General features: G+C 72.2%; 51 protein-coding genes, 1 pseudogene and 1 riboswitch (2 of these 53 cut by a window edge). Of the genes and pseudogenes, 7 read left to right on the top strand and 45 right to left on the bottom strand.

Annotated features, from left to right (window positions below):
* The 4 genes and pseudogenes from mraY to ACIBX3_RS18430 all read right to left on the bottom strand — a co-directional run.
* Positions 1-1,024, bottom strand: the 5' portion of a protein-coding gene (gene mraY / locus ACIBX3_RS18445; protein WP_397118334.1) for a phospho-N-acetylmuramoyl-pentapeptide-transferase. It extends 29 nt beyond the left edge of the window; 1,024 of the gene's 1,053 nt are visible here — the first part of the coding sequence; the start codon lies at positions 1,022-1,024; its stop codon lies off the left edge, out of view.
* 506 nt (positions 1,025-1,530) lie between these two features.
* Positions 1,531-2,763: pseudogene (gene murF, locus ACIBX3_RS18440) on the bottom strand (UDP-N-acetylmuramoyl-tripeptide--D-alanyl-D-alanine ligase); the annotation flags it as partial.
* Positions 2,763-4,301: a UDP-N-acetylmuramoyl-L-alanyl-D-glutamate--2,6-diaminopimelate ligase gene (locus ACIBX3_RS18435; protein WP_397118332.1), complete on the bottom strand. Its 1,539-nt coding sequence runs from the start codon at positions 4,299-4,301 to the stop codon at positions 2,763-2,765. The gene ACIBX3_RS18435 and the pseudogene murF, both read right to left, overlap by 1 nt.
* 40 nt (positions 4,302-4,341) lie before the next feature.
* Positions 4,342-6,456, bottom strand: a complete 2,115-nt coding sequence (locus ACIBX3_RS18430) for a penicillin-binding transpeptidase domain-containing protein (RefSeq protein WP_397118330.1) — start codon at positions 6,454-6,456, stop codon at positions 4,342-4,344.
* Here ACIBX3_RS18430 and ACIBX3_RS18425 point away from each other — a divergent pair.
* Positions 6,436-7,461: a hypothetical protein gene (locus tag ACIBX3_RS18425; protein WP_397118328.1), complete on the top strand. Its 1,026-nt coding sequence runs from the start codon at positions 6,436-6,438 to the stop codon at positions 7,459-7,461. The two genes, ACIBX3_RS18430 and ACIBX3_RS18425, sit on opposite strands and share 21 nt — an antisense overlap.
* A 131-nt stretch (positions 7,462-7,592) precedes the next feature.
* Here the strand turns inward: ACIBX3_RS18425 and ACIBX3_RS18420 are convergent, their stop codons facing one another.
* From ACIBX3_RS18420 to mraZ, 3 genes are all read right to left on the bottom strand, one after another.
* Complete coding sequence (locus tag ACIBX3_RS18420; RefSeq protein WP_397118326.1) at positions 7,593-8,156, bottom strand: hypothetical protein; 564 nt, start codon at positions 8,154-8,156, stop codon at positions 7,593-7,595.
* Complete coding sequence (rsmH, locus tag ACIBX3_RS18415) at positions 8,146-9,111, bottom strand: 16S rRNA (cytosine(1402)-N(4))-methyltransferase RsmH (RefSeq protein ID WP_397118324.1); 966 nt, start codon at positions 9,109-9,111, stop codon at positions 8,146-8,148. The genes ACIBX3_RS18420 and rsmH overlap by 11 nt, the downstream gene beginning before the upstream one ends.
* Positions 9,112-9,330: 219 nt before the next feature.
* Positions 9,331-9,762 carry a division/cell wall cluster transcriptional repressor MraZ gene (mraZ, locus tag ACIBX3_RS18410; protein ID WP_397118322.1) on the bottom strand — a complete coding sequence of 144 codons (432 nt, stop codon included), beginning with the start codon at positions 9,760-9,762 and terminating at the stop codon, positions 9,331-9,333.
* A 408-nt stretch (positions 9,763-10,170) separates the two neighbouring features.
* Between mraZ and ACIBX3_RS18405 the strand changes: the two genes are divergently transcribed.
* From ACIBX3_RS18405 to ACIBX3_RS18395, 3 genes are read left to right on the top strand one after another with little or no spacing between them, the layout of a single operon-like run.
* Positions 10,171-11,208: an AAA family ATPase gene (locus ACIBX3_RS18405; protein WP_397118320.1), complete on the top strand. Its 1,038-nt coding sequence runs from the start codon at positions 10,171-10,173 to the stop codon at positions 11,206-11,208.
* A gap of 55 nt (positions 11,209-11,263) precedes the next feature.
* On the top strand, positions 11,264-12,526 hold the full coding sequence (locus tag ACIBX3_RS18400) for a DUF58 domain-containing protein (protein ID WP_397118319.1): 1,263 nt from the start codon (positions 11,264-11,266) through the stop codon (positions 12,524-12,526).
* Entirely contained in the window at positions 12,523-14,964 is a 2,442-nt protein-coding gene (locus tag ACIBX3_RS18395) for a transglutaminaseTgpA domain-containing protein (protein WP_397118318.1), read from the top strand. The genes ACIBX3_RS18400 and ACIBX3_RS18395 overlap by 4 nt, the downstream gene beginning before the upstream one ends.
* Positions 14,965-15,251: 287 nt before the next feature.
* Here ACIBX3_RS18395 and ACIBX3_RS18390 read toward each other — a convergent pair whose 3' ends face one another.
* The 8 genes from ACIBX3_RS18390 to ACIBX3_RS18355 form a co-directional block, all read right to left on the bottom strand.
* Positions 15,252-15,650, bottom strand: coding sequence for a DUF3040 domain-containing protein (locus ACIBX3_RS18390; protein WP_397118317.1), 399 nt, complete (start codon positions 15,648-15,650; stop codon positions 15,252-15,254).
* A gap of 228 nt (positions 15,651-15,878) precedes the next feature.
* Positions 15,879-17,120, bottom strand: coding sequence for a DNA polymerase IV (dinB, locus tag ACIBX3_RS18385; RefSeq protein WP_397118315.1), 1,242 nt, complete (start codon positions 17,118-17,120; stop codon positions 15,879-15,881).
* A gap of 55 nt (positions 17,121-17,175) precedes the next feature.
* A complete protein-coding gene (locus ACIBX3_RS18380; protein WP_397118313.1) occupies positions 17,176-17,928 on the bottom strand; it encodes a methyltransferase domain-containing protein in 753 nt (250 codons plus the stop codon).
* 276 nt (positions 17,929-18,204) lie between these two features.
* Positions 18,205-18,543 carry an MmcQ/YjbR family DNA-binding protein gene (locus tag ACIBX3_RS18375; protein ID WP_397118311.1) on the bottom strand — a complete coding sequence of 113 codons (339 nt, stop codon included), beginning with the start codon at positions 18,541-18,543 and terminating at the stop codon, positions 18,205-18,207.
* A 240-nt stretch (positions 18,544-18,783) separates the two neighbouring features.
* Positions 18,784-19,194, bottom strand: a complete 411-nt coding sequence (gene nusB, locus ACIBX3_RS18370) for a transcription antitermination factor NusB (RefSeq protein WP_397118309.1) — start codon at positions 19,192-19,194, stop codon at positions 18,784-18,786.
* A gap of 1 nt (position 19,195) precedes the next feature.
* Complete coding sequence (efp, locus tag ACIBX3_RS18365) at positions 19,196-19,756, bottom strand: elongation factor P (protein WP_397118307.1); 561 nt, start codon at positions 19,754-19,756, stop codon at positions 19,196-19,198.
* Positions 19,757-19,782: 26 nt separating this feature from the next.
* On the bottom strand, positions 19,783-20,820 hold the full coding sequence (locus ACIBX3_RS18360; RefSeq protein WP_397118305.1) for a M24 family metallopeptidase: 1,038 nt from the start codon (positions 20,818-20,820) through the stop codon (positions 19,783-19,785).
* A 33-nt stretch (positions 20,821-20,853) separates the two neighbouring features.
* A complete protein-coding gene (locus ACIBX3_RS18355; RefSeq protein ID WP_397118303.1) occupies positions 20,854-22,488 on the bottom strand; it encodes a protein kinase in 1,635 nt (544 codons plus the stop codon).
* A gap of 126 nt (positions 22,489-22,614) precedes the next feature.
* On the opposite strand from ACIBX3_RS18355, the gene ACIBX3_RS18350 reads away from it, so the two are divergent.
* The gene (locus tag ACIBX3_RS18350) at positions 22,615-23,220 is read left to right on the top strand and encodes a DUF2975 domain-containing protein (protein WP_397118301.1); all 606 of its coding nucleotides are present in this window, start codon (positions 22,615-22,617) and stop codon (positions 23,218-23,220) included.
* Positions 23,220-23,429 (top strand): helix-turn-helix domain-containing protein, encoded by a 210-nt coding sequence (locus ACIBX3_RS18345; RefSeq protein ID WP_397118299.1) that lies wholly within the window; start codon positions 23,220-23,222, stop codon positions 23,427-23,429. Before ACIBX3_RS18350 ends, ACIBX3_RS18345 begins: the two co-directional genes overlap by 1 nt.
* 27 nt (positions 23,430-23,456) lie before the next feature.
* On the opposite strand, the gene ACIBX3_RS18340 is transcribed toward ACIBX3_RS18345, so the two are convergent.
* Complete coding sequence (locus ACIBX3_RS18340) at positions 23,457-24,497, bottom strand: LLM class F420-dependent oxidoreductase (RefSeq protein ID WP_397118297.1); 1,041 nt, start codon at positions 24,495-24,497, stop codon at positions 23,457-23,459.
* A 241-nt stretch (positions 24,498-24,738) separates the two neighbouring features.
* Here ACIBX3_RS18340 and ACIBX3_RS18335 point away from each other — a divergent pair, with 241 nt between their 5' ends.
* Positions 24,739-25,626, top strand: a complete 888-nt coding sequence (locus ACIBX3_RS18335) for an endonuclease/exonuclease/phosphatase family protein (RefSeq protein WP_397118295.1) — start codon at positions 24,739-24,741, stop codon at positions 25,624-25,626.
* 137 nt (positions 25,627-25,763) lie between these two features.
* On the opposite strand, the gene ACIBX3_RS18330 is transcribed toward ACIBX3_RS18335, so the two are convergent.
* The 29 genes from ACIBX3_RS18330 to carB form a co-directional block, all read right to left on the bottom strand.
* Positions 25,764-26,336: an NTP transferase domain-containing protein gene (locus tag ACIBX3_RS18330; protein ID WP_397118293.1), complete on the bottom strand. Its 573-nt coding sequence runs from the start codon at positions 26,334-26,336 to the stop codon at positions 25,764-25,766.
* The gene (locus tag ACIBX3_RS18325) at positions 26,333-27,424 is read right to left on the bottom strand and encodes an XdhC family protein (RefSeq protein ID WP_397118291.1); all 1,092 of its coding nucleotides are present in this window, start codon (positions 27,422-27,424) and stop codon (positions 26,333-26,335) included. Before ACIBX3_RS18325 ends, ACIBX3_RS18330 begins: the two co-directional genes overlap by 4 nt.
* Complete coding sequence (locus ACIBX3_RS18320; RefSeq protein WP_397118289.1) at positions 27,417-28,490, bottom strand: VWA domain-containing protein; 1,074 nt, start codon at positions 28,488-28,490, stop codon at positions 27,417-27,419. The genes ACIBX3_RS18325 and ACIBX3_RS18320 overlap by 8 nt, the downstream gene beginning before the upstream one ends.
* The gene (locus ACIBX3_RS18315; RefSeq protein WP_397118288.1) at positions 28,483-29,349 is read right to left on the bottom strand and encodes an AAA family ATPase; all 867 of its coding nucleotides are present in this window, start codon (positions 29,347-29,349) and stop codon (positions 28,483-28,485) included. Before ACIBX3_RS18315 ends, ACIBX3_RS18320 begins: the two co-directional genes overlap by 8 nt.
* A 165-nt stretch (positions 29,350-29,514) precedes the next feature.
* On the bottom strand, positions 29,515-29,967 hold the full coding sequence (locus tag ACIBX3_RS18310) for a PH domain-containing protein (protein ID WP_397118286.1): 453 nt from the start codon (positions 29,965-29,967) through the stop codon (positions 29,515-29,517).
* Positions 29,968-29,986: 19 nt separating this feature from the next.
* Complete coding sequence (ribH, locus tag ACIBX3_RS18305) at positions 29,987-30,454, bottom strand: 6,7-dimethyl-8-ribityllumazine synthase (protein WP_397118284.1); 468 nt, start codon at positions 30,452-30,454, stop codon at positions 29,987-29,989.
* Entirely contained in the window at positions 30,451-31,668 is a 1,218-nt protein-coding gene (locus ACIBX3_RS18300; protein WP_397118282.1) for a bifunctional 3,4-dihydroxy-2-butanone-4-phosphate synthase/GTP cyclohydrolase II, read from the bottom strand. Before ACIBX3_RS18300 ends, ribH begins: the two co-directional genes overlap by 4 nt.
* Positions 31,665-32,324: a nicotinamide riboside transporter PnuC gene (locus ACIBX3_RS18295; protein ID WP_397118280.1), complete on the bottom strand. Its 660-nt coding sequence runs from the start codon at positions 32,322-32,324 to the stop codon at positions 31,665-31,667. Before ACIBX3_RS18295 ends, ACIBX3_RS18300 begins: the two co-directional genes overlap by 4 nt.
* Positions 32,321-32,911 (bottom strand): riboflavin synthase, encoded by a 591-nt coding sequence (locus tag ACIBX3_RS18290; protein ID WP_397118278.1) that lies wholly within the window; start codon positions 32,909-32,911, stop codon positions 32,321-32,323. Before ACIBX3_RS18290 ends, ACIBX3_RS18295 begins: the two co-directional genes overlap by 4 nt.
* Positions 32,912-34,288, bottom strand: a complete 1,377-nt coding sequence (gene ribD / locus ACIBX3_RS18285; RefSeq protein WP_397118276.1) for a bifunctional diaminohydroxyphosphoribosylaminopyrimidine deaminase/5-amino-6-(5-phosphoribosylamino)uracil reductase RibD — start codon at positions 34,286-34,288, stop codon at positions 32,912-32,914. It abuts the gene before it with no gap.
* Positions 34,289-34,393: 105 nt separating this feature from the next.
* Positions 34,394-34,524, bottom strand: a riboswitch (FMN riboswitch).
* Between the two features lie 77 nt (positions 34,525-34,601).
* The gene (locus tag ACIBX3_RS18280) at positions 34,602-35,411 is read right to left on the bottom strand and encodes an oxygenase MpaB family protein (RefSeq protein WP_397118274.1); all 810 of its coding nucleotides are present in this window, start codon (positions 35,409-35,411) and stop codon (positions 34,602-34,604) included.
* A gap of 30 nt (positions 35,412-35,441) precedes the next feature.
* Complete coding sequence (gene rpe / locus ACIBX3_RS18275) at positions 35,442-36,104, bottom strand: ribulose-phosphate 3-epimerase (RefSeq protein ID WP_397118272.1); 663 nt, start codon at positions 36,102-36,104, stop codon at positions 35,442-35,444.
* A gap of 13 nt (positions 36,105-36,117) precedes the next feature.
* The gene (locus ACIBX3_RS18270) at positions 36,118-37,095 is read right to left on the bottom strand and encodes a phosphatase PAP2 family protein (RefSeq protein ID WP_397118270.1); all 978 of its coding nucleotides are present in this window, start codon (positions 37,093-37,095) and stop codon (positions 36,118-36,120) included.
* Positions 37,096-37,172: 77 nt separating this feature from the next.
* On the bottom strand, positions 37,173-38,693 hold the full coding sequence (locus tag ACIBX3_RS18265) for an RsmB/NOP family class I SAM-dependent RNA methyltransferase (RefSeq protein ID WP_397118268.1): 1,521 nt from the start codon (positions 38,691-38,693) through the stop codon (positions 37,173-37,175).
* 23 nt (positions 38,694-38,716) lie between these two features.
* A complete protein-coding gene (fmt, locus tag ACIBX3_RS18260; RefSeq protein ID WP_397118266.1) occupies positions 38,717-39,643 on the bottom strand; it encodes a methionyl-tRNA formyltransferase in 927 nt (308 codons plus the stop codon).
* A gap of 4 nt (positions 39,644-39,647) precedes the next feature.
* On the bottom strand, positions 39,648-40,196 hold the full coding sequence (gene def / locus ACIBX3_RS18255; protein WP_397118264.1) for a peptide deformylase: 549 nt from the start codon (positions 40,194-40,196) through the stop codon (positions 39,648-39,650).
* A gap of 28 nt (positions 40,197-40,224) precedes the next feature.
* Entirely contained in the window at positions 40,225-41,562 is a 1,338-nt protein-coding gene (locus ACIBX3_RS18250) for a hypothetical protein (RefSeq protein ID WP_397118262.1), read from the bottom strand.
* A gap of 37 nt (positions 41,563-41,599) precedes the next feature.
* Entirely contained in the window at positions 41,600-43,069 is a 1,470-nt protein-coding gene (locus ACIBX3_RS18245) for a hypothetical protein (protein WP_397118260.1), read from the bottom strand.
* Between the two features lie 49 nt (positions 43,070-43,118).
* Positions 43,119-46,037: a primosomal protein N' gene (locus ACIBX3_RS18240; RefSeq protein ID WP_397118258.1), complete on the bottom strand. Its 2,919-nt coding sequence runs from the start codon at positions 46,035-46,037 to the stop codon at positions 43,119-43,121.
* A 765-nt stretch (positions 46,038-46,802) separates the two neighbouring features.
* Complete coding sequence (metK, locus tag ACIBX3_RS18235) at positions 46,803-47,990, bottom strand: methionine adenosyltransferase (protein ID WP_397118257.1); 1,188 nt, start codon at positions 47,988-47,990, stop codon at positions 46,803-46,805.
* 121 nt (positions 47,991-48,111) lie between these two features.
* Positions 48,112-48,435 (bottom strand): hypothetical protein, encoded by a 324-nt coding sequence (locus ACIBX3_RS18230; RefSeq protein ID WP_397118255.1) that lies wholly within the window; start codon positions 48,433-48,435, stop codon positions 48,112-48,114.
* A gap of 190 nt (positions 48,436-48,625) precedes the next feature.
* Positions 48,626-50,005: a bifunctional phosphopantothenoylcysteine decarboxylase/phosphopantothenate--cysteine ligase CoaBC gene (coaBC, locus tag ACIBX3_RS18225; protein WP_397118253.1), complete on the bottom strand. Its 1,380-nt coding sequence runs from the start codon at positions 50,003-50,005 to the stop codon at positions 48,626-48,628.
* 8 nt (positions 50,006-50,013) lie between these two features.
* Positions 50,014-50,283 carry a DNA-directed RNA polymerase subunit omega gene (gene rpoZ, locus ACIBX3_RS18220; RefSeq protein WP_127931975.1) on the bottom strand — a complete coding sequence of 90 codons (270 nt, stop codon included), beginning with the start codon at positions 50,281-50,283 and terminating at the stop codon, positions 50,014-50,016.
* 5 nt (positions 50,284-50,288) lie between these two features.
* Positions 50,289-50,897 carry a guanylate kinase gene (gene gmk / locus ACIBX3_RS18215; protein WP_397118250.1) on the bottom strand — a complete coding sequence of 203 codons (609 nt, stop codon included), beginning with the start codon at positions 50,895-50,897 and terminating at the stop codon, positions 50,289-50,291.
* A 101-nt stretch (positions 50,898-50,998) separates the two neighbouring features.
* On the bottom strand, positions 50,999-51,322 hold the full coding sequence (mihF, locus tag ACIBX3_RS18210) for an integration host factor, actinobacterial type (RefSeq protein ID WP_020541698.1): 324 nt from the start codon (positions 51,320-51,322) through the stop codon (positions 50,999-51,001).
* A 579-nt stretch (positions 51,323-51,901) separates the two neighbouring features.
* Positions 51,902-52,594, bottom strand: coding sequence for an orotidine-5'-phosphate decarboxylase (gene pyrF / locus ACIBX3_RS18205; protein WP_397118248.1), 693 nt, complete (start codon positions 52,592-52,594; stop codon positions 51,902-51,904).
* 145 nt (positions 52,595-52,739) lie between these two features.
* Positions 52,740-53,717 (bottom strand): dihydroorotate dehydrogenase, encoded by a 978-nt coding sequence (locus ACIBX3_RS18200; protein ID WP_397118246.1) that lies wholly within the window; start codon positions 53,715-53,717, stop codon positions 52,740-52,742.
* The gene (locus ACIBX3_RS18195) at positions 53,707-54,558 is read right to left on the bottom strand and encodes a dihydroorotate dehydrogenase electron transfer subunit (RefSeq protein WP_397118244.1); all 852 of its coding nucleotides are present in this window, start codon (positions 54,556-54,558) and stop codon (positions 53,707-53,709) included. The genes ACIBX3_RS18200 and ACIBX3_RS18195 overlap by 11 nt, the downstream gene beginning before the upstream one ends.
* 50 nt (positions 54,559-54,608) lie before the next feature.
* Positions 54,609-57,671: the 3' portion of a carbamoyl-phosphate synthase large subunit gene (carB, locus tag ACIBX3_RS18190; RefSeq protein ID WP_397118242.1), read on the bottom strand. Its footprint extends 225 nt past the window's final position; only the last 3,063 of its 3,288 coding nucleotides appear in the window; its start codon lies beyond the right edge, outside the window — the gene reads right to left on this strand; it ends in the stop codon at positions 54,609-54,611.

Below are 57,671 nucleotides of genomic sequence, written 5' to 3'. Positions count from 1 at the left end.
CGAGCCCGAGCGCGGCGCAGAGCATCGCGATCAGCCAGAACCTGACCACGATCGTGGTCTCCGCCCAGCCCTTGAGCTCGAAATGGTGCTGCAGAGGCGCCATCCTGAACACCCGTTTGCCGGTCATCTTGAAGAACCCGACCTGGATGATCACCGAAGCGGTGATCATCACGCACAGCCCCGCGAGGATGATCAGCAGCAGCTGGGTACGGGTGGCGATGGCCAGCCCGGCCAGCACGCCGCCGAGGGCGAGTGAGCCGGTGTCGCCCATGAAGATCCGGGCGGGCGGGGCGTTCCACCACAGGAACCCGATGAGCGACCCGAGCACGGCGGCGGCCACCACGGCGAGGTCGAGCGGATCGCGTACCCAGTAGCAGTTGGGGCCGAGCTGGTCGATGCAGTTGTTGCGCAGCTGCCAGTTGCCGATCAGAACGTACGCGGCCAGCACCACCCCGGCCGCGCCGCTGGCCAGGCCGTCGAGGCCGTCGGTGAGGTTCACCGCGTTGGAGAAGCCGACGATCAGGATGAGCACCCAGATGGTGAACCCGGCGAGGCCGATCGACGGGCCGATGTCGCGCAGGAACGACAGGCGGGTCTCGGCGGGGGTGATGCCGTAGACGTTCGGCTGGCGTACCACCAGGAACGCGAAGACGGCGCCGACGATGAGCTGGCCGAGCGCCTTGGCGCCGCTGCGGAGGCCGAGGCTGCGCTGCTTGTAGATCTTGATGAAGTCGTCCAGGAACCCGACCGCGCCCAGCCCCGTCATCAGGAACAGCACCAGCATGCCCGACACGGTCGGCGCCTCGAGCATGGCCAGGTGGGAGGCCCCGTAGGCGAACAGGGAGGCCAGCACGAACACCGTGCCGCCCATGGTGGGGGTGCCCCGCTTGCCGTGGTGGGCCTGCACGCCCTCCTCGCGGATCTGCTGGCCGTAGCCGCGCCGCGAGAACAGCCGGATCGCCAGCGGGGTGCCCAGCATCGACAGGATCAGGCCCACCGCGCCGGCGATGATGATGTTGGTCACTGGGCGGCACCCCCGAGCAGGAGCTCGGCCGTCCGTTCCAGGCCCATCGCCCGCGGCCCCTTGATCAGCACCGCGTCACCGGGCCGCAGCCACCCGTTGAGCTCGGCCGCCGCCGCCTCGGCATCGGGCACGTGCACGATCCGCGTGGCGCCCTCTCCGGGCGGCCCGCCCGCGGCGGGCACCCCGCCGATCACGGGCCCGCCGGCCACAGGCGGCTGCCACCCTTCCGGCACCCCTTGCCACCCGTGCGGCACACTCCCGGCCCCCGGGGCCTGCCACCCGAGCTGCGGCGCCCTGTGCCGGCCGTGCGGCGCGCCGGCCTCGGGCCACTGCCGATCCTGCGCGGGCCCCTGCCCGCCGGGCTGAGGCGCGCCCTGTTGCCGTCCGTCGTGGGGTGCGCCCTGGTGAAGGCCGGGCGGCGGGGCCTCCGGCGGAGGCCCTGCGGGCGGCTGAGGGCCGGGAGGGGGCGTGCCGAGGGGTGGAGCACCGGAAGCGGCCGGGGCGGCCTGGACGGCGGCGTGAGCGCCCTCCAGGACCGGTCCCGCCTCCGGGCCCGCCACGATGAGCCCCGCCAGACCGGCCCCACCGGCCATCCGGCCGAGCTCCGCGTTCAGCGCGGGCCCCTCGTCACCGAGCTCCCTCAGCGCCGCGATGACGGCGAAGCGCCGCCGCCCACGCCCCAGCACCGCGAACATCTCGAAGGCGGCCCGCATCGAGTCCGGATTGGCGTTGTACGCGTCGTTGACGACCGTGACCCCGTCGGCCCGGTCGGTGACCTCCATCCGCCACCGGCTGCGCGGCGTGGCCTGCGACAGCTCCGCGGCGATCGTGGCGACGGGCAGTCCGAGCTCGTAGCCGGCCGCGGCCGCCGCCAGCGCGTTCTCGACCGCGTGCGCCCCGTACAGCTGCAGCGACACGTGCGCGGTCCCGGACGGGGTGCGCAGCGTGAAGGAGGCACGCCCGCGGGCGTCCACGACGACCTCCTCGGCCCGGATCGCCGCGTCCTCGCCCCTGCCGAAGTACGTCACCCGCGCGTCGGTCCGCGAGGCCATCTCCCGCACGTACGGGTCGTCGGCGTTGAGCACCGCCACGCCGGACCGCGGCAGCGCCTCCACCAGCTCGCCCTTGGCCTTGGCGATGGCCTCCTTGCCCCCGAACACGCCGAGGTGCGCGGTGCCGACGTTGAGCACCACGCCGATCTGCGGCGGCGCGATGCGGGTCAGGTCCTTGATGTGGCCGAGGTTGCGCGCGGCCAGCTCCAGCACCATGAACCGAGTGCCGGTGTCCGCGCGTAGCACAGTCAGAGGGTGTCCGAGCTCGTTGTTGAAACTTCCGACCGGGGCGATCGTGGGGCCGATCCGGCCGGTGAGCCTGGCCAGCAGGTCCTTGGTGCTGGTCTTGCCGGCCGAGCCGGTCACGCCGATCACCGTGACGGAGGGCAGCGCGGCCACCTGGGCGGCGGCCAGTTCGGCGAGCGCGGCGGCGGCATCGGGCACGATCACCGCGGGCGCGTCGACCGGCCGGGTGGCCAGGACGGCGACGGCCCCGGCCCGGACGGCCTGCGCGGCGTAGTCGTGACCGTCGACCCGCGCGCCCCTGAAGGCGACGAACAGCGATCCCGGTTCGACGGCCCGCGAGTCGATCACGACGGGCCCGCGCACCACCGCGCGGGGATCGGCCATGCCCGACAGGGCGCCCGAGGTTATCTCGGCGATCCTGGCCAGAGGCAACGGGATCATCAGTGCTTCCTGCTTTCCGTGCTTCCTATGCGTGCGTCGATCGCCTCGGCGACCACCTCTCGGTCGTCGAAGGGGATCACCTCGCCTGAAACGTACTGGCCCTGCTCGTGACCCTTGCCTGCCACGACGATCACGTCGCCGCGCCCGGCCCGGGCGATCGCCAGGCCGATGGCGGCCGCGCGGTCGGGCTCAATGATCACATGAGCGCGGTCGTGCTGCGGAACGCGGAGCGCTCCTTCCATCATCGTCGCGAGGATGGCGAGCGGATCCTCGGAACGGGGATTGTCGCTCGTGAAAATTGCCACATCCGCCAGCTGCGCAGCGATCTCGCCCATGATGGGCCTTTTGCCCCTATCGCGGTCACCGCCGCAGCCGAGCACGATCGTGAGCCGGCCGGCGGTGACGGCCCGCAGGGACCGCAGCACCGACTCCACGGCGCCAGGTTTGTGGGAGTAGTCGACGATCGCCTGGAACTCGTCCCCTGCGCCCGTGACGCGCTGCATGCGCCCGGGCACGCCGATGAGCGTGCCGACGCCGTGCACAGCGGTCTGGAGCGGCACCCCGGCCTCGACCAGGGTGACGATGGCGCCGAGCGCGTTGGCCACGTTGAACGGGCCGGGCAGCGAGATCTGCGCGTCGGCCTCGACGCCGCCAGGGCCGACCACCCGGAACGCGCTGCCGTCCGCGCCGAGCCTGACCTCCAGCGCCCGCCAGGCGGCCTCCGGGTCGCCCTGCGCCGAGAACGTGGTCATCGGCACCTTCGCCAGGTGCAGCAGCTCGCGCCCGTAGCGGTCGTCGATGTTCGTCACGCCGAGGCGGGACAGCTCCGGCTGGAACAGCCGGACCTTGGTCGCGAAGTAGTCCTCGAAGTCCTTGTGGAAGTCGAGGTGGTCCTGGGAGAGGTTGGTGAACAGGGCCACGTCGTAGTAGACGCCGTCGATCCTGCCGAGGGCGAGCGCGTGGCTGGAGACCTCCATCGCGGCCGCGGTGACGCCCTGCTCGCGCATGAGGGCGAACAGGCCGTGCAGCACCGGCGCCTCCGGCGTGGTGAGCGTCGGCTCGAAGCGCAGGCCGGCCGCGTGGATCTCGACGCCGCCCACCAGGCCCGCGGTGTGCCCGGCGGCCCGCAGGCCTGCCTCGAGCATGAAGGTGGTGGTGGACTTGCCGCTGGTGCCGGTCACGCCGATGACCTGGATGTCGTGGGCCGGCTGGCCGTACACCCAGGAGGAGATCTGCCCGAGCAGGGCGCGCGGGTCCGGCACGATCAGCACGGGCAGCCCGGTGGCGACGGCCGCGTCGCGGCCCTCCCGGTCGGTGAGGACGGCCACCGCGCCGCCGGCCATGGCCTCGGCGGCGAAGGCCGCTCCGTGGACGCTGCTGCCGGGCAGCGCCACGTAGAGATCTCCGCGCCTGACGTCGCGGGAGTCGATGGTGACGCCGGTCAGCGCGGCGTGAGGCGACCGCGACGTGCCCGAATCGGCGTCGAGCATGGTCGCGAGCCCGGTCAGGGGCCGGGGCGGGCTGGTCGTGGGACGCATAGACGACGGGGGACGCACGGCGAGAGCGTACCTTCCCTGGTCACTGTCCGGCGCGCGTACGCACCGGCGGCACGGCGGAGCCTGTGGGAGGAATCTTCTTGCTCTTGATGGCGAACGTCATCACATCCTTGAAGACGGGGGCCGCCAGTTGCCCGCCGAAGTGGCCGTTCTTCGGATTCTGCAGCACCGACAGCACCACCAGCCTCGGTTTGTCCGCCGGGCTGAACCCGGCGAACGAGGCGGTGTAGCCGTCGTAGCGGCCGAGTTCGGCATCGTAGCGGTTCGCCGTGCCCGTCTTGCCCGCCACCCGGTAACCGGGGATGGCGGCGAGGTGGCCGGTGCCCTCCTCGCCCACCGCGCTCTCCAGCATCGTCGTGATCTCCTCGGCGGTCGTCGCGCTCACCACTCTGGTCTGCTTACCTGCGGGAGCGGGCACGAACCTGCCGGAGGCATCCGTGGTCCCCGCCACGATCTGGGGATCTACCTTGACGCCGCCGTTGGCGATGGTCTGGTACACGCTGGCCATCTGCAGCGCCGTCACCGACACGCCCTGCCCGTAGGCGACGGTGCAGCTCTGGCTGCCCGACCACTTCCGGTAGTCGGGCAGCAGGCCGGCCTCGGCTCCGGGTACGCCGCCGCCCGGCGCGGTGCCGAACCCGAACGCCTTCAGCATCGTGTACAGGCGCTCGCTGCCGACCTTGCGCGCCGCCATGATCGTGGCCACGTTGCTGGACTGGGCCATGGCCTGGCGGAACGTCATCGACTCGGCCGCGTGCGCGTGCGCGTCCTTCAGCACCTGGTCGGCGCACCTGATCCGGTCCGGCACCTGGAAGACCGTGTCGGGGGTCACCGCGCGGGCCTCGAGCGCGGCGGCCGCGGTGATCACCTTGTTGGTGCTGCCGGGCTCGAACACGTCGGCGGCGGCCTTGTTGACGTATCCGGACTCGGGGGCCTTGCGCCAGTTGTTCAGGTCGAGCTCGGGGGCGTTGGCCATGGCGATGATCTGGGCGGTCCGCACGTCCATGACGATCACCGTGCCGCTGTCCGCGCCGGCCTTCTGGACCTGCTCGCCGATCGACTTCTGGGCGGCCCACTGGATGTCGCGGTCGATGGTCAGCCGCACGTCCTGGCCGTCCACGGGGGCGGTGCGCTGGCTGCTGGTCATCGGGATGCGCTGGCCGTCTCGGCCGGTCTCCACGCGCTGCTGTCCGTCGCGGCCGGCCAGGAGCGTGTTCCTGGCCTGCTCCATGCCGGCCAGGCCCTTGCCCTCGTCGCCGACGAACCCGATGAGGCTGCCCGCCAGGTCGCCCGCCGGGTAGAGCCTGCGGTAGGTCTTCTTCACGGTGAGCGCCGGCACACCGGCCTGCAGCAGGCGGCTGGCCACGACGGGGTCGACGTCCCTGGCCAGGAGCTGGTAGCGGGTGTCGGTCCTGGCCAGCTTGGCGGCGATGTCCTGCTCGGTCCTGCCCAGCTGCCTGGCCAGGATCGTGGTCACCTTCGCGCGCACGCTGGCGTCGATCTTGGAGGGGTCGATCGCCACCTCGCGGGCCTCGACGGTCACGGCCAGCTCGTGGCCGTCGGCGTCGGTGATCGAGCCGCGCTTGGCGGGGATGGTCTCGGTGTGCCTGCGCTGGTCCACGGCGGCGGCCTCGTACACCTTGGAGTCCAGGCCCTGCATCTGGATCAACCGGCCCGCGAAGATCGACAGCACGAACGTCATGCCGATCAGGCCGATGTTGATGCGCCTGCGCGGGCTGCCCAGCCGCAGCACCAGCGGCGGCCTGGGCGGGCGCGGCGGCGTGGGCGGCCGCCGCGGCCCCCTGGGTGGCGGCACGTCTCCGCCGCGGCGCGCCGCCACCCGCTCACGGCCCCGCACCGCCTCGGACCGGGACCCCCCGGTCTGCGTACGGCGCAGCGGCCCGTCCTCATGCCGCCCGCGGCCCCGCAGGTCCTCCTGCCTGCCGCGGTCGCGCGGATCGTCCTCGTGGCCGCCGCGGCCCCGCGGGTCGTCGTCCCGCCTGCCCCGCTGCCGGAAGTCGTCCTCCTGGCGTCCTCGGGCCCGGACGTCACCCTCGTGCCTGGAGCGGCCCCGCACGTCGTCCTGATGCGTGCCGCGGCCCCGCACGTCGTCCTGATGCGTGCCACGGCCCCGCACGTCGTCCTGATGCGTGCCGCGGCTCCCCGGGTCGTCGTCCTGCCGGCGCCGGCCCCGGACGTCGTCATCCTGCCGAGCCCGGCCGCGCACGTCGTCGCGCCCGTCACGGCGAGGGTCGTCGGCGTCCGGCCGCACGCGATCGGCGCGCGGCCGTGGACCGCGCGCCGCCGCGTCGGGCAGTCCGCCGCCTCCGCGGCCCCGTGCCCGGTCGTCGCGCCTCTGGGCGCGTCCCCTGAGCCGGTCACCGTCATCCCGCCCCTGCGGCGGGCGTCCACGAAGGCCGTCACCGTCGTCACCGCCGGGAGTCGCACGGCCTCGCGGACGGTCGGCGCCGTCACGCCCCAGACCCGCACCGCCCCTCGGACGGTCACCGCCGTCACGCCCCAGACCCGCACGGCCCTTAGGGGGGTCACCGCCGTCCCGGCCCGGGACCGCGCGCCCTCTGGGGCGATCACCTTCGTCCCGCCCCGAGGCGCCGCGCCCTCTGGGGCCGTCCGCGTCCCCACGGCCGGAAGCGCCGCGCCCTCGGGCGCCGCCGGCGTCCTCACGGCCGGAAGCGCCCCGCCCTCGGCGACGGTCGCCGGAGTCTCGGCCCTGGGCGGGGCGGCCCGCCGGGCGGTCCCCCTCGTCCCGCGGACGCCTGCGGGCGCCACCGTCGCCGGCCGCCTCGCCCCGCCGGCGGGCGCGCACACCCTCGTCGCCCCCCCGGCCGCGGGGACCGTCATCCCGCGAGCGGCCACGGCCGTCGCCCTCCCGGTCCTCCCGTTCCCCCCGGGCACGGCCGGAGCGACCCGGACGGGCACGGTCCGCGCCGTCCCCAGCACGGCCCGAGTCACCCGGACGGCCGGCTGGACCGCCCTGGGGGCGGTCGTCGTCGGCGGGTTCCTGGGGCGGACGGCCGCGGAAGTCGTCGTCGTGCCCGAACGGCAGGTCCAGGGGATCGGGTCGCTTGCGCGGCTGGCGCGGCGGGTTCTCCGGCGACGCCGGGCGGCCCGCCCCCTCTGAACGGGCAGAGCCCCCTTGGCGCCCTGCCCGTCCCGGTCCGCCCGGCGTACGACGAACGGCGCCGGGCCCTCCTTGAGAGCCGGCGCCGCCAGCGCCACGGCCGGGACCCTGCCCCCTGCCGCCTGAGTCCCTCACCGTTCCGTGTCCACCTGGCCGGTCCGGTCACCGGCGGTGCTCCAGCCGTTGACGTCGTCCCAGTCGCGGTCCAGCCCCTGCCGCTCAGCGAGCTCGGCCATGGGCTCGGGCTGCGTCTTGAGCAGGTATCGCTGGTCGATCTGCTCGTTCTCCTGCCGCGCCACCGCGATCTGCTCGCGCAGCTTCGCGTCGGTGATGGCGTCCTGGGCCAGCATGGTGTTGAGCAGCAGCAGGCTGACCAGGCCGCCGGACATCAGCCCCACCACGAGCAGCACGAACGGCGTGCGCTGCCGGCGCGCGGGCCGCGGCACGGGACGGGACGGCCGCGCGGAGCGCCGATCCTCCGCGCCGGACCGCGCGCCCGTTTCGAGCGTTTCGGACCGCATGGCCGTCCCCGGGCGCGCTGCCGCCGTGCCGGCGCGCTTCCCGTCGAGGTCGGGGCCCGCGTCAGGGCGGGGCCGCGGCTTCGGCTGGTGCGGCGCGCCGAGCCGGCGCGTGCCCGTCTTGGGCGTCGCGCGGCGAACGGGCGCACCCCGGCCGGTCTGCTGCTCAGTCGTCAACACGGATCCTCTCTGCCGCCCGTAGCCGGGCCGAGGCCGCCCGCGGGTTGCGGGCGAGCTCTTCTTCGCTTGGGAGCTCTGCTCCCCTCGTCAGCAGGCGGAACCTCGGCTGGTGAGCCGGCAGCGGGACGGGCAGTCCTGGGGGGCTGGTGTCCCTGGTTCGCGCCGTGAGGGCCTGCTTGGTGAGCCGGTCCTCGAGTGAGTGGTACGAGAGCACGACGACTCGCCCACCCAGCGGCAGCGCGTCGAGTGCCGCGGGGAGCGCCGCCTCCAGGGCGGACAGCTCCGCGTTCACCTCGATGCGCAGCGCTTGGAAAGTCCTCTTAGCGGGATTTCCCCCGGTGCGCCGGGTAGCGGCGGGAATCGCCTCGCGAACGATGTCCGCCAACCGCTTAGTCGACGTTATTGCCTCTTTGGCCCGTTCTTTGATGATCAGGCCCGCGACACGCGGAGCGAATCGTTCCTCGCCGTAATCGCGCAGGATGCGCGTCAGCTCCGCGGCGGAGTAGGTGTTGACCACCGTCTCCGCCGTCAGTTCCTGCTCCGTGTCCATCCGCATGTCGAGGGGCGCGTCATAGGAATAGGCGAACCCGCGCTCCGCCTCGTCCAGTTGCGGCGAGGAGACCCCCAGGTCGAACAGCACTCCGTTGACCGTGGTGCGCCCCGCGCGGGCGAGCACCTCGGCCAGGTCGCCGGAGGAGGCGTGGACCAGGGTGATCCTTTCTGCGTACGGGCTCAGCCTGCGGGTGGAGTGTTCGATCGCGAAAGGGTCGCGGTCGATCCCGATCAGGTGCAGCGCCGGGTAGGCGGCGAGCAGGGCCTCCGAGTGACCACCGAGGCCGAGGTTGGCGTCGACGACGACCGGCTCCGGACCGGACAGCGCCGGGCCGAGCAGTTCCAGAACGCGCTCGAGCATCACCGGAACGTGACCGCCCGTGCCAACGTTGTCATGCATCTCCAACCCCCCTCTCGCGTCCTTGCTCGCGGATGACGCGTATTGGTCGACCGCCGGTTCTTCCTGGGTCCCCACCCGGCGCCGCCCGGCCAGGTCCCCATCCGCACCCTCTTCGTGGACGCCTGCCCTCTGACACCGGGGAAGGTGCATCAGTTGGCAGACAGTGGTTGCGGGTGGAGACCTCGCCGAACGACATCACCGACGGATCGACCGTGACTCCTACAAGATCCCTGGCAGCACCTCCTCCGACAGATCGGCGAACGCCTGCTCCTGTTCGCTGAGGTAGGTGTCCCACGCCCGCGCGTCCCAGATCTCCAACCGGGTGTTGGCCCCGATGACCACGCAGTCACGCTCCAGGCCCGCGTACTGGCGCAGGCTCTGCGGGATCGTGATGCGCCCCTGCTTGTCCGGTTTCTCGTCGGACGCGCTGGCGAAGAAGACGCGGCTGTAGTCACGCACCGCTTTGGCGGTGACCGGGGCGGTCCGGAGAGCCTCGGTAATGCGCTGGAACTCCTCCACGGGAAAGACGTAGAGGCATCGCTCCTGGCCTTTGGTGATCACAAGACCCTCCGCCAGCTCCTCACGGTACTTAGCCGGCAGGAACAGCCGTCCCTTGTCGTCCAGGCGCGGTTGATGGGTGCCGAGGAACATCGGCGCCACCTCCCGTGCCTCGTGAAGCGCTCAGCGCTGGCGCACCGGGCTCTCCACTGCGCACCACCATACTCCACTTCTCCCCACCGTCAACTGATTCGAACCGTCTTCATCATCGGTTTCCGATGCGTTACCGCAGGTCAGGGCGATGGGGCGGGGTGGAGGGCGGCACGGGTGCGAGCAACCCTCATGGGCGTGTCGAGGGTTCAAAAGATCGCGGAAATAGGGACTGCGGCACTTCGCGAAGGTCCGTGTGGAGGAAAGTGGGGCGCGGGGTGGGGCAGTCTGTCACGGGATTCGGACTGCTTTGCCACAACAACCGGGACATCGCCCAGGTTCGCTGGAATATCCGCAAATGTCGCCCGCGAACCAACAGCGTCGTAGGGTCGTACACACAATGGAAAAGGAATGGCATGGCTCCCGCAATCCAGCGTACGGGGCAGCCGTAGCACTTCTCGTGGAGGCCTGGTGGCAGTAACCCATGACGTCCCTCCCCAGCTCGATGAGCTGGTCACCACAGCCCACCGGATCCGGGAGGCCATCGAATCGGTGATCGAGGGCAAGAGCGATGCCGTCCGCCTCACGCTGACCGTTTTGCTCGCCGAGGGCCATCTCCTGATCGAGGACGTCCCGGGAGTGGGCAAGACGATGCTGGCCAAGGCGCTGGCTCGTTCCATCGATTGTCCTGTCCGCCGGGTGCAGTTCACCCCCGACCTGCTGCCGAGCGACATCACCGGCGTGAGCGCGTACAACCAGCAGACCCGCGAGTTCGAGTTCAAGCCCGGTCCCGTCTTCGCCAACATCGTCGTCGGCGACGAGATCAACCGCGCCTCCCCGAAGACGCAGTCCGCACTGCTGGAGTGCATGGAGGAGCACCAGGTGACGGTGGACGGGGTGACGTACCCGCTCGACGCGCCGTTCATGGTGATCGCCACCCAGAACCCCATTGAGATGGAGGGCACCTATCCCCTCCCCGAGGCGCAGCGCGACCGCTTCACCGCCCGGGTCGCGATGGGCTACCCCGAGCCGACGGCCGAGCTGGAGATGCTCGACGTGCACGGCAGCGCCTCTCCGCTGGACAAGCTGGAGCCGGTGGCGACCACGGCGGAGGTGCGCGCGCTGATCGAGGCCGTACGCGGCGTGTACGTCTCGCAGGCGGTCAAGAAGTACGCCATCGACCTGGTCGTGGCCACCCGCCACTCCCCCGACCTGCGGCTGGGCGCCTCGCCCCGGTCCACGCTGCAGCTGGTGAGGGCGGCCAGGGCGCACGCGGCGCTGGCCGGGCGCGACTATGTCATCCCCGACGACCTGCAGGACCTGGCCATTCCCGTGCTCGCGCACCGGCTGCTGCCCAGCGTCGAGGCCCAGGGGCAGCGCCGCCTGCCCGAGCAGGTGGTGACGGATCTGGTCAGGCGCGTGCCGGTGCCGGAGACGCGAGGCCGTTGATGGATCCGCAGCGCAGCGAGGACATCCGTCAACGGCACGGGTTCAGTGAGGCACGGTGAGTGCCGGAATGCGGGCGCTGACCAGCAGGGGCAGGTCGTTCCTCGCCTCCGGGATCGCGGCGCTGCTGATGGCCGTCTTCCTGGGCGAGAACGACCTGTTCAGGATCGGGGTGCTGGTGACGGCGCTGCCGCTGCTGGCCGCGATGGTGGTGGCCCGGACACGCTACCGGCTGAGCTGCGCCAGGCGGCTCGACCCGCCGCGGGCCGAGGTGGGCGGGGAGGCCACCGTGACCCTGCGGCTGGAGAACGTCACCAGACTGCCGACCGGCCTGCTGCTCATCGAGGACACCGTCCCGTACGCGCTGGGCGTGCGGCCCAGGTTCGTGCTCGACCGGGTGGAGCCGCGGGGCGTACGGGAGATCGACTACCGGGTGCGCTCGGACCTGCGCGGCCGCTACACCATCGGGCCGCTGTCCATCCGCATCGCCGACCCGTTCGGGCTCGTGGAGCTGACCCGTTCGTTCACGATCAGCGACACGCTCGTGGTGACGCCGCATGTGGCGGCGCTGCCGCACGTACGGCTGTCGGGCGAGTGGACGGGCGGCGGCGACAGCCGTACCAGGAGCGTGGCCGCGGCGGGCGACGACGACGTGGCCCCGCGTGAATACCGGCAGGGCGACGACCTGCGGCGGGTGCACTGGCGCTCGACGGCCCGCCACGGCGAGCTGATGGTGCGGCGCGAGGAGCAGCAGTGGCAGAGCCGCGGCGCGCTCCTGCTCGACACCCGCAGGCACGCGCACCGCGGCGAGGGCCCGCGCTCGTCGTTCGAGGTGGCGGTCTCGGCCGCGGCCTCCATCGGCGTGCACCTCGCCCACGAGGGGCTCGGCCTGCGGCTGGTGACCGACCAGGGCGCCGAGCACCTGACGGACACCGGTCTGAGCTGGTCGCTGCTCGACACCCTCGCCGTGGTGAGGCACAGCCCGGCCCGCTCACTGGAGATGGGCGTGTCCGCCCTGCGCCAGGGCGGCGGCGACGGGCTCATCGTGGCCGTGCTCGGCTCGCTGGACGCGGAGGAGGCAAGGGAACTGGCCAGGTTGCGGCACAGCGGCATCACCGGAGTCGCGGTCCTGCTCGACGTGAGCACGTGGGACGGCGGCGACCCGGCGGCCGCGGAGGACTACACGGCCGCGCAGACCGTGCTGGCCGGGTACGGCTGGCGGATCGTGCGGCTGCCCGCGGGCACCTCGATCGCGTCGGTCTGGCAGGACGCCGCGGGCCGCGGCAGGTTCACGTTCAACCCCGCGGGAGGTGCGGCATGAGATTGACGATCGCCTCCGGAGTGGCCGCGTTCGCCGCCGCCGTGCTGCTCTATCCGCTCTTCGAGGGCGGGACGTGGTTCTGGGCGGCGCTGGGCGCCGTGCTCGCGGTGGTGGCGGCCGGCCTGGTGAGCAGCCGCCTGTCGCTGCCGGCGTGGGCGGCGCCGCTGCTCGGCGTGGCCGCGACGTGGATCTACCTGACCGCGTCCTTCGCCGCCGAGGAGGCGTGGGCGCTGCTGGTGCCGACCAAGGGGTCGGTGGTGGAGCTGAGCCGGCTGCTCGGCGTCGGGTGGGCCGACATCCAGCGGTTCGCCGCTCCCGTGCCCACGACGGAGGGCATCACGCTGCTGACCGCCGGCGGCGTGGCGCTCATCGCGATCACCGTGGACCTGCTCGCCGCGCGGCTGCGGCGGGCGGCGCTGGCCGGGCTGCCGCTGCTGGCGCTGGCCACGGTCCCGGCGACGATCCTGGCCGACCCGATCAGCTGGCCGGCGTTCATCGTGGCCGCGCTCGGCTTCGTCGGGCTGCTGATCTCCGACGGGCGTGAGCGGGTGGGCCACTGGGGCCGGGCGGTGCTGGTGCGCCGTACCCGGGTCGCGGTCTCGCCGTCCGCCCCGGGCCCGGGCACCGCGGCGGACACCAACGGGTTGCGGCTGTCCGGCAAGCGCATCGGGTTCGCCGCGATCGCGCTGGCCGTCCTGGTGCCGGCCCTGCTGCCGGCGATGGAGCCGGTGTCGTTCTTCCAGTTCGGCGTGGGCGGCAGCGGCTCGGGCCGGGGCAACTCGATCAGCATCCCCAACCCGATCGCGAACCTGAAGGGCCAGCTGGAGCTGCCGGAGCGGCGGACGGTCCTCACCTACAGCAACAACGACGACGAAGCCCGCTACCTGCGGATCTTCGCGCTGGACACGTTCGACGGCCAGCAGTTCGGCATGACCCAGCCGAAGGGGGCACCCGACAACAGGACGGACGAGGGGCCGTTGCCGCCGCCTCCCGGACTCTCCGGGAAGCCGAAGATCAACAATGTGGTGACCAACATCCAGATCAGCGAGGAGATCGAGCAGCTGCGGTTCCTGCCGCTGCCGTACCCGCCCAGGGAGATCCGGGTGGACGGTGACTGGCGCGCCGACGTCGACACGCTGATGGTCTTCTCCGTCCCCGACGAGGCCGCCGGCCTGGAGTACGAGGTGGCCTCCAGCGAGCCGGAGCCGACCTCGGAGCTGCTGGGGTCGCTGGAGAGCGCCCGGCCCGCCGTGAACGACCGGTACCTGAAGATGCCCGGCAACCTGCCCCCGGAGATCTACCAGCTGGCCGACACCGTCACCGCGAACTCCAGCTCGGCCTACGACCGCGCGGTGAAGCTGCAGCGGTTCTTCACCAAGGACGGCGGCTTCACCTACAACCTGCGTACGCAGGGGCACAGCTCCTCCGCGCTGCGGGACTTCCTGATCCGTGACCGGACGGGCTACTGCGAGCAGTTCGCCGCCGCCATGGCGGTGCTGGCCAGGATGGTCGGCATCCCGTCGCGGGTGGCGATCGGCTACACCGGCGGCACCAAGGTCGGCGACCGGTGGCAGGTCAGCACGAGCGACTCCCACTCCTGGCCCGAGCTGTACTTCGAGGGCGTGGGCTGGCTGCCGTTCGAGCCGACTCCCGCGGGGGCGCTCGGCCAGGGGAGCGCGCGCGTGCCGGCGTACACGGAGCCCGCGCCCCGCCCCACGGGCGAGTCGACGTCGCCGACGCCGGGCGCCACCAGCTCGTCGGCCGACGAGCCGGTCGACCCGCAGGACCGGCCCAACGTGCGCGAGCTCGACCGGGAGAGCCAGCTCCTGCCCGGCACGCTGCCGCCGGACGAGTCGATGCCGCTGATCACCAAGATCGGCATCGGCGCCGGCGCGCTGCTCCTCCTCCTGCTGATCCCCGCCGGCATACGGCTGGTCACCAGGAACCGCCGCGTCCGGAGCCTGGGCTGGAAGGTGTCCCAACCGGCCGACGAGCTCACGGCCAGGATGGTGTCGGGCGAGGGCACCGCGGGCCGGCACCCGTCGGTCGCCGCGGCCTGGGCCGAGCTGGACGACATCCTGTACGACTACGGCATGGCCCGCCAGACCAGCGAGACCCCGCGGGCGCTCGCGCGGCGGCTGTCCCAGCAGTACGAGTTCGACGCCGCGGCGGCGGCCGCCGTCTCCGCCATCGCCTCGGCCGTCGAGCGTGTGCTGTTCGCCAGGGATCCCGGGCAGATCGGGCCCATGAAGAAGGACCTGCGCACGGTGCGGCAGGCCCTGGCGGCCACGGTGTCGCGCGGCAGGCGGCTGCGCGCGGTGCTGCTGCCCCCGTCGACGCTGCGGCGGCTGCGGGGGGTCGGCGAGCGGCTGCTCGACGGGTTCGACCTGCTGGAGAACATCCGGTTGCGGCGGACGGCGACCCACAAGGGCTCCTGAGCCCTCGAACCGGACGAGCCGTGCGGCCGTCTCCCCCAGGGGGGGAGATGACCGCACGGCTCTGCCGTTGCGGTGCCCGATGCGCTGATGCCGGCCGGGTGCGCCGACGCCGATCGAGTACAGAGGCGTCGGCCGTGCGGGCACAGCTCCATCGACACACCAACGCGACACCCGCCGGCGCGCCGGTCAGGTGTCGCGTTGCGCCGGCCCGGCGCCGTCCGGTCGGCCTACGATCCAGGCACGACCTCTGTCACGGCCCCGTCCGGGCTATGTCCTGTGGGCCTGGCTCAGCGTTCGTCGTGGCGACGGCGCCAGCGCTCTTCCATGCGCTCCATGAAGCTGCCCCGGCGGGGCTGCTTGCCCGGCGGCGCGCCCGTCCCGGGCGCCGGCGTCGAGTCGCCGAACCCGTTCATGCGTTTCCAGCTGGACAGACCCCACAGACACGCGGCGAGCATGACCACGAAACCGCCGACGCCGAGCGGGATCAGAGCACTGCCACTCAACACGACGCCGACCATCATGACGACGACGCCGAGAGCAAAGCCGATGGAGGCCTTGATCAGGCGACGCTTGTAGTGGCGGCGCGGGTCACTGATCCTTACGGTGTTGGCCCACTTCGGGTCCTCGGCGTAGAGGGCCTGCTCGATCTGGTCGAGCAAGCGCTGCTCGTGCTCAGAGAGCGGCACGGCGCCTCCCAAGGACGGCCCCAGGACGGGGAAGACGGCAACGGACGACACGGGGTGTCCGAACCTCGCGGTCGGTTATCCCCAGAATACGAGGCTGTAGACGTAGGCGAAAGCAAACGTCCAACGCAGACCAAACCGGAGGTGACGTCATGGCTCCATTGTGGCCCATCTCGCCCCCCTTCCCCCAAAATCGCGACACCGACGCATCACAAAATCCGGACATCGGCCTCATGTCTCTATTTCATCAAGCTTGCCACGTACAAGCGATGCTGGGACCACCGCATCGGGACCGAATCTCCGGATCGCCTTGTCCATGGCCTGCTCGGCCTCGCGCCAGCCCGTCTCCCGCTCGCCCAGACCCAGCTGGTGGGTGGCCTCCTCGGCGGGCCGCAGGTTTTCCATCCTGACCCCCACCAGGCGCAATCGCACCCGCTCCAATCCCGCGGCGTGGAAGAGCTCGCAGGCTGTGGCGTAGATCACCTGGGCCACATCGGTCGGCTCGCGTAGCGTGCGCGAGCGGGTGATCGTGGTGAAATCAGCTCGGCGTAGCTTCACACTTACAGTTCTTCCCACGTGGCCGCCCTTACGCATCCGGGCGGCCACCCGCTCGGACAGGCGCAGAAGCTCCCGCCTGATCACCTCTGGGTCGTCGATGTCCGCGGCGAACGTCTCCTCGTTGCCGATGCTCTTGTCGGGCACGTGGGCGGTCACGGAGCGCTCGTCGCGCCCCCACGCGAGCGCCGCCAGGTGACTCCCCGCGGCCTGCCCCAGCTCGCGCTGGAGCGTGCCGACGGGCACCCTGGCGAGATCTCCGACGGTGCGGATGCCGAGACGTACGAGGGACTGCTCGGTGCGCTCTCCGACGCCCCACAGGGCCGACACGGGCAGCGGGTGGAGGAAGCTCACCACCTCGCCGGCGGGCACGACCAGCAGCCCGTCCGGCTTGCACTGCTTGGAGGCGAGTTTTGCGACGAATTTGCTGCTCGCCACGCCGACGGAGCACGTGATCCCGTAGCGGTCGAGGACCTGCTCCCTGATCATGGCGGCGACGACGGCGGGTGAGCCGAGCCGCCGCCGGGCGCCGCCGACGTCGAGGAACGCCTCGTCGGACGCGATGGGCTCGACCAGCGGGGTGATCGCGTGGAAGATCTCCATGACGCCCTTGGAGACCTCGGAGTATTTGCCGTGGCTGGGCGGGATGATCGTGGCCTGCGGGCACAACCGGCGCGCCCGGCCCATCGGCATCGCGGAGTGCACGCCGAAAGACCTGGCCTCGTAGGTGGCGCTGAGCACGACGCCGCGCCCGGCGGGCGAGCCCACGATCACCGGGTGGCCGCGCAGCTCCGGGCGCTCGAGCAGCTCGACGCTGGCGAAGAAGGCGTCCATGTCGACGTGGAGGATCGGGCAGCCGCTGTCATCGGCCCCGGTGCGTGGAGCGGGGCCGATGCCGGTGATCTGCTTACGTGACACGCCGTCGATTCTATCCGAACAGACATTCGATACAGAGAGGTGCGGGCACCGTTTCTCAGGCCCGGTGTCCGAGAACGTGCAGCTGCGTGGCGATGTCGCGGAGCACGGGGTGGGTCGCGGCCGCCTGCTCCAGCGCCACGAGCGCCTCGGCGGCGCCGGGCTCCCCGTCGACGAGCCGGCTGGGCACCAGATCGGCGAAGATCCGCACCCCGTGGATGGCGCCGACGGCGAACCCGGTGGCGGTCAGCAGCTCCACGAGCGTCTCGGCGCTGAAGCGCCGCGGCGTGGGGTCGCGGTCGCCCCAGCTGCCCTCGGGGTCGTCGAGTACGGCCCGCGCCTCGTCGAAGTGGCCCACGAGCGCCCGGTGGATGGCGCTGGCGACCGGATTGGCGGCCAGCACGCTGACGGCGCCACCCCGGCGCAGCACGCCCGCGACGGCGGCCAGCGCGCTGATCGGGTCCTCCACGTATTCGAGCACGCTGTGGCACAGCACCAGGTCGGCGCTGTCGCGGTCGAGCAGCTCGCCCAGGTCGGCGGCGTCGCCCTGCAGGGCCCTGACGCCCACGCCCTTCTCCTTGGCCCGGCGCTCCAGCGCGGCCAGCGAGTCCGGGCTCGGGTCGACGACGGTGACGGTGTGACCCCGCTCGGCCAGCGGCACGGCGAACCCGCCCGTGCCCCCGCCGGCGTCGACGATGTCGAGCGCCTCGCGGCCCGTGGCCGCCGTCCGCTCGGCCAGCGCCGACCGCAGCGCGTCCCAGACGACGGCGGTCCGCACCGCCGGGGCCCTCGTGACGCCTTCAGCACGCAACGTCGGCTCGCCTCCCTCTCCCCCGCGAACTGCATCTTCGCGTTCGGCTCCTTCGCGGACGGGCCCAGCCTACGCCGTACGCGGGATCGCCCGCTCCCCACCGCCGGCACCCGTCATCGAACGCCCGGTCGCCGGCGCGGACCGGGCCGCCGATCACACGGACGGCGGTCCAGCGGCGGCTCGTCGCCTCCGGACGCCGGCGCGACACGAGCCACCGGACGCAAGGCGCGGGACCGCGAGGCACGGAGCACGGCCCCGCGGCACTCCGGCGCGGGCTCAGCCGTCGAAGGCGGCCACCACCCGCTTGGGCGCCCGCAGCCGCCACGCGTCGGTCAGCAGCTCGGCCATCTCCTCGGCGTCCACGGCACCGAACCGCACCAGCACGATGGCATGCCCGTCGTAGTGCGGCGTGGTGAAGAACGTGGCGGGCTCGGCCGCGATGAGCCCCGCCTTCTCCTCCTCGGCGGCCACCGGCAGGATGAGCACGTCGCCCTCTTCCTTGACCCTGGCGAACCACTTGCCCCGCACGTAGAAGGCGGGCGTGCCGTACATGGTCTTCTCACCGGTCTCGGGCAGTGCCAGCGCGATCCGGCGGACGTCGTCCTCCGTCACCATGCACCCGATGCTCACACAAAACCGCTCACACAAAAAACGGAAAAGGGCGCGTCGCGGCTGGTGACGCGCCACTTCTCCGTACGGTCGCCAATGCCCGCGCCACACGGCCAGGCTTCCGCCGTAGCGGCGGTCGGACGCCTGACCGCGTGACGGTACACGTCCCTCGCCTCGCGAGCCGTGCAGGCCGGCGTGGTTGGAACGTACCCCGAACGCGCCGCCCTGGCGCGCCCAAAAGGGTGTCTAAAGGGTGAGGCTTGGCTTGAGTTGTTTGAACCGGGCCAGCAGCCCGTTGACGAAGTGCGGGGACTCGTCGGTCGAAAGCTCGCCGGCCAGGTGCACCCACTCGCTGATGACCACGCCTTCGGGCACGTCGGGCATCCACAGCAGCTCGTACGTGCCGCCGCGCAGCAGGTTGCGGTCGACCGCGGGCATGCGGTCGAGCGTCCAGCCCTCGGAGTAGGTGGTGATCAGGTCGTCGATGCGCGCGTGGTGCCTGGCGACGCCCTCGACGATGGTCGAGGTGTATTCGTTCACCGGGGGTTCCTGCCGCTCCACGCGCTCGGCGAGGATCTTCAGCGGATCTTCGCTGCGCAGCTCGGCCTCGAAGAGGATGTCGAGCGCCCGTCTGCGTGCTTTGCCGCGTGCCGACACCTCAGGCCCGGCCGAGGTATTCGCCGCTGCGGGTGTCGACCTTGACCTTCTCGCCGGTGGTGATGAACAGCGGCACCTTGATCTCGGCGCCGGTCTCCAGCGTCGCGGGCTTGGTGCCACCGGTGGAGCGGTCGCCCTGCAGGCCCGGCTCGGTGTTGGCGACGGTCAGCTCGACGGCCGCGGGCAGGTCCACGTAGAGCGCGGCGCCCTCGTTGAAGGCCACCGTGGCCAGGGTGTTCTCCAGCATGTAGTTGGCGGCGGTGCCGACGGTGTTGCCGGGCACGTTGACCATGTCGTAGGTCTCGGTGTCCATGAACACGAAGTCGTCGCCGTCCTTGTACGAATACTGCATCTCGCGCTTGTCGACGTTGGCCACGTCGACCTTGACGCCGGCGTTGAAGGTCTTGTCGACGACCTTGCCGGAGAGCACATTCTTGAGCTTGGTCCGCACGAACGCGCCGCCCTTGCCCGGCTTGACGTGCTGGAACTCCACAACGGCCCAGAGCTCACCGCCGTCGAGCTTCAGCACCATGCCGTTCTTGAGGTCGTTGGTCGTCGCCACTCGTTCTTCTCCCGGATGCGGCCGCTCTAGAGGACGAGCAGCTCCTTGGTCGTCTTCGTGAAAAGTTCCGGCCCGCCCTCACGTGTCACGAGGGTGTCCTCGATGCGAACGCCTCCCCGGCCCGGAAGGTAGACCCCAGGCTCGACGGTGATCGGAACTCGATCCTCTAGTCTACCGGTCCGCGCGGGGCCCAGGAACGGCTCCTCGTGGATCTCCAGGCCGACGCCGTGGCCGAGGCCGTGCCTGAAGTGGCCGCCGTGGCCCGCGCCCTCGATGACCGAGCGGGCCGCCGCGTCCACGTCCCTCGCCTCGGCCTCCGGGGCGAGGGCGTGCCTGCCCGCGCGCTGGGCCGCCGCGACCAGGTCGTAGAGCTCGCGCTGCCAGGCGGCGGGTGGGCCGAGACAGACCGTTCTGGTCATGTCGGCGTGGTAGCCGTGGTAGCGGGCGCCGAAGTCCATGGTCACCAGGTCGCCGGTACGCAGCTCCCGGTCCGTGGGGGCGTGGTGCGGGACCGCGCCGTTCTCGCCGGCGGCGACGATCGTGTCGAACGCGGGTTTGTCGGCGCCGAGCTCGGTCATGCGGTTGTCGAGAAGGCGGGCGAGGTCGCGCTCGGTCATGCCCGGGACGATCCGCACGGATATGTCGGCGAACGCCTGGTCGGTGATCTCGCAGGCCGTACGGAGCAGCTCCAGCTCGTCGTCGTCCTTGACCGCCCGCAGCACCTCCACCACCGGTCCCAGCGGCGTCGTCCCCTCGCCCAGCCGCCGGTACGTGGCCACGCTCATGACCGCCGCCTCGATCCCGGCACCCGGCTCGGCGAGCGCGCCCGCCACGTCCGACGCCTCGACCGACGGCACGTCCAGCGTCCGCGCCTTGCCGATGTAACGGTTGTCGGTGGCCAGCAGCGCCGACCCGTCGGCCCTGACGAGCACGGCCGCGTTCGAGCTGGTCAGGCCCGTCAGGTAGCGGACGTTGACGGGCGAGGTGACGAGCAGGGCGGGGACCTCGTGCCCGGGCAGCAGCTCGGCGAGCCGCGCCCGGCGCGCCGGGTAGTCGAAGGTCATTTCGCCAATGTACGTGCAAGGCTTACATGTCGCTCATCGGTCCTGAATGCGCCATTCGTTCATGAACTGCGCCAGCGGTCCCGACGAGTCCATGTCGCCCTTCTCCTGGGCCCGCCGCAGATCCCGGTACAGCTCGGCGATCTGGCCGACCGTCGCGCCGGTCTTCCCCTCGGCCAGCTTCCCGCCCGCTTTCTGGATCTTCTCGTGGGCCTTGGCGGCGACCTCGGGATTGATCCCGCCCGCGCTCTCCTGGTACCTGATCGCCTCGTCGAACCTCTCCAGCCACGTCCCCCATCCGCCCGGAGGGGTCTCGGGTCCCAGGGTGGCCTTGGGGGGCGCCGTCTCGCGCAGGGAGCCGGGCGGGTCGATGTCGGGCAGCACGGTGGCCACGACGCCTGATGACGGCTCCGGCGTTCCGATGGGCGGCCGCGTCGGTGAGGGCGTCTCCGTGGGGAGCGACGTGGTGGGCGCGGCGGTCGGCGTGGGCCTCGCCACCGGCTCGTTCCGCGAACCGGCCCACATCACCATGCCCACGGTCACCACCACGATCGCCGCCACGGCCACGCCGAGCTGCAGGAACAGCTTGCGGTTGGACGGCGGCCCCGGCTCCAGGTCCTCCGCCTGGTAGATCGCCGTATCACCGGCCCGCGCGCCACCGCCGGGCCGCGCACCGCCCGGTCCGGCACCCGCCGGCCCGCCGAACTGGTGGACCTCGGTGGCCCCCTGCCCGGCGGCGGCGCCCGGGGTCGTCACCGCGCCGCCCGGTCCGCCGAGGCCGGCACCCGCCGCCGCGGCGCCGCCCACCAGGCCGCCCGCACGCAGCGCGGCGCCGGTCACCGCCACCTCCCCGGGGTCGGCGCGGGGCCGGGCGATGGCGGCCAGTGCCCGGCGGATCGCCTCGCCGCTGACGGGCCGGCGGGCGGGATCCGCGGCGATCATGGCGAGCACCAGCCGGTCCAGCTCGGCGGGCACCTCGACCCTGAGCGCGCTGGGCGGCGCGGGCTCCACCCGAGAAGCCGCGGACCCGGCGGAGTCCTCCGGCGCACCCGTGTCCCCGCCGGCCGCGCCCTCGTCGCCGAAGGGCGGGCGGCCGCAGAGCAGCTCGTAGCACACGCAGCCGAGGGCGTACAGATCGGCGGAGGCCTGCCCCCTCCCCTCGGGCGCCGGATAACGGCGGCCCGCCGGGGGCTCCTGATCGTCCAGCCCGAAGCCGACGACCTTGAGCACCCCGCTCCCGGCCCGCCGGAAGCTGTTCGGATCGATCTCCCCGTGCACCACCCCGGCCCGGTGCGCGGCGTCGAGCCCCGCCGCCGCCTGCCCGACGAGATCGCACACGTCGACGATCTTCAGCGGCCCGCCGGCGGCCAGCTCCTCGCCGAGGCTGAGCCCGGTGAGGAACTCCATCACGAGGAACGGCGCCCCGTCGTGCTCCCCCACGTCCAGCACCATGGCCACGTTCGGATGGATCACCCTGGCCACGGCCTGGACGTGCTGCCTCAGCTGCTCCCGCGCGGCGGCCCCCGCCGCCTTGGCGCCGAGCACCTTCACGGCCACGACCCAGTCGGCCCGCGTGTCGTACCCCCGCCACAGCTCGCCCATGGCCCCGCTGCCGATGAGCTCGTCCAGCCGGTACCGGTCGGCGACCAAGGCCGGCGTCGCGTCGGACATATCCCCGCCAATGACTAGAACATCACGATTTCCGACCCACGATAGGGCCCCCGCAGCACCTCGCGCCCCGCATCACCCGCAATCGAGGGCTCGACATAACGACTCTCGTTATTTACGATTATCGTTATGCCAACGCGATGGATCACCAGACTCGAAATCCTGCTGACCTTCGGACTCGTCCTCGGCTGCCTGGGCGCCCTGGCGGGCCTTGCCACGAACGCCGGGATGGCCTTCTTCGGCACACCCGACGGGACGGGCATCCCCCTGCGGGTGTTCGACGTGCCGGCGGAGGGCCTGGCGGCGGGAGGGGCCACGATCGACGCCGTGCGCGCCGACGTGCGGGTCAGCCCGGACGGCGCCGGGCCGCTCCATGGCCTGCTCTACCTGCTGATGTGGGCGCCCGGCACGGCGACGTGGCTGCTCGCGGTATTCACGCTGGTCCGCGCGCTGCGCAGGGCGCGTTCAGGCGACCGGGCACTGTTCTCCACCGCCACGGCACAGGACCTGCGCAGGCTCGGCTGGATCCTGATCGCCGGCTCGCTCGTGTCGGCCGTGATCGGCATGGTCGCGGAGGCCATACTCTCCTCCATGCTGCTGGCCGAGAGCTATCTGTTCTACCCGCCGTCGGGCGACGTGCTGGGGGTCGTCGTGACGGGATTCGCCGCACTGGGCGTGTCGGAGATCATCCGGCGGGGCCTGGCCCTGCTCGAAGAGGTCGAGGCCACCGTCTGATGGGAGATCGCGCCATCAGGGTCCGGCTCGACGAGCTGCTCCAGGAACGCGGCATGACGCTCACCGAGCTGTCGCACCGCGTCGAGATCACCGTGGTCAACCTGTCGATCCTGAAGAACGGCCACGCCAAGGCGATCCGTTTCTCGACGCTGACGCGCCTGTGCGAGGCGCTCGGGTGCCAGCCGGGCGACCTGCTCACGTACGAGTAGGCCGCCCGGCAAGGAGTGATCCCCCCGCTACCCGGCGATCTCCTTGATCTTCTCGATCAGCCGCACCCTGTCCTCATGCGTCCGGCCGAACGGCGTCACGTTGAGCGTGGTCACCCCGGACTCCTTCAGCGCCTGCACCCGGTCGCGCACGAACCCCTCGCTGCCGATCAGCGACATCTTCTCCAGCAGCTCGGCCGGCACCTGCGCGGCAGCCTCCTCCTTCTTGCCCTGGAGGTAGAGGTCCTGGATCAGCTCGGCCTCCTTCTCGTAGCCGTAGCGCCTGGCCAGGTCGTTGTAGAAGTTCTTGCCCTTGGCGCCCATGCCGCCGATGTAGAGCGCCGCCGTCGGCCGCCCGAACTCCAGCAGCCCCGCCACGTCGTCGCCGATGGCCAGCGACGCCTGCGCGATCACGTCCAGCCCGCCCAGCTCGGGGTCGCGCCTGGCCGTGCCCGCGGCCAGCGACGGGCCCCACACGTCGCCGGCCTTCTCGGGCACGTAGAAGATCGGCTGCCAGCCTTCGGCCAGCTCGGCGGCCAGCTCGACGTTCTTGGGGCCGATGGCGGCGATGACAATGGGGATGCGGGGGCGTACCGGGTGATTGATGATCTTCAGGGCCTTGCCGAGGCCCGTCCCCTGGTCCGGCGGGAGCGGCACCGTGTAGTGCTTCCCCTCGTGCTGCAGGCGCTCGCGCCGCCACACCTTGCGGCAGATCTCGATGACCTCCCGGGTACGCCCGAGCGGCGCGGTGTACGGCACCCCGTGGAACCCCTCGATCACCTGCGGCCCCGAGGCGCCCAGGCCGAGGGTGAACCGGCCGTCGGAGACGTAGTCCATGCCCGCGGCCGTCATGGCCAGCAACGTCGGCGTGCGCGAGTAGACCGGCAGGATGCCGGAGGCGATCTCCAGCCGCTCGGTCTTGGCCGCGATGTAGCCCATCTGGCTGACCGCGTCGAAGGAGTACGCCTCGGCCACGAAGACGATGTCGAGTCCGGCCTTCTCATAGTCGGACAACTCGGACACTGACTCCTTGAAGCCGCCCGAGTACTTGAGTGCCATACCGATGCGCATGCCAGACTCCCGCTGAACCGAATGATATTCCGTTTCTAGCGGCAGCTTATAGCGTGTGCGTCTGGGACAGGGAGCGGCTAGCGTCTTTGATTGGTTGAGCGCCGATCGCCGCCATGCCCTGGCGCCGGCGCTCACCCAGCGGGGAGACGGGGCCCTGCGCCGCCGGGCGCGGGGCGACGATGACAATGGGCCACGACATGATCATTCGGAATCGCGAGTCGCATCGAGGAGCCTGGTTCGGGTGCTGAGACGGGTTGTCATGGTGTCGTCGATCGTCGTGGCCGCGGCCCTGGCGGGGCACCAGCTGATCCCGGCGCTCGGCGGGTTCACCCCGGTGCTGGAGAGCGTGCTGCCCTGGATCGGGCTGGCCGTGCCGCTGCTGCTCCTGGCGGCCGCGCTGGCACGTTCCACCATGGCCGCGGCGGCGGCGCTGGTGCCGGGCGTGGTCTGGGCGGCGATGTTCGGCTCCACGCTGTTCCGTACGCCCCCGGGCGGCCCCAGTGACCTGGCCGTCGGCACGGTCAACGTGGGGGTGCGCAACAGCGCGTCGGGCGAGGCCGTACGCGTGATCGCCAAGGACCTCGACCTGCTGGCCGCCCAGGAGCTCACCGCCGGCGGTCCCGCGGCCAAGCAGCTCAACAAGATGTTCAAATACCACTACCCGGTCAGCACGGTCGGCCTGTGGAGCCGCTACCCGATCAGCGAGACCAAGCCGCTGGACGTCGGCCTGGGCTGGCCGCGGGCCCTGCGCGCGGTGGTCGCCACGCCCAAGGGCAAGGTCACCGTCTACGTCATGCACCTGGCCTCGGCCCGGCCCGGCCACACCGCCTCGCGCGACGCCTCGCTCGCGCACGCGCGCAAGCTCGTCGACGCCGACTCCAGCAAGCGGATCCTGCTGCTCGGCGACCTCAACACCGCCACCACCGACCGGGGCATGCGGGGGCTGACGCCGCCGCTGACCGACGCGCAGGACGTGGCGGGCGACGGGTTCGGGTTCACGTGGCCGTCGGAGTTCCCGATCACCCGGCCCGACCACATCCTGTTCAAGGGGATGAAGGCGACCGAGGCGGGCGTGGCCGCGGCGACGGGCAGCGACCACCGGGCGGCCCTCGCGTCATTCCGCCTGTAGCGCTGACGCGCCATCGACCGGCCGCCCACCCGCCTCGCCACACCCCCACCCCGCCGTACTGCGGCTGGTGTCCCCCCGGGAGAACCGGGTGCGATCCATCGGGCTGGGGTGCGGTGGACGGGGCCGTCGGGGGGCGGTCACGTGGGGTGGGGGTCCAGCAGGTGGAGGTCCTCCGGGGTGTCGATGTCGGCGGGATCGCCGTGCTGGTCGCACGGCACCTCGGTGACCAGCTCCGGGTGCGCCTTCAGGAACGGCCGGGCGCCGACGTCGCCCACGGCCCGCTCGGCCACCTCGGCGAAGTGCTCGCGGGCGATCAGCACGGGGTTCCTGCGGCGGCCCCCGTACGTGGCCACGGCCACGCCGGCGCCCGCGCCGATGAGCGCCCGCACCGCGCCGGGCCGGATCAGCGGCTGATCGACCAGCGCGATCACCACCGCCTCGGCGTCCTCCGGCAGCGTGGCGAGGCCGACGCGCAGGGATGAGCCCATGCCCGACGCCCAGTCCGGGTTGCGTACGGTGACCGCTCCGCGCACCTGCACGGTGGCCGCGCCGAGCACGACCACGACGGGGTGGCAGCCGCCCTCCTCCAGCAGCCGCACGCCGCGGTCGACCAGGCGCTCGCCGGCGTACTCGACCAGCGCCTTGGGCGTCCCCAGCCGGGCCCCCTGGCCGGCGGCCAGCAGCAGCCCGGCGACCCCGGAGGACCTCACGGCGCCTCGTGGTGGATGCGGCCCTCGGTGGTGGACAGCGGCCGCCCGGTGCCGCCCCAGCGCAACTGGATCAGCTCGGCCGCGATCGACACGGCCGTCTCCTCGGGCGTCCGCGCGCCCAGGTCGAGCCCGATGGGCGACCTCAGCCTGCCCAGTTCCTCATCGGTCAGGCCGGACTCGCGCAGCCGGGCCATGCGGTCCTCGTGGGTGCGGCGCGAGCCCATGGCCCCGATGTAGCCGGCGTCGGTACGCAGCGCCACCTCCAGCAGCGGCACGTCGAACTTGGGGTCGTGGGTGAGCACGCAGATCACCGTACGCTCGTCCACCTGCACCGAGGCCAGGAAGTCGTGCGGCCACTTGACCACGACCTCGTCGGCGTCGGGGAAGCGCTTGGCGGTGGCGAAGACCGGCCGGGCGTCGCAGACCGTGACGTGGTAGCCGAGGAACTTGCCCACCCTGGCCACCGCGGCGGCGAAGTCGATGGCGCCGAACACGAGCATGCGCGGCGGCGGCGCGAACGAGTGCACGAACACCGCCAGGTCGTCCAGCCGCCGCTCCCCCTGCCCGCCGTAGTGCCTGATGCCGGTCAGGCCCTGGGCGAGCATGCCGCGGGCGTCGTCGTCCACGGCCTCGTCGAGGCGTTCCAGGCCCAAGGTGCCCGTGGAGCGGTCCGGCCAGATGATCCGGCGGGCGCCGACCTGGCCCGGGCCGGAGACGACGGTGGCGACGGCGACCGGCTCGTGCGCGTCCACCGACGCCGCGACGTCGCCCAGCTCGGGAAAGGTCTCGATCGAGATGGGCTCGACGAGGATGTCGATGATCCCGCCGCAGGTGAGCCCGACGGCGAACGCGTCGTCGTCGCTGACCCCGTACCGCTGCAGGATCGGCTCGCCGATCTCGGCGGCCAGCTCGAACACCGCGCCCTCGACGCACCCGCCGGACACGCTGCCGACCACCTCGTCGCCGCGCACCGCCATGGCCGCGCCCGGCGGCCTCGGCGCGCTGCTCCACGTGCCCACCACCGTGGCCAGCCCGAACGTGAGCCCCGACCTCCACCACGGCATGATCTCCGGCAGCACGTCACGCATGGGCGAGCCTTTCGCTGAGTTGCTCGTAGGCGGCCAGGCTGTGCCCTGCCACCAGGTCGTCGAGGTACGGCAGGGCGGCCCGCATGCCGCCGGTGAGCGGCTGATAGTCCTCGTACCCCTTGTGTGGGTTGACCCAGATCACCCGGTACGCCTGCCGGGCCAGCCGGGCCATCTGCGTGCCCAGCAGCTCCGGGTCACCGCGTTCCCACCCGTCCGAGGCGATCACCGCGATCGCCCCCCGTGCGCTGGAACGGGCGAGGAACTCCTTGAGTTCCTCGCCCAGCCGCGTTCCGCCGCTCCAGTCCGGGATGGCCTTCGACACCTCGTTGAGCGAGGTGCCCGGGTCGCGGTGGCGCAGCTCGGCCGTGATCGGGGTGAGCCTGGTGCCGACCGAGTAGACCCGGGTGGCCCGCGGCTCACTCCTGACCAGCGCGTGGGCGAAGCGCAGCAGCGTCTCGGCGTACGGGGCCATCGAGCCGCTGACGTCGACGAACAGCACGACCGCGCGCGGCCTGGTGGTGTGCCTCTTGTAGCGGAGCCTGGCCACCTCGCCCTTCCTGAGCGCGTCCCGGATGGTGCGCCGCTGGTCCAGGACACCCCGGCGGGCGCTCTCGAACCGGCGCGAGCGCCGCCGCGCCCGGCCGCTGCGCAGCATGGCCAGCATCCGGTGCACCTCGGCCCGCTCGGCCTCGGTCAGCCTGGCCACGTCGCGGTGCCGCAGGACCTCGGCCCGGCTCGCGGTGGCGGGCGCCGCCGTGCCGTCGTCCCGGCCCTCCTCCGCGTCCTCCCGCATGGCCAGGTGCCGGGTGACGCTCGTCGTGCTCGTCCGGGCCATGGTCGCCCGCCGCCCCCCGAAGTACGCGGCGAAACAGCGGTCGTACCTGGGCAGGTCGTCGGGCGTGGCGCACAGCGTGAGCCGGCCGGCCCAGTAGACCTCGCCGGCGTCGGTCACGTCGAGGTGGTCCAGCGCCCTGAGCATGCTCTGCGTACGGTCGTGATCGGCGCCGACCCCGGCCGCGCGCAGCGTCCTGGCGAACCCCGTCATGGTGGCGACCAGATCATCCATGGGCGAGCAGCCCGTTGCCGAGAACGTGGGCGACGTCCTCCCGGTATTTCAGCGCCGCCCCCAGCGTGGCCGCCGCCCGGCCGGGGTCCAGCTCCTTGGCGCCCAGCGTCAGCAGCGCCTCCGTCCAGTCGAGCGTCTCGGCCACCCCCGGCGGTTTGACCAGATCCGCCTGCCGCAGCCGCTCGGCCGCCCGCGCCACCTGCATGGCCAGCGTCTCGGTGCAGGCCGGCAGGCGCCGCAGCAGGATGGCGACCTCCCGGTCGAAGCCCGGATGCTCCAGCCAGTGGTAGAGGCAGCGCCGCTTGAGCGCGTCGTGCACCTCCCGCGTCCGGTTGGAGGTCACCACGACCACCGGCGGCGTGCCCGCCTTGACGGTGCCCAGCTCGGGAATGGAGATCGTGAAGTCGGACAGCACCTCCAGCAGGAAGGCTTCGAACTCGTCGTCGGCCCGGTCGATCTCGTCCACGAGCAGCACGCTGGGCTGCGTCTCGATGGCCTTCAGCAGCGGCCGGGCGATCAGGAACCGCCGATCGTAGATCTCCCCTTCGAGCCTGCCCACGTCCGTGATCCCGGCGGCCTCGGCGGCCTTGAGGTGGAGGAGCTGGCGGGCGAAGTCCCAGTCGTAGAGCGCCTGCGCGGCGTCCAGCCCCTCGTAGCACTGGAGCCTGATGAGGGGGGCCTTGAGCAGCGTGGCGAGGGCCTTGGCCAGCTCGGTCTTCCCGACCCCCGCCTCCCCTTCGAGGAACAGCGGCCGTCCCATCCGCAGCGCCAGGAAGGCGGCCGTTGCCAGCCCTTCGTCGGCCAGATAGGTGTGTCGGTCGAGGAGCTCGATGAGCTTCTCGGGGGACTCGATGTCCATTGCCTTGATTGTCCGCCGCAGCACGCCTTCAGGCTACGTCGACACCCGGTCCGACGATATTCCGCATCGCGGACGATCCCGGACGATCACGCACAGCGAGCCATCGGTCGCCGAGCGAAAGGGGCGACGCGCACGCGAAGATCCGGGCCGTGCGGATGCCGCCGGCTAATCCTCGCGAGCCTCCCCGCGATCCCGGATCAAGGCCTCCAGCTCGGCCGTGGCCCGGCGGGCGCGGGGTTTCTCGGAGCCCTGGATCCCCATGGCCCCGATGGTGCGCCCGTCCGAGAAGTCGATCCTCGGCCACGGATCCCCCACCAGCAGCGTGACGTCCAGGATCTCCGGCCACGTGTACCGATGCGTGCGGACGGCGTTCACGATCGTGATGCCCTCCTCGTCGGCCTCCACCCGCACCCGGCCGAGCAGGTGCAACACGTACGCCACCGCGCACCCGAACGCCACGATCGCCACCCGGTCGGGCAACTTGAACGACTCCGCGATGAAGACGGCCATGATCACCGCCCCTGCCACGATCAGCACGGCGAAGCCGTACGCGACGATCCTGCCCCGGCGCGGACGCCAGGTGACGGGCAAGGGCGGAGGCGGGACGGGCTCTGGCACGAGGGAAACCTACCGCAGGTCACCCGAGGTTCTTGAGGAGGAGGGCGGTCTCCAGCGCGGCCACGACGGACTCGTACCCCTTGTCCTCCTTGCTCCCCGGCAGCCCCGACCTGTCGAGGGCCTGATCCAGCGTGTCGCAGGTGAGCACGCCGTTGCCGACCGGGGTCTCCTCGTCCAGGGAGATCCGGGTCAGGCCCGAGGTCACCGAGTCGCAGACGTAGTCGAAGTGGGCGGTCTCGCCCCTGATGACCGCGCCCAGCGCCACCACCGCGTCGCAGCGGCGGGCCAGCGCCTGGGCGACCACCGGGATCTCCAGCGAGCCCGGCACGCGTACGACCGTGGCCCTGGCGCCGCTGTCGTCGCACGCCTGCACGGCCCGCGCCACCAACTGGTCGGTGATCTTGGCGTGCCAGCTGGCCGCCACCACCCCAACGGTCAGCCCCGAGGCGTCGGGCACCGAGACGCCCGGTCGTCCTTCGCCGCTCATGAAGCCTCCGAGATGTCATGGCCGAGGCGGTCGCGCTTGGCCTTGAGGTATCGCTCGTTGTGGGGGTTCATGGCCGCGGGCATGGGCTCGCGGCCGAGGACCTTGATGCCGTACCCGTCCATGCCCTTGAGCTTGGCCGGGTTGTTGGTGAGCAGCCGCACCGACCTGACGCCGAGGTCGGCGAGGATCTGGCCGGCGTTGGAGAACTCCCGGGCGTCGATCGGCAGCCCCAGCTCCACGTTGGCGTCGACGGTGTCGCTGCCGTTGTCCTGCAGGTTGTACGCCCTCAGCTTGGCCAGCAGGCCGATCCCCCGGCCCTCGTGGCCACGCAGGTAGACGACCACGCCCCTGCCCTCCTCCGCGATGACCGACATGGCGTGGCCGAGCTGCACGCCGCAGTCGCAGCGCAGCGAGCCGAACACGTCGCCGGTCAGGCACTCGGAGTGGGCCCTGACCAGGATGTTCTCGCCGTCGCCGAGGTCGCCGTGGACGAGCGCGACGTGCTCGCCGCCGTCCAGGGCACTGGCGTAGCCGTAGGTCCGCCACATTCCGTACACGTTCGGCAGCCGCGTCTCGACGACCCTGGTGACCATGCTCTCGGCCCGCCGGCGGTAGTCGACGAGCTGCTCGATCGAGACGAGGGCCAGGTCGTGCTTGTCGGCGAAGCGGCGCAGCTCGGGCAGCCTGGCCATGGTGCCGTCGTCGTTGACGACCTCGGCCAGCGCGCCCGCCGCCGACAGCCCGGCCAGCCTGGCCAGGTCCACAGCCGCCTCGGTGTGGCCGCGCCGGGCCAGCACGCCGCCCTCGTGGTAGCGCAGCGGGAAGATGTGGCCGGGGCGGACCAGCTCGTTGGGCTCGGTGGCGGAGTCGGCGAGCGTGCGGATGGTCTTGGCCCGGTCCGCGGCGGAGATGCCGGTGGTGACGCCGTCGCGGGCGTCCACGGTGATCGTGTACGCCGTGCGCATGCGCTCCTTGTTGTGGAGCACCATGAGCGGCAGCCCGAGCCGGTCGAGCTCCTTGCCGTCCATGGCCACGCAGATCATGCCGCTGGTGTGCCTGATCGTGAACGTGCACAGCTCCGGCGTGGCCCTGGACGCGGCGAAGATGAGGTCGCCCTCGTTCTCCCTGTTCTCGTCGTCGACGACCACGACGGCCTTGCCGTTGCGGATGTCCTCGATCGCGCGCTCGATCGGATCGAGCTTGATCTCGCTCATCGCGCCACCGCCACTTCCAGCGCGGCCGAGCGGTACTCGCGCAGCCACTTCACGAACCCGATGACGACCAGCACGAAGAAGATGGCGTACACGTAGCCGGAGACGACCAGCCCGGAGCTGAACGCCAGCGGCACCCCGACCAGGTCCACGGCCACCCACACCATCCAGAAGTCCACCAGCGCGCGGCCCTGCGCCCAGGTCGCCACCGCGCTGCCGACGAAGATGTAGGCGTCGGCGGCCACCAGGAAGGCGCCCTCGGGCAGCGGCACGTGGGCGCCCCACGACAGGCCGGTGAAGAAGAACAGCAGCCCGACCACTGCCGTGCCCACCAGCATGATGCCGATGAGCAGCGACCGCTCCCACCACTGGGCGGGCCGGACGGCCAGCTGCTTGCCGTCCTGCGTGCCCCGCCGCCACGCCCACCAGCCGTAGACCGCCAGGGCCGCGAACATGGCCTGCTTGAGCGCGTTCCCGGTGATGTGGGCGTTGATGGAGGCGATGAACAGCAGCACCGAGCCGGTGAACTGCACCGGCCACGTCCAGATCGACTTGCGCATGGCCAGCAGGACCGTGCTCAGTGCGGCGATGTTGCCGATCAGGTCCGTCCAGAGCACGTGCGTGTTGAATACCGTGAATCCGGCGTCTGCCCAGTTCACTGTCCGGCCACCAGCCTTTCGACATACTTCGCGATCACGTCGACCTCGATGTTCACTACGTCTCCCACCTGGCGATCACCCATGGTGGTGAGCTTCAGCGTGGTGGGGATGAGGCTCACGCCGAAGCTTTCGTCGTCAACCGTCGTGACCGTCAGGCTGATTCCGTCGATCGCGATCGAGCCCTTCTCGGCGACGTACCGGCTCAGCGACGCGGACAGGGAGAACCGCAGGTCGTCCCAGCTCTCTCCGGGTTCGCGCGACAGCAGTGCGGCGGTGCCGTCCACGTGGCCCTGCACGATGTGGCCGCCGAGGCGCTGGTCGGCGCGTACGGCCCGCTCCAGGTTCACCGCCGAGCCCGTCGTGAGCGCGCCCAGGGAGCTCCGGTCGAGCGATTCCCTGATCACGTCGACGGTGAACACGTCGCCTTCGACCTTGACGACCGTGAGGCACACGCCGTTGACGGCGATCGAGTCGCCGTGCCCCGCGTCGGAGGTGACGACCGGGCCGCGCACCGACAGCAGCGCTCCGCCACCGGCTTGCTCGATGGCCACTACCTCGCCTTTTTCCTCAATGATTCCGGTGAACATTCACTGCTCCCTGCCTGGTTGTGCGATGGGCCGGGCGATCAGCCGTACATCCGGCCCGATGGGGGATATCTCGTCGAAGGTCAGGCGGTGCATCTGGCCGATCGTCCGCACCCCGGCCGCGCCGAGCGCTGCCCGCCCGGAGCCGAGCAACGCGGGGGCCACGTACGCGACCACGCGGTCGACCAGGCCCTGCCGTATGAACGCGCCGGCGAGCGTCGGCCCGCCCTCCAGGAACACGCTGACGACCTCGCGCGCGGCCAGCTCCCGGAGGAGGGCCAGCAGGTCCAGGCCGTCGCCGTGGCGGGGCAGGCGCAGGAGATCGGCCTTGAGGCCGGCGCCGGCGTCCTCGGCCACGGCGATCAGCGTGGGGGCCTCGTCGTCGAGCACCCGCGCGGCCTGCGGCGTCCTGGCATCGGTGTCGACGACCACCCGCAGCGGGACGCGAGCACCGCGACCTGCATCCGCGGCCTCGCCGGCATCGCGACCGGCACCGGTGCCGTGACCGTCCCCCGCGGTGTCGCCTGCGCCATGACCGTTGCCTCCGCCGACCGGTGCGATGAGGCGGGCGGCCGATCCACCGCCGGCCTCCCCGTCGGGGCGAGCGCCCGCGCCGTGGGCCGGTCGACGGACTGGACCGTCCTGGGACGCCGGGCTCTGAAGGACCGGGCCGGGAGCGGCGCTCGCGCCGGAGCCTGCGCCTGGGCCAGGACCGGCGTCGGAGCCGAGAACGGCGGCCGGGACGGGGCGGGCGGTGAGCCGGGCGTCGTCGGCGAGGATCGTGCCGACGCCTGCCACGATCGCGTCCGAGGCGGCACGCAGCCGGTGCACGTCGGCCCGGGCCTCGGGAGAGGTGATCCACTGGCTGGTCCCGTCCTCGGCGGCCGACCTGCCGTCGAGCGTGGCGGCGAACTTCCAGGTCACGTGGGACCGGCCGAGCCGCGCGTACGTGAGCCACTCCTCGTTGACCCGCTCGGCCGCGCCCGTCAGCACCCCGATCGTCACGGAGACCCCGGCGGCCCGCAGCCGAACGGCACCGCCCGCGGCCTTGGGGTTGGGGTCGGCGACCGCGACCACCACACGGGCGATCCCCGCGTCCAGCAGCGCCAGGGTGCACGGCCCGGTCCGGCCGGTGTGGTCGCAGGGCTCCAGCGTCACGTACGCGGTGCCGCCCCTGGCCCGCTCCCCCGCCTGCGCCAGCGCCACGACCTCGGCGTGCGGCCCGCCCGCGTACGCGTGGAAACCCTCACCGGCCACCGCCCCGGCGGAGTCGAGCACGACGCAGCCCACGACGGGGTTGGGGCTTGTGGTGCCGTGTCCGCGCCCGGCCAGCTCAACGGCGCGCGCCATGTGCGCGGCGTCCTGCTCGGGTATCTCCACCCGGGTCTCCTACTCGCCAGTAGCTCCAAGCCACGGCGGGCCCCGGGGGACTCACGTGATGCACGGATACATCACAGAAGGCGTCCGGCTGATACGCCGGACACCTCGCGCGCTGCCTCCCATCCGGACTTTAACCGTCGGTCCCGGAGTTCCACCGGGTCAACCGGCCGATGGCATCGGCCGGGTCGCGGACTATCACCGCCGGTTCGGAGTTTCACCGACCCCGGAGCACGCTAGCTCACTTCCGCTATCAGTGTGCCATGCCCGGAACAAGGGACGCGACCGCCCCCACCCTTTCGACCAAGCGGCCGCTTCAGGCCGCGGTCAGCCGGTGCGCGCGCCGGGCCGCCGGGGAGTAGCGGACCTGGGCGGGGACCAGGCCGAGCCCGGTGTGCAGGGTCCGCAGCGTCGCCGTCGCCCACAGGTCACCGACGGGCGTGGCGGGCAGCCCGTACAGCCTTCTGGCCCAGCGCGGCAGCGTGGCGAAGGAGAGGAGCATCAGCGCGGGCACGGCGGGCTTGAGCGGGGTCAGCCGGCGCGGGAGCGGGGCGTTGAGCGACAGGCGCAGCGGGTGGGCGGCCTCGGGCACGAAGCGCAGCCCCGGCCGCTCGGCGTCGATGTAGTCGCGCAGCTCGGCCACCGAGCCGGGCACGTCCTCGCCCCTCAGCCCGACGACCTCGGCGGCCCGCCGCCACTCGGCGACGAACGCGTCCGCTTCGGCGTCCGTCAGCCGCACCCCCGCCCGGCGGGCGATGGACAGGTAGGAGTCGACCTCACCGACGTGAACCCAGCGCAGGGCGTCGGGGTCGTCCAGGTGGAACGTGACGCCGGTGTCGGGGTCGAGGGCGGTCAGCCTGGCGTGGATCTTGCGTACGCGACGTCCGGCCCGTTCGACCTCGGCGGTGGTGCCGTACGTGCGCACCCGGACGAACTCGGTGGTGCGCACGAACCGCGACCAGGCCTCCTCCGGGTCCATGAGCGCGGAGTTCTGCAGCACGCCGCGCATCGCCCGCGGGTGCAGCCCCTGCATCAGCAGGGCGCGGATGCCGCCGACCAGCAGGATGGGCTCGCCCATCACCCGCCACGTCACCGAGCTGGGGCCGAAGATCCCATGGTCACCCATAAGTGAATGGTTACCCAGCTAAGGGGCATTTCATGTCATGGCGCGGGTGGCGACGGCACGCAACTCGTCGACGGCCGCGACCGGGTCGGAGGCGCCGTAGACGGCGCTGCCCGCCACGAACACGTCGGCACCCGCCTCGGCGCAGCGCCCGATGGTGCCGGCGTCCACGCCCCCGTCGACCTGCAGCCAGATCCGGCCGCCGTGCCGCTGGACGAGCGCGCGCGCCCGGCGGAGCTTCGGCAGCACGACGTCGAGGAACTTCTGCCCGCCGAACCCGGGCTCGACGGTCATCAGCAGCAGCATGTCGATCTCGCCGAGCAGGTCTTCGTACGGCTCGACGGGCGTGGCCGGGTTGAGCGCGAGCCCGGCCCTGGCGCCGAGCGAGCGGATCTCGCGCAGCGTGCGGACCGGGGCCTTGGCCGCCTCGGCGTGGATCGTCACGCTGCCCGCGCCGGCCTCGGCGTACTGCGGCGCCCAGCGGTCGGGGTCGGCGATCATGAGGTGGCAGTCGAGCGGCGTCGCGGTCGCCTTGCGCAACGCCTCGACCACCGGCAGCCCGAGGGTGAGGTTGGGCACGAAGTGGTAGTCCATGACGTCGACGTGCAGCCAGTCGGCGTTCGGCACGGCGGCGGCCTCGTCGGCGAGCCTGGCGAAGTCGGCGGCGAGGATGCTGGGCGAGATCTGTACGGCCATGATTTTCCTCAGTCTAGTGAATGGCTCGCGCCTGCTTCGCCCGGTTCATCAGCCCGAGCCGGATGAACATCACCGGCGCGCCCAGCTGCACCCAGAGCGCCAGCACCGCGTATCCGGCGTACGTGACCACGCCGGCCCGGGGCAGCAGCTCGCGCTGGACGTACCAGATGAGCACGGCCGCGGCCGTGCCGAGCAGCCAGCGCGCGGCGCGCAGCCCGAGCGGCCCGCCCGCGTCGAACCAGCCGATCCTGTGCATGATGGACGCCCCGGCCAGTGTGCCGAGCAGCACGCCCGCCATGGTGACGATCGTGGACAGGCTCTCGGGTGCGATCTTGCCGGCCGAGCTCCAGGCCGCGGGCAGCGACCAGCCCGTGTACGCGGCGTTGGCCAGCGCGGCGGCGCCGATCAACGCCCCGGAGAGCACGGCGGAGGCCGCCAGCTGCGTCCACAACCCCAGCCCGCGCCACCACGCCGTCAGCGGGCGTTCCAGCTTCAGCACGAGCAGCAGCACGGCCGCGCCGAGCAGCACCCCGCTCACCACGTCCGAGACGAAGTGCACTCCCAGATAGACGCGGCTCAGGCAGACCAGCCCCGTGAGCGCGCCCGCCGTCCACAACGCCCACGGCCGTCCCGCGATCACGGCCAGCCGGCCCAGGCCGGCGGTGCCGTTCTGGGCGTGCCCCGACGGCAGGCCGAAGGCGCCTTCGACGGAGAGCGGGCGCACCCGGGGGTCGATCCAGTACGGCCTGGGCTGGTGGGCGGCCAGCTTGATGATCGAGTTGGCCGCCGCGGAGACCATGACCGTGAGGGCCAGCCGGAGGGCGAGCCTGGGATCCACGCACCAGTAGAGGACGGGCAGGCACAGCAGGAAGAACGTGTCCGTGCCGAACACGGACAGGAGCTCCATCACCGGCCGCACCCAGTCCGGCCACTGCTGGAGCCAGATGATGGGCTCCAGCTCCGCTCTGTGAAGGTCGTCCAGGAAGTCCACGGCGTCGATCCGACCACATCTGCCCATTGGCGCGACAGATCAACCGAATACGTCCGCCGGGCGGGCCGGCCGGGATGTCAGGCGCGTTTGCGGAGCAGGGCCAGGAACATGGCGTCGGTGCCGTGGCGGTGCGGCCAGAACTGGGCGTGCGGCCCGTCTCCGAGACCGTCCACCTCCGGCAGATAGTCCCGCGCGTCGAGCTCCTCCGCATCATCCCGGCGCCCGAGCACGTCCCCCAGCACGACCCGGGTCTCGGCCAGGTGCGGCGAGCAGGTGACGTACGCCACGACGCCGCCGGGGCGTGCCGCGTCCAGCGCCGTGGTGAGCAGCCGCCGCTGCAGCTTGCCCAGCTCCGCGATGCCGGACGGGTCGCGCCGCCACCGCGCCTCGGGCCGCCGCCGCAGCGCCCCCAGCCCGGTGCAGGGCGCGTCGAGCATGACCCGGTCGAACGCCCCGGGCAGCCACGCGGGCTCCGTGCCGTCCGCCGTGACCACCCCCGCGTGCCGGGTGGTCTGCCAGACCAGCCGCGCCCGGTGGTACTGCACGTCCGCGGCGACCAGTCGCGCCCCGCCGGGGAACCCCGAGGGATCCCCGTACGTGGCGATGGCGTCGAGCAGCCCCGCCTTGCCGCCGGGCCCGGCGCACATGTCGAGCCACAGCTCCTCGCCCTCCCGCTCGACCGGCACCCGGGTCAGGGCGAGCGCCACGAGCTGGCTGGCCTCGTCCTGCACGGCGGCGCGGGTCCTGGCCACGGCGTCGATCTGCCCGGGATCGCCTTCGCGCAGGTACGCGGCGTACGGCGAGTAACGGCCCGGGATGGCGCCCGCCTCCTCCAGTTCCTTCACCGAGCTGCGCCCCGGCCGCGCGACCAGCGTCACCAGCGGCCGGGCGTTGTCGGCTTCGAGCAGGTCGGGCAGCTCGGCGTCCCCGCCGAGCGCGTCGCGGAAGGCGGAGACGATCCACCGGGGGTGGCCGTGGGCGACGGCGAGGTGGCCGACCGGGTCGTCGGCCGGGTCGGGCGCGACGATGGGCACCCATTCCTCGATCGTCCTGGACGCGATCTTGCGCAGGACCGCGTTGGCGAACTTGGCCGCGCCGGGCCCGACGCGCAGGCGTACCAGGTCGACGGTGGTGCCGACGGCGGCGTGCGGCGGGACGCGCATGCGCAGCAGCTGGTGCGCGCCGAGCCGCAGGGCGTCGCGCACGTCGGGGTCGGGCGGGCGGTCGCTGCACATCTCGATGATCGCGTCGTAGGTGCCGAGGCCGCGCAGCGTGCCGTACGCGAGCTCGGTGGCCAGCGCGGCGTCGCGCCCCTTGATGCCGCGCTCGCGCAGGAGGCGCGGGAGGAGCAGGTTGGCGTACGCGTCGCGCTCGTCGACGGCGCGCACCACGTCGAAGGCGGCGTTGCGAGCCGGGTCACGCGGCGGCCTGCGCGGCCCTCGCGAGCGCCCCTCACCACCACCGGCCCCCCGGCCTGCGCCGCCCCCGCCTGCGCCGCCCCCGCCTGCGCCGCCCCGGCCTGTGCCGCCTCCGGCGCCCTGGCGTCCGCCTCCGCGGGCCGCACCGCCTCCGGACCCTTGGTCCCCCTTGGCCCTCATGCCGTCAGACTTCCCCGATCGGGTCACTCGAAGATCTCTTTGCCCGCGGGGCGGACTCCGCGAGCCCACTCCACGGCCCCCATCAGCCGCTTGCCCTGCGGCTGCACCTCACCCAGCTCCACGGCGTCGGTGGCGGTCCCGACCAGCACCGCCGTCTTGGAGGCCGCGATCTCCCCAGGCGCCAGCCGCTCGCCGGGGACCGGCCGCACGGGCCCGAGTTTGATCCGCTGGCCCCGGAACTCGCTCCAGGCGCCGGGGTTGGGCGTGCAGGCCCGGACGAGCCGGTCGACGTGCATGGCCGGCTTGGCCCAGTCGACCCGGGCGTCGACGACGTTGATCTTGGGGGCCATCGTCACCCCGTCGGCCGGCTGGGGCCGGGCCTCCAGGGTGCCGTCCTCGACGCCGTCGAGCGTGGCGGCGAGCAGCCCGGCCCCGGAGACCGACAGCCGCTCGAGCAGCGACCCGCTGGTGTCGGTGACGCGGATCTCCTCGGTGACGACGCCGTAGACGGGCCCCGCGTCCAGCTCCTTGACGATCTGGAACGTGGTCGCGCCGGTGATCTCGTCGCCGTGCAGGATCGAGCGCTGGACGGGCGCGGCGCCACGCCAGGCGGGCAGGATCGAGAAGTGCAGGTTGATCCACCCGTGGCGGGGCACGTCGAGCGCCGACTGGGGCAGCAGCGCGCCGTACGCGACCACGGGGCAGCAGTCGGGCTCCAGGGTCCGCAGCCGGTCGAGGAAGGCCGGGTCGCCGGCCTTCTGCGGGCGGAGCACCTCGATGCCCGCCTCCTCGGCGAGCTCGGCCACCGGCGAGGGGTGGACCTTGCGTCCCCGGCCCGACTGCGCGTCGGGGCGGGTGACGACCGCCACCACCTCGTGCCGCGGCGAGTCGAGCAGGGTGCGCAGCGACGGCAGCGCCGTCTCGGGTGTGCCCGCGAAGACCAGACGCATGCTCTCAGAGCGCCTTTCCGCCGGTCACGTGCGGCGAGTATTTGATGACCGGGGCCGACAGGCCGCTCCACTCGGCCTCGCGGACCGCCTTCATGGCCAGCTTGCGCTGCTTGGGGTCCATGCGGTCGATGAACAGGATGCCGTCGAGGTGGTCGGTCTCGTGCTGGAAGCAGCGGGCCATCAGGTCGGTGCCCTCCAGCGTGACGGGCTCGCCGTGCATGTCGAATCCCTTGGCCACGGCGCGGACGGCGCGCGGCGTCGGGAACGACAGGCCGGGGAAGGACAGGCAGCCCTCCTCGCCCTCCTCGTCGAGCTCCGGCGACAGGTCGAGGTCGGGATTGATCAGGTGGCCGAGCTGGTCGTCCACGTAGTAGGTGAACACCCGCAGCCCGACGCCGATCTGCGGGGCCGCCAGGCCCGCGCCCGGGGCGTCCATCATCGTGTCGGTCAAGTCTTTGACCAGCTTGCGGAGCTCCTTGTCGAAGTCGACGACCGGGGCCGCCGGGGTGCGCAACACCGGGTCTCCGAACAGCCGGATCGACTGGATCGTCAAGGGGTCACTCCGTTTCTCAAGGGGTGGATCAGCCCAGTTTAGTGGGCTGGAGCGAGCGCGCCTTCATCGCGGCCTTGCGCGCCGCCTTGGCCACCGCCTGGTCGTCGTGGCCGGCCGCCAGCATGTCGAGCACCGCGATCGTGTCCGGGTGGCCGACCGTGGGCATCTCGCCGACCAGCTTGATCAGGTCCTCCCCCGGCTCGGGAGCGTCGAGCCGGCCCGCGGCGGGCGCGGGCAGGTGCATGAGGGCGGCCAGCACGTCGACCGCGATCCACGTGTGGTCCTCCGGGCTGAGCGGCGGCGCCTGCAGGTCGCGGATGTGCAGCCAGGAGGCCGCGTAGCGGCGCATCAGCGGGTGGCCGAGCGCCTGTCTGACAGGCTCTTCCGCCTCCGGCCCCAGCTCCTCGAGGATCGCGCCGACCACGCCGCGCTGGCCGGCCGTGCCGGACGCGGCGATCTCGATCAGGTCGCGGGCGGCCGAGGCCGGCGGGCGGCGCTCCAGCCAGCCGGCGACGGCGCTCTGCGTGGCCGAGCCCTTGACGAGCGCCTCGACCAGCTCGGCCGCCGACAGGTCGGCGAACACCTCCACCTCGGCCGTGGTCGGCGCGTCGTGCCCCTCGCGCAGCAGGTCGCGGCGGATGGCCCAGACGCCGAGCGGGGTGAGCGCGGTGCGGCCCGCGGCGGTCTGCTCGACCAGGCCGCAGTACGCCAGCAGCGACAGGGCCTCCAGCAACTCGGCGGGCAGCGCGGCGGCGAGCCTGCGCATCTCGACGGGGCCGGGCGCGCAGGCGACCTCGTGAGACTGGAGGATGCCTCTGGCGAGGTTGGCGGTGGCGACGCCGGAGCGTACGGAATAGATCGTGGCCAGCATCTCGGCCAGGTGGCTGTCGACCACGGCCGAGCCGGTCAGGCCCGTGTCGGCGCGATCGAGCACGTCCATGACCACGCCGTCCCAGAACTCCAGCGTGGCCTCGACCGTGAGCCGCATCGACAGCGGCCCCCGCGACACCCGGCCGCCGGTGATCTGCAGCAGCCCGGTGTTGACGGCGACGATCCAGACGAGGCGCAGCCGCTCGGCGGGCCGGCCCAGCTCCTCGGCCGCGGCGGCCGCGTCGGCCGCGCTCAGATGGCCGTCGGCGCCCACCTGGCGGGCGCCGGTCCAGGCGGTGAGCCTGATGGCGTCGGCGACGAGCGGCACCGCGGACACCGCCCTGGCCAGCTCCGCGTCGGGCGCGAGCAGGACCGGCGGGAAGGTCAGCGCTTCGTGCTCCTCCGCGGGAGGCTCCTCGGGCTGCCGTGCGGGCACGGCGGCCTGCTCATCGATCAGCTTGCGCAGCTCGGCGAGGTCGAAGACGTTGTTGGCCACCCACGAAACTTACTGCACAGCAGTCACATGAGCGTACTCAACGGATGGCACGGGAGCGGGCTTTGAAGGCCGCCTTACGTGCCGCCTTGGCGACCGTGCTGTCGGGGATGGAGCGTCCGAGCAGCTCCAGGACGTCCACGACATCGGGGTGGTCGACCCGCCACATCTCCTCGATCATATGGGCCGGCGGGCCGGAGGCGGCCATGTTCTCGGCGAAGATCTCGGGGTCCTCCTCGGCCGCGGGCATCGCCAGCGCGAGCATGTCGACGCTGACCCAGAGCAGCTCGTCCTGGGTGAGCTGCGGCGCGGGCAGCCCGCGGGCGGCCAGCCAGTGGATGGCGTGCGGCCGCAGCTCCTCGTCCTCGAGGTAGGCGCGCACCTGAGGCTCGGCCTCGGTCCCGAGCCGGTCGACGATGGTGATCGCGATGCCGCGGGCCACGGCGGGCGCGCCGGAGGCGGCGGCCAGCAGCGCGCCCGCGGCCTCGCCGGGCGTCCTGCCGGTCAGCCAGCGGTCGATGTCGTCCTCGGCGAACTCGGCGGGCACGCCGTCGAGCAGCCCTTCGATGAGGCCGAGCGCGTCGGCCTCGGCCAGGTCGGGAGCCTGCGGGGCGTCGAGGCCGAGCGACAGGTAGTGCTCGCGCAGCGCCCAGACGGCCAGCGGCGTGAGCTCGGCGTTGTCGCCCTCGAGCCGCAGCAGGCCGCACCAGGCCAGCCGGTCGAGCGCCCTGGCCAGATCGGTCTCGCCGTCGCCGGCGAGGTCGTCGAGATAGTCGCCGATCACGCTGACCGGCACGCTCACCTGCAGCCGGTAGAGCATGTCGAACAGGTCGTAGAGCTCCTCGTCGAGCTCGGCGGAGCCGGTGATCGTGCCGCGCGTGTCCTGGTCGAGGATGCGGGCGACGGTCTGCGCCCACTCCCGCAGCGGCTCGTCGTCTCCCGGCAGGGGATGCTTCTCGAGCATTGGCACGGTCCGCAGGGCGGCGAGGAGGTCCTCGGGCGGCGCCAGCCTGGCGGCGGGCAGCGGGGTGCAGCCGGGGCAGTCGCAGGGCGCCTCGCCCAGGTCGGGCACCTCACCGGACGGGATGGCGATCGACTGCTCGAGCGATTCTGGTCCGATGGCGCTGAACAGGCTCTTGGCCATGCCGAAGTTCGAGGGGTCGGCGAGCGCCTCGGGCATGCGCGGCTCGATGTCGTCGAGCCGCTCCCGCATCCGCGCCACCCGCTCCTCGGGGACCGTGCCAACCTCGCCGAGATAGTCGACGAGGGTACGGGCGGCGGCGACGGTCTCCGGCGCGCTCTCCGGAGGCGCGATGACCTTGCGCGGGTAGATGGACAGGAGCAGCTCGTCGAAGGTTTCCGGAGTGAAATCACCGAGTTCGTTGACGTTGAGGTAGTCGCTGGCGTAGTCGCAGAGAAGGCGGACCTCATCCGCGTCCACCTCGACTTCCCGCGCGCGCCCCCAAGCGCGCAGATCGTCGATGGCCTGATTCACCCATTCGATCGACACAGAGGCACGCTAACGGCTGGTCACCAGATGAGCGAATCGGGGAAACGGTTCAAATCAGGTCGAGGGGGTCGACACTCACCCTCACGACATCTGGCGTCTTACGCGCCGCGCGTACCCCACTGGCCCCCTTGAGCGCAGCGGCCAGCGCGGCGCCGCCGTTCCTGCGTACGCGGATCATGGCGCGTTCCTGGCCGGCGTCGTCGACGGGCACGGGGCCGAGGACCTGGGCGTCCGGCGGGAGGCGTACCTCGTCGAGCATCTGCCTGACCGCGCTCGCCACGCCGGTGAGCGTCGCCATCCGCACGGCGGGCGGGAACCCCAGCTCGGCCCGGTCGGCGAGTTCCCGCTCGGCGTGGGTGACGGGGTCCCACCGCAGCAGGGCCTGTACGGCGGGCAGCGCGGCGTCCGCCAGCACCACCAGCTCGGCGCCGGGGCGGAGGAGGGCGGCGGCGTTCATCCAGCGGCGCACGGCCTCCTCGCCCGCCCGCAGGTCGGCCCGGCCCAGCAGCGCCCACCCGTCGAGCAACACGGCCGCGGCGTACCCGCCCTCGGCCACCGGCTCGGCGCCGGGCGTGGCGACGACCAGCGCGCGGGTGGCGGGAACGGTGGCCAGCACGCCGTCGCGGCCGGACGTGCGCACCTGGACCGACGGAAAGGCCCGGCCCAGCTCCTCGGCGGTGCGGCGGGCGCCGGTGACCACGGCGCGCAGGCGCGGGCTGCCGCAGGTCGGGCACCGCCAGTCGGCGTCCACCCGCCCGCACCAGCGGCAGTAGGGAGCGGCGTGGCCGCCTCGAAGCGCAAGCGGCCCGTGACAGAACGACGCCGCCCCACCGAGCACACCCATCGACCCGGCACCATCGGAACCGCCGGAAGATCCCGCGCCGCCCGCCGGACCCGGACCAGCACCCCTCGGGCCCGCGCCACCCACCGAACCCGAACCACCCACCGAACCTGAACCGGCGCCCATCGAACCCGCCCCACCCGCCGGCGCAGCGCCGCCCGCCGGGCTCGAGTCGGCGCCCGTCGAACCCGCGCCGCGTGTCGGTGTCGTGCCCTCGGCGCGGGCTCCGGGACCCGAGCCACCCGGACTACCGGAGCCATCCGGGCCGCCTGAACCACCCCGGCCGCCCCAGCCACCCGCGCCACCCGCCAGATCCGAGTTCTCCGGGCCGCCTGCCGGCCCCTCGCCACCGGAGCCGCCCCGTACGCCCGCGCCACCAGGACCGCCCAGCGGGCGGGAACCGCCCGGAGGCGTCCGTCCGTCCGGCCGGCCAAGAGGCGTCTGTCCGGCTGCTCCGCCAGGGGGCGGCGTGTCCACTCCGGCCGGTCCGCCAGGGAACGGCGTGTCCCTTTCTGCCGGATCGCCGGTCAACGGGCACCCGGCCGCGTCCACCAGACCGGCCCCGTCGACAGCCGAACCCGGCAGACCACCGAGCGGACCCGGCGAACCACCGGACGGACCCGGCGAACCACCGAGCCGACGCGGCGGACCTCCGAGCGGGCCGGTCGGGTCGCCGAGCGGGATCGCCGTCGGGACGCCGGGGCCGGCGATGTCGCCCGGCGGGACGGCAGCGGCCAGGAGCCCCCCGGCCGTGCGGGTGGGCGGGTGCGTGCAGCGGGCCGGGGTACGGCAGTGGCGGCAGGCGAGGGCGGGCAGGTAACCACGCCTCGGAACCTGGACGAGCACCGGGCCGCTCTCCAGCCCGTGGCGCAGGGCCCGCCACGCGATGCTGGGCAGTCTGGCCTGGCGGGCGGCCTGGTCCTTGGCCAGCTCGGCGTCCTCTCCCGCGGGCCGGACCCGGGGGGCGAGGCTCCTGATCGTCGTACGGGCGGCCACGATCGGCCTGGCCCAGCGGCCGGCGATGAGCTGGGTGGCCTCGGCGGTACGGGCGTACCCGCCGATCAGCATCGCCGCGCCGGTCCTGTGGGCCCTGAGCCCGAGGACCTCGCGGGCGTGGGGGTAGGGGGCCAGGCGCTCGGCGTGCAGGTCGTCTCCGTCGTCCCAGATGGCCACCAGGCCGAGATCGGCGACGGGGGCGAACATGGCGGCCCTGGTGCCGACGACGGCGCGTACCTGGCCTCTCAGCACCCTCAGCCACCGCCGGTAACGCTCGGCGGGGCCGAGGTCGGCGGTGAGCGCCACGTGCCTGCCGGGGCCGAGCACCCGCGTGAACTCGCCGTCGGCCAGCGCCACGTCCTTGCCGTCGGGAACCACGACGACGGCCCCCCTGCCGCCGTCCAGCGTCGCCCGCACGGCCTCCGCCATCGCCCCGGCCCACCCTCTGGCGCCGGGCAGGGCCGACCACACGGCCCGTGGGGCGCGCCCGTTGCGCAGCGCGTCCAGGAAGGAGGCGCCGGTGGGGTACGCGTCCCAGGCGCTCCCACTTTCCGCCGGCTCCCCCACCGATACGGCCGACTGGGCGGCGGCGCCCTGCCGGCCACCGGTGGCGGCCGATCGGCCGGCGGGGTCCGGCTGGACATCAGCGGCGGCCGGCCGGGACTCCGGGGTGGCCGGACCGTCCTGCTTGGGCGTCTCCGACTCGGCCCTGGCGTGGCGGGGCGGGACGGCGAGGCGGAGCACGTCGGTGAGGGTGCCGGCGTACCGGTCGGCGACCGCTCTGGCCAGGCCGGCGATCTCCGGCGTCAGCACCCGTTCGGGGGACACGACCCGTTCCAGCGGCGTCAGCTTGCCCTCATGATCGCTCTCACCGGTCCGCTCCAGCAGGAACCCGTCGACCAGCTTTCCCGCGAACCGCACCCGCACCCGCACGCCCGGCTCGGCCGTCTCGTGCATGGACGCGGGGATCAGGTAGTCGAAGGGGCGGTCGAGATGCGGCAGAGGGCTGTCGACGACCACCCTCGCCACCGGGCGCTCAGGAGCGGGTACGACGGCGCCCTTGGTGTCCTTCGACGACGCTGAGGGCCGCACGGCGTCGAGCGGCAGGAGGGCGTCGTCGGAGTCGGTCACGCCTAACGTCTACCAGACCCCACCACCACGAACGCCCGCCGCCGAGACCTGAACGGCATCGCCCCCACACCCGCGGACCAGCGCCACGGCGCGGAGGCGGCATGCGCGTCTGGCCGGCACCACGTTCCGAGGCCGCATACGCCGCCCGGACAGCGCCACGATCCGAAAGGGCCGGGCCCGCCGCAATCCATGGGCGGCCGGCACGGCTCAGAGCACCGTCACGATCAGGAGCCGGTCCGCGCGGCCCAGCCCGGCACGCGACCCATCTGACCACGGCCACCGCCGTCGCACGAACGCTTCGCGCGCCACGGCGCGACGACGGCGCCACCCGGCGAAATCCGGCTCATGTACAAGCCGGCGCCTCATAGGGCGGACCGGGCCATCGAAAAGACCGGGACCGCATCGGCCGGGCCGGGCTCGCCCAGAGCCGGCCACGGCCGCATCGACGGGCCGGATGTCTCCCAGCGCGGGCCAGGTCTCTTGACCTGCGCCTTGCCGTGAAGGGCGAGGACTCCCGTCCCGCCTGCGGCGGGAACTCCCGCCGCGGACGCCGCGAGTCACGGAGCGCGGTGCTTGGCGCTTCCCAGACCCGACTACCGTCTGGAGGTCTCCACGCCCTGAAGCGACACGCCCTGCCGCCATTGGCTTCGTTCCGTGCAGGGCTTGGCCACCTTCCACATGTCCACCATGGGGAAGCTTGTGGGTCGGAGGCGCCACGCATGCCGCGACGGCGCCTCCGTGCCCAGAAGAGCGGGGTCAGAGGCCTCAGAGACCGGCGGCGGTCCTCAGGGCCTCGGCGCGGTCCGTGGACTCCCAGGAGAAGCCCTCACGGCCGAAGTGCCCGTAGGCGGCCGTCTCCGAGTAGATCGGCCGCAGCAGGTCCAGGTCGCGGATGATCGCGGCCGGACGCAGGTCGAACACCTGGAGGACGGCGGCCTGGATCTTCTCCACCGGCAGCTTCTCGGTGCCGAAGCACTCCACGAACAGACCGACCGGCTGAGCCTTGCCGATCGCGTACGCCACCTGCACCTCGCACCGGTCGGCCAGCCCCGCCGCCACGACGTTCTTGGCGACCCAGCGCATCGCGTACGCGGCCGAGCGGTCCACCTTGGACGGGTCCTTGCCGGAGAACGCGCCGCCGCCGTGGCGGGCCATGCCGCCGTAGGTGTCGATAATGATCTTGCGGCCGGTCAGGCCGGCGTCGCCCATCGGGCCGCCGATCTCGAAGCGGCCGGTCGGGTTGACCAGCAGCCGGTAGCCCTCGGTGTCGAGGTCGAGGTCCGCCAGCACGGGGTCGACCACGTGCTCCTTGATGTCGGGCGTCAGCATCTCCTTGAGGTCGATCTCGGCCGCGTGCTGCGTCGAGACGACCACGGTGTCGAGGCGGACGGGCGTGTCGCCGTCGTACTCGATCGTCACCTGGGTCTTGCCGTCGGGCCGGAGGTAGGGCACCGTGCCGGACTTGCGCACCTGCGACAGCCGCTGCGCGAGGCGGTGGGCGAGCGTGATCGGCAGCGGCATCAGCTCGGGGGTCTCGCGGCAGGCGTAGCCGAACATGAGGCCCTGGTCACCCGCGCCCTGCCGGTCGAGCTCGTCCACGTCGCCGCCCACCCGGTGCTCGTAGGCGTCGTCGACGCCCTGGGCGATGTCGGGCGACTGCGCTCCGATGGACACCGACACGCCGCACGAGGCGCCGTCGAAGCCCTTGTGGGAGGCGTCGTAGCCGATCTCCAGGATCTTCTCGCGGATGACGCCGGGGATGTCGACGTAGGTCTCGGTCGTGACCTCGCCTGCGACGTGAACCTGGCCCGTAGTGATCATCGTCTCGACGGCGACCCGGCTCTTGGGGTCGTCCTTGAGCATGGCGTCGAGAATCGCGTCACTGATCTGGTCGGCGATCTTGTCCGGGTGGCCCTCGGTGACCGACTCGGAGGTGAACAGGCGACGTGACAACTCAGTGGCTCCTCATGCAGCGGCTGCTGACGAATGTAAGGCCCGGACACACGCCAGGGCCTCGCCGAAGTCTAGCCCTACCCTGTGCCGGGTCGCGAAACCGTACACTATCCCTCTCCCCCTAGAGGTTGGGCAGAGGATCGGGAGGCAGCGTGTCGGGCGCGAAGATCTCGGCGTCGGCGGCCGAGATCACCGCGGCGTACTCCTCGTCGAACTCGAGCACCATCGGCCCCAGCTCGATGACCGGTCCGGGCAGGATGGGACCGAGCATGGTCTGCCGCGGGAACTCCGCGACGACCGCGACCGGCCGATCGCTCCTCAGCGTCCTGGTGGCCAGCACCGCGATGGACGCGTCCCTGATGACGATCAGGAAATGCCCCGTTCCCGCCGGGCCGGCGGAGAACGCGGGGAAGACGTAGTGGATCTCCCCCTGATCACCGAGCAACGTCCTACAACGATCCCTGACAGCAGAACCCACCGGCATTCTGTCCCCCCTTGACGCCAGTATCCGCAGGCATATGGGGGTGTCGCAACAGGTGATCGGGTAATCGGCCTTGGCACTTTGCGCGGTCTGCCGGATGTGCGCCGCACGGGACGGCGTCCCTTGTGCGAGCTTTCCGGGTATCGGCGCGGCGTCAGGAAAGGCGCGCGGCGACCAGGTCCCAGACGGCGTCGGCGACGTCCTCCTTGGGCCCGAACGGCACTTCGACCGGTGCGCCGCCGGCGACGAGCACCGTGGCCGCGTTGTCGGGGGTGCCGAAGGCCAGGCCCTCCCCCACCTGGTTGACGACCAGCAGGTCGCAGCCCTTGCGCGCGAGCTTGGCCTGGCCGTTGGCGAGCACGTCGTGCGTCTCGGCCGCGAACCCGACGATCACCCGCGGGTACGTCAGGCCGCGGGCGGATCGCGGCTCGGCCACGCCGGACATCACGGCTCCGGGCGCCGGCGGGCCGCCCCTGGGTCCAGGCTCGGCGGCGACGGTCACGGTGGCCTCCGGCCTCGACGCGCCGGCGCCCGAGCTCAGCCCGGCGTGCACGCCACCGTCCGGTCCTGGGACCGGCTGCCCGGCCTCTCTCGCCCGGCGGCGGCGCTCGCCGAGCTCGGCCAGGATGTCGGGATTCTTGGTCAGGCGGATGGGCTCCGGTTCGCCGTCCGTCTTCTTGATCTTGGCCTCGTGCCATGTCGCGGGCCGGAAGTCGGCCACCGCGGCGGCCATCACGACGACGTCGGCGTCGGCGTCGGCGGCGGTGAGCACCGCCTCGCGCAGCTGGGCCGCGGACTCCACCCGCACCACCGTGGCCCCGGCGGGGTCGGGCAGCGTGACGTTCGCGGCCACGAGGGTCACCTCGGCGCCCCGGGCGACGGCGGTGCGGGCCAGCGCGTACCCCTGCAGGCCGGATGACCGGTTGCCGATGTAGCGCACCGGGTCGATGGCCTCGCGGGTGCCGCCGGCGGACACCACGATCTTGTGCCCGGCGAGGTCACGCGGCCGCCCGCGCAGGACCCGCAGGCAGACCTGGAAGATCTCGGCGGGGTCGGGCAGGCGGCCGGGGCCGGTGTCGGCGCCGGTGAGCCGCCCGACGGCCGGGTCGATCACGACGGCGCCCCGCTCGCGGAGCGTCGCGACGTTGGCGCGGGTGGCGGGGTGCTGCCACATCTCGGTGTGCATCGCCGGCGCGAACACGACCGGGCACGTCGCGGTCAGCAGCGTGTTGGTCAGCAGGTCGCCGGCCAGCCCGTGCGCCGCCCTGGCGAGCACGTCGGCGGTCGCCGGCGCCACCACGACGAGGTCGGCCTGCTTGCCGATCCTCACGTGGGGCACCTCGTGAACGTCGTCCCACACCTCCGCCGACACGGGGCTGCCCGACAGGGCGGCCCAGGTGGGCGCGCCCACGAACTTGAGGGCCTCGCGGGTCGGCACGACCCGCACCTCGTGCCCGGACTCGGTGAACAGGCGCAGCAGCTCGCACGCCTTGTACGCGGCGATGCCGCCGCTGACGCCCAGGACGACCTTCATCGAAGGGGTCAGACCGCGCCTTCGATGGGCTCGGCGTTGAGCAGGCCCTCGGAGACCTCGCGCAGCGCGATGGACAGCGGCTTCTCCTGGGCGTGCGTCTCGACCAGAGGGCCGACGTATTCCAGCAGGCCCTCGCCGAGCTGGGAGTAGTAGGCGTTGATCTGGCGAGCGCGCTTGGCGCCCATGATCACCAAAGAGTATTTGCTGTCGACGATGTCGAGCAGCGCGTCGATCGGCGGGTTGGTGATACCCTCCGCGGCCGCTGTGGTGCCTGCCACGATTGTCAGACCTCTCGTTTGGTGGTTGTCGTGACCCCCTGAGGGTCAGTCATCAAGGCTATCAGCCGGTGGCACACATTCTGGACGCTCGTGTTGACCAGCGTCAGGTCGAACTCGGACTCCGCCGCCATCTCGATCCGCCCGGCCTCCAGGCGGCGCGCGATGACGTCCTCGGGCTCGGTGCCGCGGCCACGCAGCCGCTTCTCCAGCTCCTCCCAGGTGGGCGGGGCCAGGAACACCAGCAGCGCCTCCGGCATGCTCCTGCGTACCTGCCTGGCGCCCTCGAGGTCGATCTCGAGCAGCGTGGGCACGCCTTCGGCGAGCTTCTTGAGCACGGGCTCGCGCGGTGTGCCGTAGCGGTTGCCCGCGAACTCCGCCCACTCGAGCAGCTCGCCGGCCTCCACCAGCCGGTCGAACTCCTCGCCGTCGACGAAGAAGTAGTGAACCCCGTTGACCTCGCCGGGCCGGGGCCTCCTGGTGGTCACCGAGACCGACAGCCACACCTCGGGGTGTGCCCGCCGGAGCTCGGCGACGACCGTGGACTTGCCGACGCCCGACGGCCCTGAAAGGACCGTCAGCCGCCGTTCGCTCATGGGCAGGAATCCAGCCTCCATCCCCGGTCCGACTGCCTCGTGGGCACCTGCATCGCCGGACCAGGACCTGTCGGTCACTTTCCTACCCCCCGTTGAACCCGCGCTTTCGTGTGGAACAGAGATTAGCTCTCGTTGCCACCGAACTCGCGCTCGAGGGAGGCCCTCTGGTTCGCGCCGAGACCCCGCACGCGGCGGGACTCGGCGATGGCAAGCCGCTCCATGAGCTGCTTGGCGCGGACTTTGCCCACGCCGGGGAGCGATTCCAACAAGGCCGACACCTTCATCTTGCCGATGACGTCGTCGGTCTGCCCATCCTTGAGCACCTCAGCCAGAGAAACCGCGCCATGCTTGAGCCGGTTCTTGACCTCGGCACGCTCTTTACGGGCCTTGGCAGCCTTCTCCAGGGCTGCGGCGCGCTGCTCAGGGGTCAGGGGAGGAAGAGCCACGCCGGGTCACCTCGAATTTCTGTCGATGTACTCGGACGGCAAGGGAAACTAGCTGGTCATCGCCCCCTAAGCAACGTCAAGAGCGGTTTCTCTCGCCACAAAATCCACTTCATCACTTTGTGCGATCGAAAAATCACACAGTGCTGATCAAATCGTCCTCACTTCCCGCTTCTCGCGTCGGCACGCGACGATGTCGCGAAACGCAACGATGATCGCATTCCACTCATCGCCCCATGTCCGAAACCAATCTCTTACCTGGGCCGAAACCCTCGGCGCGATTGACTTTGATCTTGCGTGCGAACCCTGTATGATCTTGTATGGGGACGCCTCCGCGAGGCTGATCGCCGACCGGCTCCGGCGTGGAGCCGAGCGTGCGCTCGTCACGGTGCGTGGTTTCCCGGCCCTCGGGAGCCTGTTGCCGCAACGGGAATGGTGATCGAGGCCCACGCGCCGTCGTGCGCCATGGGCCGCGGGCGTGCACCGACGTTCGCCGCGTGCGGCAGCGCCGCCACCCGTCAGCGAGATCCGCCGCGGAGGGCGGTGCCGGCCGTGGATGAACGCAGAGAACCGAAGACGCTGTTACGAGGCCCGGCGGAGGGAGGCGGCGATGGCGGCGGCCGCGGCGCCCGGGTCCGGCGAGCCGGTGATGGGGCGGCCGATGACGAGCAGGTCGGCGCCGTCCGCCAGCGCCTGCTCCGGCGTCGCCACCCGTACCTGGTCCTGCGTGGCGGCTCCCGTGGGACGCACGCCCGGCGTGATGAGCGTGACGCCCTTCCCCACCTCGGCCCGCACCGCCGACACCTCGTTGGGCGAGCACACCAGGGCCGTGGCGCCCGCCTCCACCGACAGGGCGGCCAGGCGGCGCACCGCGTCGTCGGCGGGTCCGACGAGCCCGATGCGGCCCAGGTCGGCCTCCGTGAGCGAGGTCAGGATGGTCACCGCGGCGATCTTGGTGTGGGGGGCGGACTCCACGGCGGCGCGGATCATGGCCGGGCCGCCGGCCGCGTGCACGGTGAGGATCGCGGGCCGCAGCCGGGCGACGGCGCGGGCGGCGCCGGCGACGGTGTTGGGGATGTCGTGCAGCTTGAGGTCGAGGAACACCTGAACGCCGCTGGCGCCCCGCACGGAGGCGATCACGTCGGGGCCGTAACGCAGGTAGAGCTCCAGGCCCACCTTGACCGTGCTGACGTGGGGGGTCACCAGCGCCGCCCAACGAGCGGCGGTCTCCAGGTCAGGGGCGTCGAGGGCGACGGCGATGGGTGCGGGAGTCAAGTCGTGCTCTCTTCGGTGTCGGGAATCAGGTGGTGCTCTCCTCGGGATCGAGGAGTCAGGAGGCGGGCTGCTCGGGATCGAGAGGTCAGGAGGTGGGCTGCTCGGGGTCGCGGGGGTGGAGGAGAGACCTGTCGGACGGGCGAGGTCACGTCGTGGTCTCCTCGGTGTCGACCAGCAGGTGCCTCGGAGCGCTTCCCGGCGGGCGGTGGGCCAGGCCGACGGCGTCCGCCAGACGCTGCAGGCCGCGGACCCTCAGGAGGTCCTCCAGCTCGCGTTCGATGCGCAGGCACGCGTACGGGTCGTGGAACAGCGCCGTGCCCACTCCGACCACGCAGGCGCCCGCCAGGACCAGCTGGAACGCGTCCCGCCCGGTCATCACCCCGCCCATGCCGATCAGCGGCACCCCGGGCAGGGCGGCGTGGACCTGCCAGACGCACCGTACGGCCAGCGGCAGGACGGCGGGCCCGGACAGCCCGCCGGTGACGGCGGCGAGCGAGGGCCGCAGTGTCTCGGTGTCGATGGCCATCCCCAGCGGGTTGTTGATCATCGACAGCGCGTCGGCCCCGGCGTCCACGCAGGCCCGCGCGACGGAGACGATGTCGGCCACGTCGGGCGCGAGCTTGGCCACGACCGGCACGTCGTACCGCATGACGGACCGCACCGAGGCGATCACCTCGGCGGCCGCGCTGCCCTCGCGGGCGAAGACCCGGCCGCGGTCCTCCATGTTCGGGCAGGAGAGGTTGACCTCCAGAGCGGTCACCCCGGGCGCGTCGGCGAGCCTGCGGGCCAGCTCGGAGTACTCGGCGACGGTGCCGCCGCCGATGGAGACGATGGTCTTGACGCCGCGCTGGGCCAGCCAGGGCAGCTCGCGCTCCAGGAACGCGTCGATGCCCGGTCCCTGCAGCCCCACCGCGTTGAGCATGCCCGAGGGCGTCTCGGCCATGCGCGGCGTGGGCCGCCCCGCGCGCGGCGCCATGGTGATCGAGCGGGTGGTGAGGGCCCCGAGCCGGTGCAGGTCGAAGAACTGGGCCAGCTCCTGCCCGGAGGACGCGCACCCGGCGGCCGTGGTGATCGGGTTCGCCAGCTCCACGTGCGCCAGAAATGTCCGCATATCAACTGACATGTCGCACACCGCCTCCGGGGGCGCCGAGCGCGTCGAACGGGATCGTCCCCACGTCCTCGAAGCGCACCCGCTCCCCCCGGAACACCGGCCCTTCAGCGCACGCCCGCACCATCCTGGTCGCCCCGTCGTCCCCGATGACCGGGATCACGCACGTCATGCACACCCCGATGCCGCACGCCATCTGCTCCTCGACCGCCACCTGCACCGGGATGTCGAACTCCATGGCCACCGCCGTCACGGCCCGCAGCGTCTCCATGGGCGCGCAGGCGTAGACGACGTCGGCCCGCGTGTCGGCGATCACCGAGGGCAGCGCGTCGGTGACCTTGCCGCGCAGGCCGAGCGAGCCGTCCTCGGTGGTCAGCGTGGTGGTCTCGGCGATGCGGCGGGCCCGCATCGCGCCGAAGACCCGCTCGGCCCCGGCCCCGCCCAGCACGAAGTCGACCCGGCAGCCACGCGCCAGCAGCGCGTCGGCCAGCGGGAACAGCACGGCGGAGCCGTACTCGGAGCCGACGAGGACGCAGTGCACGGGATCGCGCGGCAGCGGAAAGGGCCGGCCCAGCGGGCCGACCAGGTCGAGCGTGTCCCGGGCGCGCCGCTCGGCCAGCCACGCCGTTCCCCGGCCGCCGGCGGTGAAGACGAGCTCGACCGTGCCGCCGTAGTCGGCCTTGACGTCGTGGACGGAGAACGCGCGGCGCGTCACCATCGACGTGTGGGCGCCTCCGACGGCCACGGAGACGAAGTGACCGGGGCGGAAGCGCTCGGCTATGCCGGGCGCCACCACCGTCAGCGCATGGTAGGCGTCGACCCGGCGCGTCGTCAGCACCGTGCCCGTCACCTGCACCGGAGTACCGGCCAGTCGTCTTCACCTCCCGCCCCGGAATCGTGCTGGGGTCAGCCCCGGAGTGCTTGCGCGTGCTCCTGGAGAGACCGTACGCCCACGTCGCCGCGTACGATCGCCTGGATGCCCGCGGCGGCCGCGGCGAGTCCCGCCACCGTGGTGATGCACGGGATGCCGCGCAGCACGGCGGCGGTGCGGATGTCGTAGCCGTCGAGCCGCGGCCCCGACTGTCCCGGGCTGCCGAAGGGTGTGTTGACGATCAGGTCGACCTCGCCGTCGAGAATGGCCTGCACGCTCGTTGGCTCACCTCCGGGACCAGGACCCTCGCTGTGCTTTCGCACGATCTTGGCATGGACGCCGTTGCGGCGCAGCACCTCGGCGGTGCCCTCGGTGGCCAGGATCTCGAAGCCGAGATCCGCCAGCGCCTTCACAGGGAAGATCATCGCACGCTTGTCGCGGTTGGCCACGGACACGAACGCGCGTCCCTTGGTGGGGAGCTCGCCGTAGGCGGCGGCCTGCGACTTGGCGTACGCGATCCCGAAGAACTCGTCGATGCCCATGACCTCGCCCGTGGAGCGCATCTCGGGCCCCAGGACGGTGTCCACGCCGCGGAACCGGTTGAACGGCAGCACCGCTTCCTTGACCGCGATGGAGGAGTCGAGGGGCAGCGTGCCGCCGTCCCCGGTGGCCGGCAGCATGCCCTCCTCCCGGAGCCCGGCGACGGTGGCGCCGAGCATCACCCGGGCCGCCGCCTTGGCCAGCGGCGTCGCCGTGGCCTTGGACACGAACGGCACCGTACGGGAGGCGCGCGGGTTGGCCTCCAGGACGTACAGGACGCCGGCCGACATGGCGTACTGGACGTTGAGCAGCCCGCGCACGCCCACGCCGCGGGCGATGGCCTCGGTGGCGGCGCGGATGCGCTTGATGTCGTGGCTGCCGAGCGTGATGGGCGGCAGGGCGCACGCCGAGTCGCCGGAGTGGATGCCGGCCTCCTCGATGTGCTCCATGACGCCGCCGAGGTAGAGCTCCTCACCGTCGTAGAGGGCGTCGACGTCGATCTCGATGGCCTCGTCGAGGAACTTGTCGACCAGCACCGGGTGGCCGCCCTCCTGGCGCGCCATGTAGGTGGTGAGCGTCGCGTCGTCGTACACGATGGCCATGCCGGCTCCGCCGAGCACGTACGAGGGCCGCACGAGCACGGGATAGCCGATCTCCTCGGCGATCTCCAGGGCCTCGGCCACGGTCAGCGCGGTGCCGTGCTTGGGCGCGGGCAGGCCGGCCTCGGCGAGCACCCGCCCGAACGCGCCCCGCTCCTCGGCCAGGTGGATGGACTCCGGCGAGGTGCCCACGACGGGCACCCCGGCGTCCTTGAGCGCCTGCGCCAGGCCCAGCGGCGTCTGGCCGCCGAGCTGCACGATCACGCCCGCGACCGGCCCGGTCTGCTGCTCGGCGTGCACGACCTCCAGGACGTCCTCCAGCGTGAGCGGCTCGAAGTAGAGCCGGTCGGAGGTGTCGTAGTCGGTGGAGACGGTCTCGGGGTTGCAGTTGACCATGACGGTCTCGAACCCGGCCCTGGACAGCTCGAACGAGGCGTGCACGCACGCGTAGTCGAACTCGATGCCCTGCCCGATGCGGTTGGGCCCGGAGCCGAGGATGATGACCTTCTGCCGCTCCCCGTAGGGGACCTCGGTCTCCTCGTCGTAGGTGGAGTAGAGGTACGGCGTCTTGGCGGCGAACTCGGCCGCGCAGGTGTCCACCGTGTTGTAGACCGGCCGCAGCCCGAGCGCGTGCCGCAGGTCGCGCACCCGCGCCTCGTCGATGCCGCGGATCTCGCCGATCTGCACGTCGCCGAAGCCGTGGTGCTTGGCCCGCTGGAGCACCTCGGCGGTCAGCTCCGGCGCCTCGGCGACCGCCCGCGCCTCCTCGTCGATCAGGAAGAGCTGGTCGATGAACCACGGGTCCACGTTCGTCGCCTCGAACAGCTCCTCGGGCGTGGCGCCCGCCCTGATGGCCTGCTGCATCGTGCGCAGCCGCCCGTCGTGCGGGGTCCGGCAGCTTTCCAGCAGCTCGGCCTTGTCACCCGGGGAACCGGCCCAGGTGAAGGAGGAGTCCTTCTTCTCCAGCGACCGCAGCGCCTTCTGCAGCGCCTCGGGGAAGGAGCGGCCGATGGCCATGGCCTCGCCCACGGACTTCATGTGCGTGGTGAGCGTCTGGTCGGCGCCCTGGAACTTCTCGAACGCGAAGCGCGGCACCTTGACCACGATGTAGTCGAGCGTCGGCTCGAAGGAGGCCGGGGTCTCCTTGGTGATGTCGTTGGGGATCTCGTCGAGCGTGTAGCCGATGGCCAGCTTGGCCGCGATCTTCGCGATCGGGAAGCCCGTGGCCTTGGAGGCCAGCGCGGAGGACCGGGACACGCGCGGGTTCATCTCGATGACGATCATGCGGCCGGTGCGCGGGTCGACCGCGAACTGGATGTTGCAGCCGCCGGTGTCCACGCCGACCTCGCGGATGACCGCGATGGCGACGTCGCGCATGTTCTGGTATTCGCGGTCGGTCAGGGTCAGCGCGGGCGCGACGGTGACGCTGTCGCCGGTGTGCACGCCCATCGGGTCGATGTTCTCGATGGAGCACACGATGACCACGTTGTCATGCTTGTCGCGCATGACTTCGAGCTCGTACTCCTTCCACCCGAGGATCGACTCCTCCAGGAGCACCTCGGTGGTCGGCGAGGCGTCCAGCCCGGACCCGGCGATGCGCCGCAGGTCTTCTTCGGTGTACGCGAACCCGGACCCGGCGCCGCCCATCGTGAACGACGGCCGGACGACCAGCGGGTAGCCGAGCTCCTCGGCGCCGGCCAGCACCTCGTCCATCGTGTGGCAGATGACCGATCTGGCCGACTCGGCGTTGAGCCCGTGCTCGCGGGCGACCTTGGCGACGATCTCCTTGAACCGCTCGCGGTTCTCCCCCGCCTGGATCGCCTCGAAGTCGGCGCCGATCAGCTCGACCTCGTACTTGTCCAGCACGCCGGATTCGTGCAGTGCGACCGCCGTGTTGAGCGCCGTCTGCCCGCCCAGGGTGGGCAGCAGCGCGTCAGGGCGCTCCTTGGCGATGATCTT

This window comes from Nonomuraea sp. NPDC049480 (genome assembly GCF_044465905.1).
Classification (GTDB): Bacteria; Actinomycetota; Actinomycetes; order Streptosporangiales; family Streptosporangiaceae; genus Nonomuraea.
This window is presented reverse-complemented; position numbering and strand designations above follow the sequence as displayed.

Bases quoted from the DNA above. Each gene is read 5' to 3' on its own strand.
- ACIBX3_RS18315 (WP_397118288.1), bottom strand. From the start codon at position 29,349: ATGGACATCGAGTCCCCCGAGAAGCTCATCGAGCTCCTCGACCGACAC.
- ACIBX3_RS18200 (WP_397118246.1), bottom strand. From the start codon at position 53,717: ATGTCAGTTGATATGCGGACATTTCTGGCGCACGTGGAGCTGGCGAAC.
- fmt (WP_397118266.1), bottom strand. From the start codon at position 39,643: ATGCGTCTGGTCTTCGCGGGCACACCCGAGACGGCGCTGCCGTCGCTG.
- ACIBX3_RS18435 (WP_397118332.1), bottom strand. From the start codon at position 4,301: ATGCGTCCCACGACCAGCCCGCCCCGGCCCCTGACCGGGCTCGCGACC.
- ACIBX3_RS18395 (WP_397118318.1), top strand. From the start codon at position 12,523: ATGAGATTGACGATCGCCTCCGGAGTGGCCGCGTTCGCCGCCGCCGTG.
- ACIBX3_RS18345 (WP_397118299.1), top strand. From the start codon at position 23,220: ATGGGAGATCGCGCCATCAGGGTCCGGCTCGACGAGCTGCTCCAGGAA.
- ACIBX3_RS18425 (WP_397118328.1), top strand. From the start codon at position 6,436: ATGCGTGCCACGGCCCCGCACGTCGTCCTGATGCGTGCCGCGGCTCCC.
- rpe (WP_397118272.1), bottom strand. From the start codon at position 36,104: ATGGCCGTACAGATCTCGCCCAGCATCCTCGCCGCCGACTTCGCCAGG.
- ACIBX3_RS18360 (WP_397118305.1), bottom strand. From the start codon at position 20,820: ATGACCTTCGACTACCCGGCGCGCCGGGCGCGGCTCGCCGAGCTGCTG.
- ribH (WP_397118284.1), bottom strand. From the start codon at position 30,454: ATGAGCGGCGAAGGACGACCGGGCGTCTCGGTGCCCGACGCCTCGGGG.
- ACIBX3_RS18375 (WP_397118311.1), bottom strand. From the start codon at position 18,543: ATGGTGACGGAGGACGACGTCCGCCGGATCGCGCTGGCACTGCCCGAG.
- ACIBX3_RS18325 (WP_397118291.1), bottom strand. From the start codon at position 27,424: ATGCGTGACGTGCTGCCGGAGATCATGCCGTGGTGGAGGTCGGGGCTC.
- coaBC (WP_397118253.1), bottom strand. From the start codon at position 50,005: ATGAAGGTCGTCCTGGGCGTCAGCGGCGGCATCGCCGCGTACAAGGCG.
- ACIBX3_RS18280 (WP_397118274.1), bottom strand. From the start codon at position 35,411: ATGGGTGACCATGGGATCTTCGGCCCCAGCTCGGTGACGTGGCGGGTG.
- gmk (WP_397118250.1), bottom strand. From the start codon at position 50,897: ATGGAGGCTGGATTCCTGCCCATGAGCGAACGGCGGCTGACGGTCCTT.
- ACIBX3_RS18405 (WP_397118320.1), top strand. From the start codon at position 10,171: ATGGCATGGCTCCCGCAATCCAGCGTACGGGGCAGCCGTAGCACTTCT.
- ACIBX3_RS18340 (WP_397118297.1), bottom strand. From the start codon at position 24,497: ATGCGCATCGGTATGGCACTCAAGTACTCGGGCGGCTTCAAGGAGTCA.
- ACIBX3_RS18300 (WP_397118282.1), bottom strand. From the start codon at position 31,668: ATGAGCGAGATCAAGCTCGATCCGATCGAGCGCGCGATCGAGGACATC.
- ACIBX3_RS18350 (WP_397118301.1), top strand. From the start codon at position 22,615: ATGCCAACGCGATGGATCACCAGACTCGAAATCCTGCTGACCTTCGGA.
- ACIBX3_RS18320 (WP_397118289.1), bottom strand. From the start codon at position 28,490: ATGGATGATCTGGTCGCCACCATGACGGGGTTCGCCAGGACGCTGCGC.
- ACIBX3_RS18265 (WP_397118268.1), bottom strand. From the start codon at position 38,693: ATGAGGGCCAAGGGGGACCAAGGGTCCGGAGGCGGTGCGGCCCGCGGA.
- ACIBX3_RS18355 (WP_397118303.1), bottom strand. From the start codon at position 22,488: ATGTCCGACGCGACGCCGGCCTTGGTCGCCGACCGGTACCGGCTGGAC.
- ACIBX3_RS18290 (WP_397118278.1), bottom strand. From the start codon at position 32,911: ATGTTCACCGGAATCATTGAGGAAAAAGGCGAGGTAGTGGCCATCGAG.
- mraZ (WP_397118322.1), bottom strand. From the start codon at position 9,762: ATGTTCCTCGGCACCCATCAACCGCGCCTGGACGACAAGGGACGGCTG.
- rsmH (WP_397118324.1), bottom strand. From the start codon at position 9,111: ATGCATGACAACGTTGGCACGGGCGGTCACGTTCCGGTGATGCTCGAG.